Origin of the sequence: Pseudomonas sp. NPDC087615 (assembly GCF_044743445.1) — a bacterium.
Classification (GTDB): domain Bacteria; phylum Pseudomonadota; class Gammaproteobacteria; order Pseudomonadales; family Pseudomonadaceae; genus Aquipseudomonas; species Aquipseudomonas baetica_A.
In genome coordinates this window covers 1-57,281 of the sequence record NZ_JBIUWM010000021.1, presented here as the reverse complement: position 1 = coordinate 57,281, position 57,281 = coordinate 1, and the positions used below count along the sequence as shown (strand labels likewise).

The 57,281-nt window shown below is 58.6% G+C and carries 51 protein-coding genes, 1 tRNA gene and 1 pseudogene (1 of these 53 running past the window's edge); 16 read left to right on the top strand and 37 right to left on the bottom strand.

The window, feature by feature from the left end; translation table 11 throughout:
• Positions 1-489: the 3' portion of an N-acetyltransferase gene (locus ACIOU6_RS12825; protein WP_401136685.1), read on the top strand. Its footprint begins 204 nt before the window's first position; 489 of the gene's 693 nt are visible here — the last part of the coding sequence; its start codon lies beyond the left edge, outside the window; the stop codon is at positions 487-489.
• Positions 490-621: 132 nt separating this feature from the next.
• On the opposite strand, the gene ACIOU6_RS12820 is transcribed toward ACIOU6_RS12825, so the two are convergent.
• From ACIOU6_RS12820 to ACIOU6_RS12810, 3 genes and pseudogenes are all read right to left on the bottom strand, one after another.
• A complete protein-coding gene (locus ACIOU6_RS12820; protein ID WP_401136682.1) occupies positions 622-1,428 on the bottom strand; it encodes a class I SAM-dependent methyltransferase in 807 nt (268 codons plus the stop codon).
• Positions 1,429-1,620: 192 nt separating this feature from the next.
• Positions 1,621-2,000 (bottom strand): annotated as a pseudogene (locus tag ACIOU6_RS12815) (DUF6124 family protein).
• Between the two features lie 381 nt (positions 2,001-2,381).
• Positions 2,382-3,287, bottom strand: coding sequence for a LysR family transcriptional regulator (locus ACIOU6_RS12810; RefSeq protein ID WP_221729549.1), 906 nt, complete (start codon positions 3,285-3,287; stop codon positions 2,382-2,384).
• Between the two features lie 160 nt (positions 3,288-3,447).
• Between ACIOU6_RS12810 and ACIOU6_RS12805 the strand changes: the two genes are divergently transcribed.
• Positions 3,448-4,467, top strand: coding sequence for an alpha/beta hydrolase (locus tag ACIOU6_RS12805; protein WP_401136679.1), 1,020 nt, complete (start codon positions 3,448-3,450; stop codon positions 4,465-4,467).
• Between the two features lie 91 nt (positions 4,468-4,558).
• Here ACIOU6_RS12805 and ycaC read toward each other — a convergent pair whose 3' ends face one another.
• The 6 genes from ycaC to ACIOU6_RS12775 all read right to left on the bottom strand — a co-directional run bounded on the left by ycaC (position 4,559) and on the right by ACIOU6_RS12775 (position 10,368).
• Positions 4,559-5,185 (bottom strand): isochorismate family cysteine hydrolase YcaC, encoded by a 627-nt coding sequence (gene ycaC / locus ACIOU6_RS12800; protein WP_221729547.1) that lies wholly within the window; start codon positions 5,183-5,185, stop codon positions 4,559-4,561.
• A 69-nt stretch (positions 5,186-5,254) separates the two neighbouring features.
• A complete protein-coding gene (locus tag ACIOU6_RS12795) occupies positions 5,255-7,093 on the bottom strand; it encodes an amidohydrolase (protein WP_339465658.1) in 1,839 nt (612 codons plus the stop codon).
• A 30-nt stretch (positions 7,094-7,123) separates the two neighbouring features.
• Positions 7,124-7,750 (bottom strand): antibiotic biosynthesis monooxygenase, encoded by a 627-nt coding sequence (locus ACIOU6_RS12790; protein WP_221729545.1) that lies wholly within the window; start codon positions 7,748-7,750, stop codon positions 7,124-7,126.
• Positions 7,743-8,159, bottom strand: coding sequence for a DoxX family protein (locus tag ACIOU6_RS12785; protein ID WP_221729544.1), 417 nt, complete (start codon positions 8,157-8,159; stop codon positions 7,743-7,745). The genes ACIOU6_RS12790 and ACIOU6_RS12785 overlap by 8 nt, the downstream gene beginning before the upstream one ends.
• 236 nt (positions 8,160-8,395) lie before the next feature.
• Positions 8,396-9,319 (bottom strand): LysR family transcriptional regulator, encoded by a 924-nt coding sequence (locus ACIOU6_RS12780; RefSeq protein ID WP_221729543.1) that lies wholly within the window; start codon positions 9,317-9,319, stop codon positions 8,396-8,398.
• A 56-nt stretch (positions 9,320-9,375) separates the two neighbouring features.
• Positions 9,376-10,368, bottom strand: a complete 993-nt coding sequence (locus ACIOU6_RS12775; protein WP_401136673.1) for an MBL fold metallo-hydrolase — start codon at positions 10,366-10,368, stop codon at positions 9,376-9,378.
• A 249-nt stretch (positions 10,369-10,617) separates the two neighbouring features.
• Between ACIOU6_RS12775 and ACIOU6_RS12770 the strand changes: the two genes are divergently transcribed.
• Positions 10,618-11,070 carry a helix-turn-helix domain-containing protein gene (locus ACIOU6_RS12770; RefSeq protein WP_401136736.1) on the top strand — a complete coding sequence of 151 codons (453 nt, stop codon included), beginning with the start codon at positions 10,618-10,620 and terminating at the stop codon, positions 11,068-11,070.
• 7 nt (positions 11,071-11,077) lie between these two features.
• On the opposite strand, the gene ACIOU6_RS12765 is transcribed toward ACIOU6_RS12770, so the two are convergent.
• On the bottom strand, positions 11,078-11,647 hold the full coding sequence (locus ACIOU6_RS12765) for a flavodoxin family protein (RefSeq protein ID WP_221729541.1): 570 nt from the start codon (positions 11,645-11,647) through the stop codon (positions 11,078-11,080).
• Between the two features lie 357 nt (positions 11,648-12,004).
• Between ACIOU6_RS12765 and ACIOU6_RS12760 the strand changes: the two genes are divergently transcribed.
• Positions 12,005-14,812 (top strand): ATP-binding protein, encoded by a 2,808-nt coding sequence (locus ACIOU6_RS12760; protein ID WP_401136670.1) that lies wholly within the window; start codon positions 12,005-12,007, stop codon positions 14,810-14,812.
• Here ACIOU6_RS12760 and ACIOU6_RS12755 read toward each other — a convergent pair.
• Positions 14,777-16,246, bottom strand: coding sequence for an ATP-binding protein (locus ACIOU6_RS12755; RefSeq protein ID WP_401136667.1), 1,470 nt, complete (start codon positions 16,244-16,246; stop codon positions 14,777-14,779). The two genes, ACIOU6_RS12760 and ACIOU6_RS12755, sit on opposite strands and share 36 nt — an antisense overlap.
• Before the next feature lie 90 nt (positions 16,247-16,336).
• Positions 16,337-17,287, bottom strand: coding sequence for a GlxA family transcriptional regulator (locus tag ACIOU6_RS12750; RefSeq protein WP_339432534.1), 951 nt, complete (start codon positions 17,285-17,287; stop codon positions 16,337-16,339).
• Between the two features lie 219 nt (positions 17,288-17,506).
• Between ACIOU6_RS12750 and ACIOU6_RS12745 the strand changes: the two genes are divergently transcribed.
• On the top strand, positions 17,507-18,229 hold the full coding sequence (locus ACIOU6_RS12745) for a pirin family protein (RefSeq protein WP_221729537.1): 723 nt from the start codon (positions 17,507-17,509) through the stop codon (positions 18,227-18,229).
• 48 nt (positions 18,230-18,277) lie between these two features.
• On the opposite strand, the gene ACIOU6_RS12740 is transcribed toward ACIOU6_RS12745, so the two are convergent.
• The gene (locus tag ACIOU6_RS12740; RefSeq protein ID WP_401136664.1) at positions 18,278-18,754 is read right to left on the bottom strand and encodes a hypothetical protein; all 477 of its coding nucleotides are present in this window, start codon (positions 18,752-18,754) and stop codon (positions 18,278-18,280) included.
• Positions 18,755-18,936: 182 nt separating this feature from the next.
• Positions 18,937-19,812 (bottom strand): LysR family transcriptional regulator, encoded by an 876-nt coding sequence (locus tag ACIOU6_RS12735; RefSeq protein WP_401136661.1) that lies wholly within the window; start codon positions 19,810-19,812, stop codon positions 18,937-18,939.
• Between the two features lie 109 nt (positions 19,813-19,921).
• Between ACIOU6_RS12735 and ACIOU6_RS12730 the strand changes: the two genes are divergently transcribed.
• The 3 genes from ACIOU6_RS12730 to ACIOU6_RS12720 all read left to right on the top strand — a co-directional run bounded on the left by ACIOU6_RS12730 (position 19,922) and on the right by ACIOU6_RS12720 (position 23,229).
• Positions 19,922-21,112 carry a YbfB/YjiJ family MFS transporter gene (locus tag ACIOU6_RS12730; RefSeq protein ID WP_401136658.1) on the top strand — a complete coding sequence of 397 codons (1,191 nt, stop codon included), beginning with the start codon at positions 19,922-19,924 and terminating at the stop codon, positions 21,110-21,112.
• 61 nt (positions 21,113-21,173) lie between these two features.
• Positions 21,174-22,172: an NAD(P)H-quinone oxidoreductase gene (locus ACIOU6_RS12725; RefSeq protein ID WP_365069078.1), complete on the top strand. Its 999-nt coding sequence runs from the start codon at positions 21,174-21,176 to the stop codon at positions 22,170-22,172.
• A 112-nt stretch (positions 22,173-22,284) separates the two neighbouring features.
• Positions 22,285-23,229: an alpha/beta hydrolase gene (locus ACIOU6_RS12720; RefSeq protein ID WP_401136655.1), complete on the top strand. Its 945-nt coding sequence runs from the start codon at positions 22,285-22,287 to the stop codon at positions 23,227-23,229.
• On the opposite strand, the gene ACIOU6_RS12715 is transcribed toward ACIOU6_RS12720, so the two are convergent.
• Entirely contained in the window at positions 23,226-25,037 is a 1,812-nt protein-coding gene (locus ACIOU6_RS12715; protein ID WP_221729532.1) for an ABC transporter ATP-binding protein, read from the bottom strand. The two genes, ACIOU6_RS12720 and ACIOU6_RS12715, sit on opposite strands and share 4 nt — an antisense overlap.
• Positions 25,038-25,043: 6 nt before the next feature.
• Between ACIOU6_RS12715 and ACIOU6_RS12710 the strand changes: the two genes are divergently transcribed.
• Positions 25,044-25,763 carry a hypothetical protein gene (locus ACIOU6_RS12710; RefSeq protein ID WP_401136651.1) on the top strand — a complete coding sequence of 240 codons (720 nt, stop codon included), beginning with the start codon at positions 25,044-25,046 and terminating at the stop codon, positions 25,761-25,763.
• Between the two features lie 149 nt (positions 25,764-25,912).
• Positions 25,913-26,326 (top strand): VOC family protein, encoded by a 414-nt coding sequence (locus tag ACIOU6_RS12705; RefSeq protein WP_401136648.1) that lies wholly within the window; start codon positions 25,913-25,915, stop codon positions 26,324-26,326.
• A gap of 55 nt (positions 26,327-26,381) precedes the next feature.
• Here the strand turns inward: ACIOU6_RS12705 and ACIOU6_RS12700 are convergent, their stop codons facing one another.
• The 13 genes from ACIOU6_RS12700 to iolC form a co-directional block, all read right to left on the bottom strand.
• On the bottom strand, positions 26,382-26,711 hold the full coding sequence (locus tag ACIOU6_RS12700) for a hypothetical protein (RefSeq protein ID WP_221729530.1): 330 nt from the start codon (positions 26,709-26,711) through the stop codon (positions 26,382-26,384).
• A 226-nt stretch (positions 26,712-26,937) separates the two neighbouring features.
• Positions 26,938-27,960, bottom strand: a complete 1,023-nt coding sequence (locus tag ACIOU6_RS12695; RefSeq protein ID WP_221729529.1) for an ABC transporter permease — start codon at positions 27,958-27,960, stop codon at positions 26,938-26,940.
• A 56-nt stretch (positions 27,961-28,016) separates the two neighbouring features.
• Positions 28,017-29,582 (bottom strand): sugar ABC transporter ATP-binding protein, encoded by a 1,566-nt coding sequence (locus tag ACIOU6_RS12690; protein WP_401136645.1) that lies wholly within the window; start codon positions 29,580-29,582, stop codon positions 28,017-28,019.
• 70 nt (positions 29,583-29,652) lie between these two features.
• Entirely contained in the window at positions 29,653-30,579 is a 927-nt protein-coding gene (locus ACIOU6_RS12685) for a sugar ABC transporter substrate-binding protein (protein WP_221729527.1), read from the bottom strand.
• A 156-nt stretch (positions 30,580-30,735) separates the two neighbouring features.
• Positions 30,736-31,788 carry a Gfo/Idh/MocA family protein gene (locus ACIOU6_RS12680; protein WP_401136642.1) on the bottom strand — a complete coding sequence of 351 codons (1,053 nt, stop codon included), beginning with the start codon at positions 31,786-31,788 and terminating at the stop codon, positions 30,736-30,738.
• 160 nt (positions 31,789-31,948) lie between these two features.
• Positions 31,949-32,809 carry a sugar phosphate isomerase/epimerase family protein gene (locus ACIOU6_RS12675; protein ID WP_221729525.1) on the bottom strand — a complete coding sequence of 287 codons (861 nt, stop codon included), beginning with the start codon at positions 32,807-32,809 and terminating at the stop codon, positions 31,949-31,951.
• Between the two features lie 130 nt (positions 32,810-32,939).
• Positions 32,940-33,965 carry a Gfo/Idh/MocA family protein gene (locus ACIOU6_RS12670; RefSeq protein ID WP_221729524.1) on the bottom strand — a complete coding sequence of 342 codons (1,026 nt, stop codon included), beginning with the start codon at positions 33,963-33,965 and terminating at the stop codon, positions 32,940-32,942.
• Between the two features lie 42 nt (positions 33,966-34,007).
• Positions 34,008-35,939, bottom strand: a complete 1,932-nt coding sequence (iolD, locus tag ACIOU6_RS12665) for a 3D-(3,5/4)-trihydroxycyclohexane-1,2-dione acylhydrolase (decyclizing) (RefSeq protein WP_401136639.1) — start codon at positions 35,937-35,939, stop codon at positions 34,008-34,010.
• Positions 35,940-36,019: 80 nt separating this feature from the next.
• A complete protein-coding gene (locus ACIOU6_RS12660) occupies positions 36,020-36,841 on the bottom strand; it encodes a TIM barrel protein (protein ID WP_401136637.1) in 822 nt (273 codons plus the stop codon).
• Positions 36,842-36,866: 25 nt separating this feature from the next.
• Complete coding sequence (locus ACIOU6_RS12655) at positions 36,867-38,369, bottom strand: CoA-acylating methylmalonate-semialdehyde dehydrogenase (RefSeq protein ID WP_221729521.1); 1,503 nt, start codon at positions 38,367-38,369, stop codon at positions 36,867-36,869.
• Positions 38,370-38,413: 44 nt separating this feature from the next.
• Positions 38,414-39,223 (bottom strand): 5-deoxy-glucuronate isomerase, encoded by an 810-nt coding sequence (gene iolB, locus ACIOU6_RS12650; protein WP_401136634.1) that lies wholly within the window; start codon positions 39,221-39,223, stop codon positions 38,414-38,416.
• Positions 39,223-40,113 carry a myo-inosose-2 dehydratase gene (gene iolE / locus ACIOU6_RS12645; protein ID WP_221729519.1) on the bottom strand — a complete coding sequence of 297 codons (891 nt, stop codon included), beginning with the start codon at positions 40,111-40,113 and terminating at the stop codon, positions 39,223-39,225. The genes iolB and iolE overlap by 1 nt, the downstream gene beginning before the upstream one ends.
• Positions 40,114-40,279: 166 nt before the next feature.
• Positions 40,280-42,217, bottom strand: a complete 1,938-nt coding sequence (gene iolC / locus ACIOU6_RS12640) for a 5-dehydro-2-deoxygluconokinase (RefSeq protein ID WP_401136631.1) — start codon at positions 42,215-42,217, stop codon at positions 40,280-40,282.
• 309 nt (positions 42,218-42,526) lie between these two features.
• On the opposite strand from iolC, the gene ACIOU6_RS12635 reads away from it, so the two are divergent.
• From ACIOU6_RS12635 to ACIOU6_RS12620, 4 genes are all read left to right on the top strand, one after another.
• A complete protein-coding gene (locus ACIOU6_RS12635) occupies positions 42,527-43,447 on the top strand; it encodes a MurR/RpiR family transcriptional regulator (protein WP_221729517.1) in 921 nt (306 codons plus the stop codon).
• Between the two features lie 160 nt (positions 43,448-43,607).
• A complete protein-coding gene (locus tag ACIOU6_RS12630; RefSeq protein WP_401136628.1) occupies positions 43,608-44,723 on the top strand; it encodes a Gfo/Idh/MocA family protein in 1,116 nt (371 codons plus the stop codon).
• Positions 44,724-45,856: 1,133 nt separating this feature from the next.
• Positions 45,857-48,013 carry a bifunctional mannitol-1-phosphate dehydrogenase/phosphatase gene (gene mtlD, locus ACIOU6_RS12625; RefSeq protein ID WP_401136626.1) on the top strand — a complete coding sequence of 719 codons (2,157 nt, stop codon included), beginning with the start codon at positions 45,857-45,859 and terminating at the stop codon, positions 48,011-48,013.
• Between the two features lie 193 nt (positions 48,014-48,206).
• Entirely contained in the window at positions 48,207-48,509 is a 303-nt protein-coding gene (locus ACIOU6_RS12620; protein WP_221729513.1) for a hypothetical protein, read from the top strand.
• A gap of 89 nt (positions 48,510-48,598) precedes the next feature.
• Here ACIOU6_RS12620 and ACIOU6_RS12615 read toward each other — a convergent pair whose 3' ends face one another.
• Complete coding sequence (locus ACIOU6_RS12615; protein ID WP_401136740.1) at positions 48,599-48,913, bottom strand: hypothetical protein; 315 nt, start codon at positions 48,911-48,913, stop codon at positions 48,599-48,601.
• Positions 48,914-49,444: 531 nt separating this feature from the next.
• Between ACIOU6_RS12615 and ACIOU6_RS12610 the strand changes: the two genes are divergently transcribed.
• Positions 49,445-50,005: a fasciclin domain-containing protein gene (locus ACIOU6_RS12610; protein WP_221729511.1), complete on the top strand. Its 561-nt coding sequence runs from the start codon at positions 49,445-49,447 to the stop codon at positions 50,003-50,005.
• Between the two features lie 704 nt (positions 50,006-50,709).
• Entirely contained in the window at positions 50,710-51,108 is a 399-nt protein-coding gene (locus ACIOU6_RS12605) for a hypothetical protein (protein WP_401136622.1), read from the top strand.
• Positions 51,109-51,170: 62 nt separating this feature from the next.
• On the opposite strand, the gene ACIOU6_RS12600 is transcribed toward ACIOU6_RS12605, so the two are convergent.
• The 8 genes from ACIOU6_RS12600 to rpmI all read right to left on the bottom strand — a co-directional run.
• Positions 51,171-51,965, bottom strand: coding sequence for a DUF6694 family lipoprotein (locus tag ACIOU6_RS12600; RefSeq protein WP_401136620.1), 795 nt, complete (start codon positions 51,963-51,965; stop codon positions 51,171-51,173).
• A gap of 405 nt (positions 51,966-52,370) precedes the next feature.
• Positions 52,371-52,447: transfer RNA gene (locus tag ACIOU6_RS12595), tRNA-Pro, on the bottom strand.
• A gap of 89 nt (positions 52,448-52,536) precedes the next feature.
• A complete protein-coding gene (locus ACIOU6_RS12590; RefSeq protein WP_003179985.1) occupies positions 52,537-52,893 on the bottom strand; it encodes a MerR family transcriptional regulator in 357 nt (118 codons plus the stop codon).
• On the bottom strand, positions 52,874-53,176 hold the full coding sequence (ihfA, locus tag ACIOU6_RS12585; RefSeq protein WP_002553164.1) for an integration host factor subunit alpha: 303 nt from the start codon (positions 53,174-53,176) through the stop codon (positions 52,874-52,876). The genes ACIOU6_RS12590 and ihfA overlap by 20 nt, the downstream gene beginning before the upstream one ends.
• A 3-nt stretch (positions 53,177-53,179) precedes the next feature.
• Positions 53,180-55,558: a phenylalanine--tRNA ligase subunit beta gene (pheT, locus tag ACIOU6_RS12580; protein ID WP_221733337.1), complete on the bottom strand. Its 2,379-nt coding sequence runs from the start codon at positions 55,556-55,558 to the stop codon at positions 53,180-53,182.
• Positions 55,559-55,584: 26 nt separating this feature from the next.
• Positions 55,585-56,601, bottom strand: coding sequence for a phenylalanine--tRNA ligase subunit alpha (gene pheS / locus ACIOU6_RS12575; protein ID WP_401136617.1), 1,017 nt, complete (start codon positions 56,599-56,601; stop codon positions 55,585-55,587).
• 109 nt (positions 56,602-56,710) lie between these two features.
• Positions 56,711-57,067, bottom strand: a complete 357-nt coding sequence (gene rplT / locus ACIOU6_RS12570) for a 50S ribosomal protein L20 (RefSeq protein WP_401136614.1) — start codon at positions 57,065-57,067, stop codon at positions 56,711-56,713.
• A 28-nt stretch (positions 57,068-57,095) separates the two neighbouring features.
• A partial coding sequence (gene rpmI / locus ACIOU6_RS12565; protein ID WP_401136611.1) for a 50S ribosomal protein L35 occupies positions 57,096-57,281 on the bottom strand: 186 nt, incomplete at its 5' end.

The window sequence follows — 57,281 nt, the reverse complement described above, 5'->3', positions numbered from 1 at the left end:
TTTGCCAAGCATTTTGGTGACCGCGTGGCGACCATGGCCGAACTCGCCGCCGAAGGGCACACCGGGCACATGTACCTCGACGCTGACGGTCACGCGGTGGCGTTCATCTGGGGCAGCATTCGCGACTATCACGACCGCCACTATTACGGCTGCAACTTCCCGGTCAAACCCGGCGAGTTCTTCGAATTCGGCGGCGAAATGACCCGCGCCTATTTCGGCAGCAGCCTGTCGGTGGACGTGCAAGTGGCGTTGTGGGAAGCCATGGCCGCCCAAGGCTGTAACAAAGTCGTCGACGTCTGCGAAACCCGCAACATCCCGGCAATGAAACTGCACATTCGTATGGGCTATCAAGAACAGGGCCGCGTGACGCACGTCTATTGCTTGTTTGGGCGGTGGCGGTTCTTCCGTGAGACCCGCTACGAGGGCTCACGCCTGGAACTACTGCGCAAACCGGGGCGGCCGGTGGTGAGTGCGGCGGCGCAGACTTGAATCAACCTCAAGAGGTGTGGCGGCTTTGGTGCCGCCTTCGCGAGCAAGCTCGCTCCCACAGGGATCTTTGTTGGACACAGATCAAATGTGGGGGCGAGCTTGCCCGCGAAGGGGCCAGTGGCTGCGACAGCGTCAGTTCTTGCTGGCAACCAGGGTGAAACACAACGGCAACTGCGCCTCCTGATTCAGGTACCGGTCATACAGTTCTTCCCGATTCGAATGCGCATATTCCTTGAAGTGCGCGATGTTCAGCCCTGCCCCGATGGCGCCGCTGAAGATCGCGCCGAGGGTGTGCACGAACCAGTACGACTTCGCCGCCGGTTGCTCGACCTTGCCGACGTAGACGATGGGCTCTTGCTGCACAAACGGCTCGGCGCGGAAGTAGGAGCTGGCGAGGCGGAACGGGTCCTCGGCGTCGGGGTCGACCATTTCCAGAAACGGATGGGTTTCGTAGATCACCAGTTTCCCGCCCGGTTTCAGGGTCTGCGCAACGTGGCGGAAGAATTCGCCGATGTCCGGCATCCAGTTCAGTACGCCGATAGTAATCAGCGCTACGTCGAAGCGGTTTTGCAGCGAGGCCGGCAGGTGATGGATATCGCATTCAATGAATTCGGCGTTGTGCGCTGAACGGCTGTTCAGCTCGCGGGCCTGATCGAGAAACGCGCTCGACTGATCCACACCCACCACATTCCGCGCGCCGAGGGCGACCAGCGAGAGACTTTCGCGACCGTTGTTGCAGCCCAGTTGAATCACGTCTTTGCCGTCAACGCCAACCTGTTCCAGCACGCCGCGCAAGGTGTCGTCGAGGCACGAGAAACCTGCCTGTGCGACGTCAGTCAGCAGCGCCTGCCAGTCAGGGGAGTCCTGATGGTGGCGGGCGGAATCGTTCCACGCCTGACGATTGCTTTCGATAGCGTTCTTATTGTTCGGCACTTCCATGGCGTACTCCGCACGATGCTCTTGATTGAGCGGTCGGAGTCTAGATCAGCCCGGCAATTGTGGTTGTTGCGACTTTGTAAGCCGTCGCCCGCCAACGACTGTGGGATCGGCCTTGCTCGCGAAGGCGTCGGTACATTCAGCATCCTCCTTGCCGGAACCACCGCTTTCGCGAGCAAGCCCGCTCCCACAGGGTTATGCGGTGGGTTGGACGTTATCCAGCGTCTGATTGACCGCCAACTCGCTCAGCATGACGATTTGCGCGATCCCCAGCGCGGTCTTGCGGTGTGAGGTTCGAGCATCGCGGCGAAGTTGTTGAGCATCTCGGTGACCGAGCCGAGTGTTTCGCTGGCATTGGCCAGCAGCGATTCGGTGTCGTACACCGGGGTGGCGAGGTACATGGGCTCGGGGGTGCGAGTGGACGCCATGATGTGAGCGTTCGGATTGAGGTAGTGATCAAGGGCGCGGTCGGCCGCTTCGTGGATTTTTTTGCTATCGATGGATAGCGTACGGGGATGTTGGATCGGTATTTGTTTCGGGGGATTCGGCGTAGATTTTTTTTGGTGGAACTCCACTGAAAAGTTGGAGCTGTCCCATTTGGTTTCCGGACGAAGAGGTGGCAGCTGTACGCAGGTTGGAAACCCTGGCAGCGGCGACCCGGTCGACCCGAAGGTCTCCCGCGCACAGCCGCCATAACGGAGTGCACGCGTTCAAAGTGCGCACGGATACGTTATGAAAGGCGTGTACGCGCCACTAATACCCATCGGGGTTTCCAGTCCTGGTCGCTGAATTGGCAGCGACGTGCACAGGCTAGAGACGGGACGTCCGACGGACAACCTGAAAACCTTGTGGGAAGCGTCCGATTTTCAAAACCAACTTTAAACATACCGAATTGAAATACAGATCGTGATAGTGAAATACCGCTGTTTTGAGCCGCCTCGTTTCCCTCGACAGCCCTACGAGGGGTTGGTAGCCAAGTTCGGATTCAACCGCTCACGCAAAAACTCGACCAGCGCCTGCACCGGGCGCGAGGCCTGACGATGCTGCGGATACACCGCTGACAACGTCAACGGCTCGGGACGCAGGTCATCCAGTACGGGCACCAGTCGCCCGTCCTTCAGCGCCGCGCCGACAATGAACGTTGGCAGGTAAGTGATCCCCATCCCCTGCACCGCCGCGTCCCTGAGCAACTCGCCGTTGTTCACGCGCATTCGTCCGGTGACGTTGACCAACACCGGCTTGCCTTGCCCGGCATTGAAGCGCCATTGCACCGAGCGGCCGTGCCCGTAAGGCAAGCAGTCATGGCTGTGCAAGTCTTCGGGGTTGAGCGGCGTGCCACGCTCGGCGAGGTATGCGGGGCTGGCGCAGTACACCCGCTCGATGGAGGCGATGCGACGGGCGATCAGGGTCGAGTCTTCCAGCACGCCGATGCGCAGCGCCAAATCGTAACCCTCGCCCAGCAAGTCAACGGGGCGATCACTCAGATCCACTTCCACCGTCACTTCACGATAGCGCTGCAAAAACACCGGCAGCAGGCATCCAAGATGCGCCACGGCAAACGACAGCGGTGCACTGAGGCGAATCGTCCCGCGTGGCTCGGCGGTTTGTCCGGCGATGCTCTGCTCCACTTGTTCGACTTCGCCGAGCAGCCGCAGCGCCGACTCGTAATAGCTCTGGCCCAGCGGCGTGACGTCCAGGCGCCGGGTCGAGCGGTTCAACAAGCGCACGCCCAGGCGCTCTTCCAATTGCATCAACCGACGGCTGACGAACTGCTTGGACAGGCCCAATTGATCGGCCGCTGCGGTGAAGCTGCCGGAGTCCATGACCTGGCAAAAAATACGCATGTCTTCGAACGGGTTCATTGTCACTCTCTGGTGGACAGTTAAACGCTTTATAGCCGCTTTTTCGCTGTTCGGCACCCCACTAATCTGTGCTCACGGTGTTGCTGAGGCCTGAACCCCAGTGCCACAGCAGCCCGCAATCAAGGCACATACCCTAAAAACACTCAAAAGGATTTCCACCATGACCCTCGTCAAGAAAACCCTGACCGCTTCCCTCCTCGCTCTTTCCATCGGCAACGCGTTTGCCGCAGGCAGCCCCGGCGTCGAACACAACACCCAAGCCTTCCTCGAAGCCCTCGCGGCTGGCGGTGGCAAACCGCTTGAGCAACTGAGCCCGAAAGAAGCGCGTGCCGTGCTGACCGGCGCACAGGCTTCGGTGAAGGTTGATCTGTCCGGCGTGGAAGTCAGCGACAAGGCAATCAACGTCGACGGTCAGACCATCAACCTGAAAGTGGTGCGTCCGGCCAACGTCAAAGGCGAGTTGCCGGTGTTCATGTTCTTCCACGGTGGCGGCTGGGTGTTGGGTGACTTCCCGACGCACCAGCGTCTGATTCGTGACTTGGTGGTGGGCTCCGGCGCCGTCGCGGTGTACGTCGATTACACGCCGTCGCCGGAAGCGCAGTACCCGACCGCAATCAACCAGGCGTACGTCGCCACGAAATGGGTGGCTGAGCACGGCAAGGACATCGGCGTCGACGGCAAGCGTCTGGCGGTGGCCGGCAACAGCGTCGGCGGCAACATGGCGGCGGTCGTAGCGTTAATGGCCAAGGAACAGAAAACCCCGGCCCTGCGTTTCCAGTTGCTGATGTGGCCGGTGACCAACGCACAATTCGACGACGGTTCGTACCAGCAGTTTGCCGAGGGCCACTTCCTGACCAAAAACATGATGCAGTGGTTCTGGGACAACTACACCACCCACTCGGCCGAACGTGCACAGATCCACGCCTCGCCCTTGAATGCCAGCGCCGAACAACTCAAGGGTTTGCCCGCAGCATTGGTGCAGACTGCCGAATTCGACGTGTTGCGTGATGAAGGCGAAGGCTATGCGCGGCATCTGGATGCAGCGGGTGTGCCGGTGACCGCCGTGCGTTACAACGGGATGATTCATGACTTCGGGCTGCTCAACCCGCTGAGTCAGATTCCTGAGGTGAAGGCTGCAGTACGTCAGGCAGCGGCTGAACTCAAGACTCATCTGAACTAAGCCCAATCTCTCGCCACAGCGTTTGCCAACGCATTATTGCGGCGGCGACGAGACAAAAATGCCCGCAAACTTGCGGGCATTTTTCAGTTCATCACTTGGCCGTGAACTTGGTATAGCTGTTGATCAAGTTGCGGTAGTTCGGCAGGCGTTCCGAGAGCAAATGTGCCAAGCCTTCCATATCGTTGCGCCAGTCACCTTGCAACTCGCAAGCCACGGCGAACCAGTTCATCAGGTGTGCACCGGCGGCCGACATGCGTGCCCATGCCGCTTGCTGCACGGTGGTGTTGAAGGTGCCGGACGAATCGGTCACGACGAACACTTCAAAGCCTTCAGCAATCGCCGACAGGGTCGGGAATGCCACGCAAACGTCGGTCACCACGCCAGCGATGATCAGTTGCTTGCGCCCGGTGGCCTTGATCGCTTTGACGAAATCTTCGTTGTCCCACGCGTTGATCTGGCCTGGACGCTGAATGAACGGCGCGTCCGGAAACTGCTCACGCAGCTCAGGCACGATCGGGCCGTTGGGGCCGGCATCGAAACTGGTGGTGAGGATGGTCGGCAGTTTGAAGAACTTGGCGATGTCGCCCAGTGCCAGCACGTTGTTCTTGAACTCATTCGGCGAGAAATCCTGCACCAGCGAGATCAGACCGGTCTGGTGATCGACCAACAACACGACGGCATCGTCTTTGTTCAGACGCGAGTAAGGAACGTTGCTCATGTGAAACTCCTCGGTGGATGGTTGTTGCGTGAGACGCCGACCGTCGGGGTCGGCGCTTTGTTGTAAGGATCAGAACGCGAAGCAGGAACAGCCGAACGCGCCCCAGAAACCGGCGAAATCGCTGACCGGCGCATTCGACAGGCGAGCCTTTTCATGGCTGTGCGAGTGCACGGCGCACGCGCCGACGCACTGGTGTACTTGCGCCTGCAATGGCGCGTTCTGGCGCCAGTGGCCCGGGACTTTCGCCACTGGCGACCAGTCCGGCAGCACCGGCACACTGGCCGGGCCGAGGTCCTGGAAGTCGCCTGCGGCGTAAACGATCTTGCCGCCGACCACGGTCAGCACTGACTCGATCCACTTGATGGCTTCTTCTTCGACGTGGAAGAAATCCGCGCTCAGCGCCGCCAGATCCGCCAGTTGCCCGACCTTGATCTGGCCTTTCTTGCCCTGCTCGGACGAGAACCAGGCGCTGCCGTGGGTGAACAGTTCCAGCGCGGTGGTGCGCGGCAAACCTTCCTCGTACAAGGCCAGACCACCGACGGTGCGACCGCTGACCATCCAGTACAGCGACGTCCATGGGTTGTAGCTCGAAACCCGCGTCGCGTCGGTGCCCGCGCCAACCGGCACGCCTTCGGCGAGCATGCGTTTGATCGGCGGTGTGGCTTCAGCGGCCTGCTTGCCGTAGCGGTCGACGAAATACTCACCCTGGAACGCCATACGATCCTGAATCGCAATGCCGCCGCCCAGCGCTTTTACGCGTTCGATGTTCTGCGCGGTGATGGTTTCAGCGTGGTCGAAGAACCACGGCAGACCGTTGAACGGAATGTCGCGGTTGACCTTCTCGAACACGTCGAGCATGCGGCTGATCGATTCGTTGTAGGTGGCGTGCAGACGGAACGGCCAGCGCTGCTCGACCAGGTGACGCACCACCGGTTCCAGTTCCTGTTCCATGGTTTGCGGCAGGTCCGGGCGCGGTTCGAGGAAGTCTTCGAAGTCCGCCGCCGAAAACACCAGCATCTCGCCGGCGCCGTTGTGCCGCAGGAAGTCGTCGCCCTGGTGCAACTTGACACTGCCGGTCCAGTTCTGGAAATCGGTCAGCTCTTCTTTCGGCTTCTGGGTGAACAGGTTGTAGGCAATGCGCACGGTCAGTTGGTCGTCTTTGGCCAACTGCTCGATCACTTGGTAATCGTCCGGGTAGTTCTGGAAACCGCCGCCGGCATCGATCGCGCTGGTCAGGCCGAGGCGATTGAGTTCGCGCATGAACTGGCGGGTCGAGTTGACCTGATATTCCAGTGGCAGCTTCGGCCCCTTGGCCAGGGTCGAGTACAGAATCATCGCGTTGGGTTTTGCCACCAGCATGCCGGTCGGGTTGCCGTTGGCATCCCGCACGATCTCGCCACCCGGCGGGTTTGGCGTGTCGCGGGTGTAACCGGCCACACGCAACGCGGCGCGGTTGAGCAACGCGCGGTCGTACAAGTGCAGGACGAACACCGGAGTATCGGGCGCGGCCTGGTTGAGCTCTTCAAGGGTCGGCATGCGTTTTTCGGCGAACTGGAATTCGTTCCAGCCGCCGACCACGCGCACCCATTGCGGGGTCGGTGTGCGGTCGGCCTGCTCCTTGAGCATGCGCAGCGCATCGGCCAGCGATGGCACGCCCTCCCAGCGCAGTTCGAGGTTGTAGTTCAAACCACCACGGATCAGGTGCAAGTGCGAGTCATTGAGACCGGGGATAACGCAGCGCCCGTGCATGTCGACCACTTGTGTGGCCGAGCCGCGCAGGGCCATGGCTTGGGTGTCGTTACCGACGACCACGAAGCGACCGTCCTTGATTGCCACGGCGCTGGCCAGCGGTTTGGTTCGGTCTACGGTATGAAATTGGCCATTGAACAGAATCAGATCGGCGTTCATCGCAGTTCCTTCGACAAAAGTGAATGGGGTTCAGCGTGACGGGTGGTCGTCGGGGTCAATGTGTTCATGGGCCTGACTGGCTTCCAGCCACGGCGCGAACAAACGGGTCACGCGGGGCATGAACACGTACACCACTGACACAACGATGGTCAGGGTGATCAGGAACGTGGCCACCACGTAGTTGGAAAGCAGCGGATGCAGCTTGAGCAGCGGCCCCCAGATCAGCGGCACGAGCAAGGTGTGCGGCAGAATCACCAGCAATGTGATGACCGCTTGTTTCCAGCGCGGTGGCGGTGACGCGGCATCGGCCAGTGGGGAGAACCAGAACTCGTTGATTGGTGCGACTTCGGTCTGATCGCCGTCGGCCAGCATCGGTGCGGCTTCATTGATCAGGGCCTGGCGTTGCTCAGAGTCGAGCCAGCGCTGCATCGCCTCGGTCGAGCAAAAACGCAGCACGCAGGTGAACAGATCAAGCCCGCCATGCTTGCTGCGCATCACATCAACCCCTAAATGCCCTTCGCTGCGCCCCGCCACACTGACGATATTGCGCAGCCAGGCCTCATAGGGTTTTTCAAAACCGGACTTGACCCGATGCTTGACGATCAGCGTGACAATCTCATCGCCCCCGGGTGCATTCTGAAATGGGCTATCAGGCATAACGCAGCACTCCGGGCAGGCGAACATTGAGCGCCAGCCGTCCCGGCCCGGCGATAAACACGGTGGCAAACAGGATCAACAGCAACCAGCCAAACTGCCCTTCAGCCACACTCCATTGCGGATGCACGACCAACAGCGCGACTAGCAGCACAAATAGAATAGGCAAGCAGGCCAATCGCGCCAGTAACCCGGCGACGATCAGTAATGGGCAGAGGACTTCGGCGAAGATCGCCAGGACCAACGTGAGATGGGCACCGAGGTGGAACGGGTCTTCGATCAGTTGCAGTTGCGCGGTGAAGTCCAGCAGCTTGGGCAAACCGTGCACCCACAGCAGAAACAGACCGCCGCTGACCCGTAGAAACAGTAAACCGACGTCCTGCGCCCGTTCGTCGCGTTGCAAGGCATTCATGACCCGACCCTTTAAATGTCATTGACCTGAATAATGCCAATGCGCAGCGGGGAGAAATTGGATGGGTGTGCTCTCTTCTTAGATCGAGCAAAAACCAAAAGGAACGAAAGAGACCTGTCGGAGCTTGCTCGCGAAAGTGCTGTGTCATTCAACGATGACGCTGGCTGATCCGACGCTTTCGCGAGCAAGCCCGCTCCCACGGGGTTTTGTGTCATTTTCAGGAAAGGTGTGCAACGTCAGGCGGGCGGGATGTCCAGCGATGCCGACATGAACTGACTGATCCTGGATCGCAGCCAGCGCTCGGCCGGGTCGTTGTCATGCACCCCGCTCCAGGCCATCGACAGTTGCGCCGCGTCAATCGGGAACGGCGGGTCTTCAGCGCGTAACGCGCAGCCATCCACCAGCGCGCACGCGGCGTAATCGGGCACGGTGGCGATCATTTCGGTGCCGGCGAGCAACGCGCGCAAGCCACTGAATTGCGGCACGCCGAGCACCACGCGACGGCAACGGCCGAGCTTGGCCAGATCCAGGTCGATGTTGCCGCTCAAATCGCCAGAGAACGACACCATCGCATGCGGACGCTCGCAGTATTCGTCCAGCGTCATTGGCCCCGGGCGGTCGTCGCCGCGCAGAACTTTGCAAGGGATGTCGCGCAGCTTCTTGCGCTTGGCGTTGGCCGGCAGGTCGGTGGTGTAGCTGACGCCGACGGAGATTTCGCCGGAGGCCAACAACGCTGGCATCAGCAAGTAGTTGGCACGCCGTACGACCACAACGATCCCCGGCGCCTCTTGTTGGAGGTTACGCAGCAGCGGCGGAAACAGACCGAATTCGGCGTCGTCCGACAGGCCGATGCGGAACACGTCGCAACTGCTCGCCGGTTCGAACTCCTTGGCCCGGCTGACCGCACCGGAAATGACGTCCATCGCCGGTTGCAATTCCTTGAGAATGGCCAGGGCGCGGGCGGTCGGCTCCATGGCGCGACCGTTGCGCAGCAACAGCGGATCATCGAACAGATCACGCAAACGACCGAGCGCCGCGCTCACGGCGGGTTGGCCCATGAACAGTTTTTCCGCGACCCGGGTGAGGTTTTTTTCGAACATCAGGGCTTCGAAAATCACCAGCAGGTTCATGTCGACGCGACGCAGATCGTTACGGTTCATGAGCAGGTATTCCTTACTTGGAAGTCTTGTTCAGTCAGGCGCGAGTGCGACTTACTTTACTCGATCAACGGCACTTTGGCGGCGCGTTTGTAAGGGCCGTATTCAACGGGCACCCACTGAAAATGCTTGTCGATGGCGTTGATGTGACCGATACCCGGAAACGGCAGGTGCGCGGCGGCCGTCCAGGTTTTGCTGGCGGCGGCAGCGCTGAACACGGCGTTACGGCTTTTGATCGCCTGCTGAGCGTTGACATCGAAACTGATCGACACCTCGGGGTGCTCGAACTGCACGGCGAAGTTGTGCACCAGATCGCCCATGAACACGATGCTGTTTTTCTGCGAGGTGAAACGGTAAGTGGTGCTGCCTGGCGTGTGCCCGGCTTCAAGTTCGGCCTCGACCACGCCCGGTAGCGGCGACTGGCCGGGGGCGAAGGTTTTGAAACGCCCGGCAGCCACATACGGCGCCGTGGAATCCTGAGCGATTTTGAAAAATGCTTTCGCCCCGGCCGGCGCCTTCGCCAACGCTTGAGGGTCGAGCCAATAGTCGGCTTCCGCCTTGGCCGCGTAGACCGTGGCGTTGGCGAAAATCGGTTTTTGCTGGCCATTGACCAGACCGCAAACATGATCCAGATGCAGATGCGTGAGCAAAACGGTGTCGACCTGCTCCGGTTTGTAGCCAGCGGCTTGCATGTTCGCCGAGAGCTGGCCGGCGGTGGCCCCTATGCACTGCCCGGCGCCAGTGTCGATCAGGATCAACTGCTTGCCAGTGTTGACCAAAAACGCGTTGAACGCCGTTTGCACGCCCGGGGTTTCAATCGATCGGCGAGCGAGCATCGCACGGATCCGTCCCTGACTCATGCCCTGCAGGAGTTTGGGCGACAGGTCGTTGTAGCCGTCGAACAACGCGGTCACTTCATAGTCGCCCATGGCCAAACGAAAGTAGCCAGGCACCTGCGTGCCCACCTGTGGTGCTTGCGCCGCCGCGCTGCCCGCCACCAACGCGAATGCCAAACCGAACGCACCTGATGCACCGTGCAACAAACCTGTCATGTGTACCTCCCTAATTGATTCACCCTCAGCAGCCACAAACGGGCGCTTTATATCGTCGTCATCTTCGCCGATCTGCCACCCGCCGACTTGCAGCGATGTGCTGAGTTCAACGCTTCGCGGCGCAATTAACAACGTTTAACTCGTCAGCCCTGCAGCCCCGCCCAACAATGAAACCCTCAGCGAAACGTTGTTTTTTTGACCTGGGGGAAAGTGCCGAGCATGCGTTCCCCACCGACACGGACATTGGCCATGGTTCACGTACAACACTGCGTCGCCCTCGCCCCTGCCAGCGAACCTCACACACCACGCCTCGGCGGTCTCAGCCCGCAACGCGAACGGCGGGTCAAACAGTTGATTCTCGAGCGACTCGACGACAGCCTGGAAGTCACGGAACTGGCACAGGCGTGTTCGCTGTCGCGCAGTCACTTTTCCCGGGCGTTCAAGTGCAGCACCGGGCTCTCACCGCAAGAATGGATCCGCACCCAACGCATCGCCCGCGCCAAGCTTTTGATCTTGCACACCGACTTGAGCCTGACGCAAATCAGCCTGGAGTGCGGTTTCTGCGATCAGGCGCACTTCTGTCACATCTTCACCCGCAGCGAGGGGATCAATCCGTTCGCCTGGCGCTGTCGTGAGGCGCAAGACAGCAAAATCAAACGATCGCAGCCTGCGCCAGGCGCGAGTGTTTGCATCGCGTTGTAGGGGCTACTCACGCCTGCGCCATGCGCTGCGCCAGACGCGCTACCCGCTCGCCCAAGTGCGCCGCTGTGCACCGGTCTTCAGGCGGTGGCGCCTGGTCGGGCGTCTGTTCGACATTGGATTGCGACATGGCGCCAAGTGAGCTGCCGAGACGATTCAATTGCCCATCAAAGCACCCGGCCGCTGAACGCGCCGGAAGCAGGTCGAGACCGACCCAAATCATCGAATGTTGCGCGGCAAACACCGCCATTTGCAGCAGCGTATTGAGCTTGTCACCACACAGGCTGCCCGAGTTGGTGAACCCGGCGGCGATTTTGTCGCGCCACGGCTTGGCCAGATAGAACGCCGCGCTGGCCTCCATGAATTGCTTGAACCCCGCCGAAGCGCTGCCCATGTAGGTCGGCGCACCGAAGATGATCGCATCGGCGCGATGCAGCTCATCCCAATGTGCATCCACCTCCTCTACCGCAATCAACCGACAGATGCTGCCCGAATGTCGTTCGACGCCTTGCGCTACGGCTTCGGCCATGACCCGCGTGTGCCCATAGCCGCTGTGATAGACAACCACCACGTTGCTCATTGCGCCGTCCTCCGGACGTGTGCATTCCATTGCAGCCAGCAGGCCTGTGCCTGAAGCTGAACTTGCCTCACTGGATTTTTGGGGCTAGACCGGACACAGACGAGTTAATCGTTGTTAATTGTGGCGCGCCTAAAGACGCGGCTTGGAACATGGCAGTCCGTAAAAACGGGGGTTGCGCCGATTCGCGTTCATCGAGGCCGTCCGTCTGCACGTTGCACGCAGGCAAGAACCTGAGGAATATGTCCGGATACTGCGGATTAGAGGGCTTGCGTGCGCTGTTCTCTTCCTCCGCCCTGCTCGTCACAAAGGCTTCGCACAGCACGGGCAGGATCATAAAAACATTGCAGGAGTGAGCTGTTGAGTCTTTCCCCGAATCAGGCCATCGGTTTCGGCCCTTATCGGATCCATCCCGGACAACGGCTAGTGCTTGAGGGCGACCAGCCGTTGCGCCTGGGGCGACGTGCCATGGACATTCTGCTGATCCTGCTGGCGAACGCCGGCGAAGTGGTGAGCAAGCAGCAGTTGATCGCCGAGGTTTGGCCGAACAGTATTGTGGAAGACATCAACCTGCGGGTGCACATGGCGGCGCTACGCAAAGCCCTTGGCGACGGTCAGGCCGGCCAGCGCTACATCATCACGGTGGCGCAGCGCGGCTACAGCTTTGTCGCGCCGATCCTGCTGGAGTCCATCGGGCAGCGCCCGCTCGCCGATAGCGGCACCCGGCATAACCTGCCGCTGCGCCGCACGAAGATGATTGGCCGTCAGCCACTGGTCGACAGTTTGGTGGCCCAACTGCCACGTCAGCGCTGCATCACGTTGGTCGGCCCCGGCGGGATCGGCAAAACCACCGTGGCCCTGCGTGTGGCCGAACAGATGATCGGCCGCTACCCGGACGGCATCCGGCTGCTGGACCTGGCGCCAATCAACGACCCACAAATGATCTGCTCGCACCTGGCGACCTTGCTCGACCTGTCGCTGCACGATGGCGAGCCGCTTAACGGGTTGATCCACGGCTTGAGCAAACGGCAGATGTTGCTGGTGATTGACAATTGCGAACACCTGATCGATGCCGTAGCACTGCTCAGCGAGCACATTTTGCGCGGCGCGCCGCAAGTGCACATTCTGGCCACCAGCCGTGAGAGTCTGCGCGCCGAAGGCGAGTATGTGCAGCGCCTGGAATCCCTGGATTACCCGCCGCCGATTGCGGTGCTCGATCGTGCGCAAGCCTTGAGCTTTTCTGCACTGCAGCTGTTTGCCGAACGAGCCCTTGCGGCTCACGAGAGCTTCGAATTGCAGGATGCCGAGTTGCCTCATGTCATTGAAATCTGCCGACGGCTGGATGGCATCCCCCTGGCATTGGAACTGGCGGCGGCGCAGGTCAACGAACTGGGGCTGAGCGGTTTGCTGAGCCAATTGCAGGGGCGTCTGCCCGCCTCGCCAGCAGGTAATCAGAGCAGCCTGGAACGCCACCATACCCTGCGCGCGACGCTGGACTGGAGCTTCAATCTGCTCACGCCTTGCGAACAGACTTGCTTGCGACGATTGGGCGTCTTTCGTGGCGGTTTCACACTGGAGTCCGCTGCCGCCGTGATTGTCGGTCAGCACATTGAACCCGACGAGGTCTTTGGCTCCGTCACACAACTGGTCGCCAAATCTCTGCTCAACGTCGAGGTCGGTGATGAAGAAGTGTTTTACCGTTTGCTCGACACCACCCGGCGCTACGCCCTGGAAAAACTCGACCACTGCGCGGAGCTTGCCGACACCCGTAAACGCCACGCCGAACGCTGCCTGGCGCTGATGCATCAAGCGCAAAGTGATTGGGAGAGCACCTCGACCGCTTTGTGGATCGAACGCTATGCACGCGGTCTCGAAGACTTGCGTGCTGCGCTGGACTGGAGCCTGAACGGTGCCGGGCCCGATGAAGTGGGGATTTATCTGGCCGCGACCTCGGCACCGTTGTGGCAAGAGTTGTCGCTGCTCAAGGAGTACGGCGGTTACGTGCGTCAGGCGCTGGCCCTGCTCGACAAGGCCGCCGAACCTTGTCCGCGTGTGAAAATCGCTCTGAAACTGGCGCTCGGCAGTGCCTGCTACCACACCTGGGGTGGCACCCCGGAAACCATCGCAGCCTTCGTCGACGCCCGTACGCTGGCGCAAGCACACGACGATATCGCCGGGCAACTGCGGGCAGTGTCCGGACACATGGCGGTCAATCTCAGTTGCGGTCATTACCAGGCAGCGCTGGAGCAGAGCGAGCAGTTCGACCGCATTGGCCTGCATGGCGACCCGCTGCTGTCACTGAGCATGCACCGGTTGCGGGTGCTGGCCTTGCACTACGCTGGCGACCAGACGCAGGCGCGCATTCATGCCGAGCAGGTGATCGAACGTATGGCACACAGCGGCCACCTCAACCGTTTTACCCACGGTTTTGGCGTGCAATACGACCAGAGCGTCGCCTCGCTGACAGTGCTCGCCCGTGTGCTGTGGCTGCAAGGCTTCCCGGAACAAGCCTGGCGCACCGCACGGCAGGCGCTGGATATTGCCGTGCAAATCAACCACGGCACCTCGATCTGTTACACCTTGGCGCTGGCCAGTTGTTTGATTGCTCATTACAACGGTGACCGGCAAAACGCCCGTGCGCTGCTGCATCTGTTGCTCGAGCAGGCGCAGAAGCATTCGGTCATGCTGTTCTATACGTGGGCGCGGCACTACGCGCAGGTGATCGACGCGGATAGCGCCACGCCAATGCCGTTGGACAGCAGCGGTCTGGTCAGAGAAGTCATGGTGACCCTGGACAGCGGATTTGTTGATGATGCACTGCTTGAACGCGCGCAAAGCGGCGCAGCGGGTTGGAGTACAGCGGAGATTTTGCGCGCTCGCGCGGATCGGTTGTTGGCTGAAGAATCAGGGTGTTCGGGCGGCAATACCCGCCAGGCAGAAGAAGTATTGCAACAGGCACTCTCGATCGCCCAAACCCAGGGTGCCCTGGCTTGGGAACTGCGCAGCGCCACGTCGCTGGCCCAACTGTGGCAACGGCAAAACCGCTGCCGCGAAGCGCTGGATCTGCTGAACCCGATCTATCAACGCTTCACCGAAGGCTACGCCACGCCGGACTTGCGCAAGGTGCGCTCGCTACTCGACGAGTTGAGCAGTCAACTGCGAGTCTGAAGGCCAACGGCTGCGGCTTAGGCTGCGTGCATGGCGGTGTTCGAAATCACTCGACTCGCCACTGCGTTCCAGTCGTTCGCGAGCATAACGCCGGGTGGTGTTGAGCATGCGATAGCGCAGCCCACCGGTGCCCCGCACCACAACCAGCCACGATTTCTGCGCCAACCGCTCAATCATCAAGGCCAGCATCGAGGGCGGCAGTTGTGCGCAACTGATCACACTCAACGCGGCATCAAGGGCAAAAGCCGTTTGGAACACCGACAGTCGGTGCAACACCCGTTGTTCCTGCTTGCTCAGGTGCTGATAACTCCAGTCCAGCGCGGCCGTCAGGGTTTGATGACGGGGCACGGCGGTCCGCCGACCATGACTGAGCATCTGTAGACAGTTGTCGAGTTGGGCCTGCAACCCGACCATCGCCAAAGCATCGATGTGTGCCGCTGCCAGTTCAATCGCCAGCGGCAAACCATCGAGTCGCCGACAGATGTCACGCACAGCGTTGAGATCCTGTTCGCGCAGAGTAAATCCCTGCTGCCGCGCGCGGGCACGACTGACAAACAACTGCACCGCCGAATAACCCATGACTTCTGCAACACTGTTCAGTGCCGTGGATTTGGGAATGGCCAGCGGCGGCAGTTGTTGCACGGTCTCCAGGCTGGCGTGCAAGGCTTCACGACTGGTCGCAAGAATCGACAGCCTTGGCGCAGCGTCCAATAGGCGTTCAACCAACGCCTTGCAAGCGTCTAGCAGGTGCTCACAGTTATCCAGCACCAGCAAGGTGTGGCGGCGAGATAGCGTGTCGAGATCGGTTTCGAGTGTTTGCAGCAGATGATCGAACAGCAACGCGGGCTCGTCGATCACAGACAGATCCACCAGCCACACGCCTTCACGAAAATGCTCCAGCAACAACTCTGCCGCGCGCAACGCGACGGTGGTTTTGCCGACACCCGCCGGGCCGGTCACGGTCATCAGCCGGCACAGCGGCAATTGCCGCACCATGGCACCCACCAATGAATCGCGACCCGTGACCGGCGTCAGTCGCGCCGGCAAGTTGTGCAGGGGCGCTTGCAGACCTTCGAACACCACTTGCCCGGTGCTGTCACCGTGCACCGGGGCTACGAAGCGATAGCCGCATTGCGGCACATTGACGATGTAGCGGTGCCCCTTCTCACCCTCACCCAATGCTCTGCGCAGTGCCGCGATGTGAACGCGAAGGTTGATTTCCTCAACCACTGACGTCGGCCAGACCCGCGCAATCAACTCTTCCTTTCTGACCACGCGCCCCGCTCGCTCGACCAGCACCTGCAGAATGTCCAGCGCACGCCCGCCCATACGCAGTGGCCGATCCCCTTCCAGGATCAACCGTTGGCGCAAATGAAACGCGTAGGGGCCGAAATACAGCACCGACGCCGGGTTCAAATCGTGGCGGTTGTTCATACCCGCTATCTTGGCAGTCCCGGGTGACGGTACAACCACCACACAGGGCGCATCACGGACATACGAGTGCGCGTGACGGACACAATGGCTCTAGCTGAACTGTTCGCGGTACTGCACAGGCGTCAGACCGAGCTTTTCAGCGAACAACAAGCGCATGTGCCGCACGCTGCCGAAACCGCTCTTGTAGGCCACGGTCTTCAATGGCAGATCACTGGTTTCCAACAGGTTGCGCGCGCAGTCGATGCGCGCACTCTGCAGGAATTCCATGGGAGTCATATTGATGTCACGGGCGAAAATCCGCGCGAAGTGCCGCGTACTCATATTCGCCAAATGGGCCATGCGTTCGACGCTAAAGGCTTCGTCGAGGTGTTCCAGCACGTAATTCTGCACCCGCGTGATCGGGGTTTCCTGGGGCGCCACTGCTGCCATCAATGGGCTGAACTGCGCCTGCCCGCCCTGACGTTTCATCACCACCAGCAACACTTTGGCGACATCCTGAGCCAGCTTCTTGCCGTGATCCTGGGCGACTAACGCCAGCGCAAGGTCGATGCCGGCAGTGACACCCCCCGAGGAAATCAGGTTGCGATCCTCAATGAAAATCTGATCGGTCGCGACGCTCGCCTTCGGGAATGCCTTGATCAGGCGTTCGGTGTAATTCCAGTGCGTGGTGACGCGATAACCGTCGAGCAATCCGGCATGCCCAAGAATGAACGCGCCGGTGCAGATCGAGCCGTAGCGCTCGGCGCGCGGGACGGCCTCTTTTAGCCAAGCGAGCAATGCGGGAGGCTTTTCGTTGTAAGCGCCGGGACCACCGGGCACCAGCAACAAGTCATAGCGCTGCGGTGCGTCTTCGATAGAGCAGTCGGCCAGCACCTGCACACCGTTGGATGCGCGTAGAGGGCCGCGTTCAGTGCCAAGGGTGGTCAATTGATAATGCAGTTGCGGTTTCAAATACCGGTTGGCAACCGAAAACACCTCCAGCGGCCCGGCCATGTCGAGCAGAAGAAAGTCGGGGAACAACACCATTGCCACGGTTTTCATGGGGAGACTTCACTGAGAGCAAAAATGAAAGGCATGAGGCAGAGTGAGCATTATGGCCAAGTGCAACGAAGTCGTTAAAAAAGAATGCGTGAACTGAACCGCAAAACTGTCAACCTGAGAGGGACAGTATTTCAATTTTCATCTACTTATTGCATCGAAAAGTAAACAGTAACCTTCTCCTCACTCGGACGAATTCACGTCCCGCAAGGAGATTTCATCATGCTGACTCTTCGTAAAGCCTCCGATCGTGGCCTCGCTAATCATGGCTGGTTGAAGTCGTTCCACACCTTTTCTTTCGCCAGCTATCGCAACCCGCGTGAACAGGGTTTTTCCGATCTGCTGGTGATCAACGATGACCGTGTTGCCGCCGGCAAAGGCTTCGGCCAGCACCCACATCGCGACATGGAGATCTTTTCCTACGTGCTCGAAGGCGCGCTGGAACATAAAGACACCCTGGGCACAGGCTCAGTGATTCGCCCCGGCGATGTGCAGCTAATGAGCGCCGGCAGTGGCGTGGCGCACAGCGAGTTCAACCACTCGGCGACCAAGCCTGTGCACTTCCTGCAAATCTGGATCGTGCCGGACGTCGGCGGCGCCAAACCGCGCTATCAACAGGAGCATTTCAGTGCGCAGAAAAAACGCGGTCGCCTGCAACTGATCATCTCGCCGGATGGCCGTGATGGTTCGCTGACCGTGCGCCAGGATGCGCGAGTCTTCGCCGGGCTGTTCGATGGCAAAGAGAGCGCCACGCTGGAATTGCCGGCCAACCGTTACGCCTATGTGCATGTGGCGCGTGGCAGCGTTGAACTGAACGGCCAGCGGTTGCAGGAAGGTGACGGCGTGCGGGTTCGCGAGGAGCAGGTGCTGACCTTGAGCAATGGCGTGGATGCCGAAGTGCTGGTGTTTGACTTGCGCCCGCAAGAGTTGCCGCAGATGCCATAAACGAGTGTTTAACGCCCACAAAAACGGCCTTCTTTTGAAGGCCGTTTTTTAGGGTGGCGTGATCGGTAATGGCAACATCGCGGGGTTAGGTGGAGGGGTAACCTTGCCTGCTTGAACCGCCGATAGAGTCGTTTGAATCGCTACAAAGACATTGGCCTGATTGGCGTAATAAGTCGCAACGACTATGCCGACGATGCCAAGAAAATACACCGCGGTTGAAGCCCAATAATTTGCCTTGATCGTAGAGGCCTGTCGGACCGCCTCTTTTGACTCAAGAGCGATCTGCTGCACATTTGCAGCAATGGCGTTGTAGCGTTCGAGCAGAGCCTTGTCTCGCTCGGTCTGAACCTCCAGAAATCCCTCGATTTTCGCCGACACAGATTGGACCCGAGCATCCATCCTTGCCTCAATGGTCTCGATCCTGGCGTTGAATTCTTCACGGCTGATAGCGTTCATGGCTTGAGTGTCGGGACCTGTGTTCGATGTGTTGATACGTTGATAGTGCTCAAATTCCCTGGCTTTCAATCCGATCCCCTTCCTTGGGTTACCGATACCTTTCCTGGCTCATCTCTCAAAAAGCGAGTGTTGTATCACCGCGAGCTGCAACAACCATAGAGCCCCTCCCCAACGTCCACAAGCCAGCGGATTCTGCTCTGGGTGTAGGCCGTTTCGTCAGGCTACGTAGCTTCTCCAAAGCCACTCAGCGCTCACTCATTCTCCCGCGCAAACGCCTCGACAATCTGCTCGATCACGGCCCTTACCCGCGCCGTATGGCGCAAGTCTGCGTGGGTCACCAGCCACACTTCATAGGGTTGTGGGCGATTGCGCGCCGGCCAGAGGTTGACGAGGCCATCACGTTCGCCCATGTAAACAGGGATTTCTCCTACACCCAGGCTCGCCGCAATCGAGCGACGCACCAACAAGCTGGAACTCAGGCTGGCGACGATTCGCCCGCGATGCAACGGCTCGCAGACCAGTGTCATGTCCTTGTTACCCTTTAGATAGGGTTCGTAAACCACCAGGTCATGCCCCTCAAACGCCGTACCCTGCTGAGGGATGCCCTTGGCGTCGACATACGCCTGTGACGCAAACAATCCCACCGGCCAGCGGGCAATCCGCCGAGCGATCAGGTCTGGATTGTCGGGACGGGTGTTGCGCACGGCGATATCCGCCTCGCGTTTGGCCAGGCTGAGGATCTGCGTGGAAGCATCCAGTTGCACGCGCACGTCCGGGTGCAGTTCGTGCAGTCGGGCGATGGCCGGGATCAGGAAATCGATGGCCAGCGAATCGGTGGTGCTGACGCGCACGTTACCGGTCAGGCGATCGTCCAGGCCCTGAATCTGCCGCTCCAGCTCCAGCGCCGAGTGCTCCATTTTTTCGACGCTTTTAAGCGCCGCTTCGCCGACCGCTGTCAACGCGTAACCGTCGGACGTGCGCAAAAACAACGTCGCACTCAGCGACTTTTCCAACGCCGTGATCCGTCTTCCGACAGTCGCCTGATCCACGCCCAGTACCCGCGCCGCGCCGCGTAACGTCGACTCCCTGCATACCGCGAGAAATACCCGCGCATCGTCCCAATTCATCTTGCCTCCTGATGATGCAAATATGCATCAATACGATGCCAACTCGCTGCACCAGCGCAGCAACAATAGCCGATATCCTGAGCGCCATATACCTCTCAGGATCGCTCCCATGCGTACATCATCCTCAGCGTTACCGATCTTCGCCGGACTCTGCGCCAGCCTGGTCGGCATCGGCCTGGCGCGCTTCGCCTACACGCCGTTGATTCCCTCGCTGATTCAGGCGCAGTGGTTTTCTGCCAACGACGTGGTCTATCTCGGCGCGGCCAATCTGGTCGGTTACCTGATCGGCGCCCTGCTCGGCCGGCCGATAGCTAGGCAACTTGGCAATAAAAACGCCCTGCGCCTGATGATGCTGCTGGTCACCGCCGCGTTTTTTGCCTGTGCGTTTCCGTTGTCGGTGAGCTGGTTCTTTGGCTGGCGTTTGCTGTCAGGGATTACCGGTGGCGCGATCATGGTGTTGGTGGCGGCAACCGTCCTGCCCCATGTGCCGGCGTCCCGTAAAGGGCTGGCCAGCGGCGCAATCTTCCTCGGTATCGGCCTGGGGATTGCCGGTTCCGGGACAATCGTGCCGCCACTGCTGGGCCTGGGCCTGCAGGCCACCTGGTTGGGGCTGGGCGGTTTGTCGTTGTTGCTGACCGCACTGAGCTGGTTTGGCTGGCCCGCCGATTTACCGCATGCGATTGCGACTCACGAGGTTGTGCCGGTTGAGCCAACACCTCACGCCGTCTATTTGCTGTTCGGCCAATATGCGTTCATGGCCGCAGGTTTGGTGCCGGCCATGGTTTTTCTGGTGGATTACGTGGCTCGCGGGCTCGGTGCCGGGGCGCATATGGGTACACGGGTGTGGGTCATGTATGGCCTGGGCGCGATTGTCGGGCCGGTGAGTTATGGTTTTCTCGCTGATCGACTTGGCGCGCGGACAGGCATCCGGCTGGTATTGATGGTGCAGGTGATTGCGCTGGGGCTGCTGGCGTTTTCCCACACCTTCATGGCCCTGGCCGTGCTGGCGGTGATTATCGGCTCATTCCCACCCGGTATCGTGCCACTGGCCTTGGCCCGTGTGCATGAACTGGTGCCGGATCATCATCGCCAGCAAATCGCCTGGAGCCGTGCCACCGTATCGTTTGCCACGTTTCAGGCGCTGGCCGGGTTTGCCTATTCGGCGTTGTTCAATGCCACGGGGGGCCATCACGCCTGGCTGTTCATGATCGCCGCCGGCGCGATCACGGTGGCGGTTTTGTTGGAGCATGCCCTGAAATGGCTACCCTCTGCGTCTGAACCGCACGTCTGTGAAAATTGAAGGGAATCATTGCCTGCAGGCCGCGCTCCCATCTACAGACTCTCTAGCAACAGGAATCGACATGTCCTTACCCAACGAAATGACTCGAATCGAAATCACTGAACCCGGCGCCCCTGATGTTCTGCAAGCCAAACGCGTAACGTTGCCGGTCGCCGCTGAGGGTGAAGTGCTGATCCGCGTTCACGCCGCCGGCATCAACCGGCCAGACGCCTTGCAACGCGCCGGCAAATACCCGATGAAGCCCGGGATGAACCCGATCCCCGGTCTGGAAGTGGCCGGCGAAGTGGTCGCGCTCGGGGCCGGTGTCAGCCAGTTTGAGCTTGGCGACAGCGTTTGCGCACTGACCAATGGCGGCGGTTACGCCGAATATTGCGCAGTACCGGCCGGCCAGACCCTGCCAATCCCCGCCGGGATTGATTGGGTGCAGGCCGCCGCGATCCCGGAAACCTTTTTTACCGTGTGGGCTAACCTGTTCGGCCTAGGTGGTGCCAGCAGCGGGCAACGTGCGCTGATTCACGGTGGCACCAGCGGCATCGGCACCACCGCGCTGATGCTGTGTCGTGAGTTCGGCATTGAGGCATTTGCCACGGCCGGTAGCGCCGAGAAATGCTCAGTGATCCGTAGGCTGGGCGGTCAGGCAATCAACTATCGCGAAGAGAATTTCGCTGACGTCATCGCCGAGAAAACCGCTGGTCAAGGTGTGAATATCGTTCTCGACATCATGGGCGCCTCCTACCTCAACGCAAACATCAGCACCCTGGCGATGGATGGACGGGTAGTGATGCTCGGCTTCCTTGGCGGCGCCCGGGCCAATGACATTGATCTGCTGGCAATCCTCGGCAAACGCGCCGTTGTAACGGGTTCTCTGCTGCGCGCACGCACCGCTGCCGAGAAAGCCGCAATCGCCGATCAACTGCGCGAACACGTATGGCCGGTGCTGGCCGAGGGGCGCTGCCTGCCGATGATCGATAAAGTCTATTCACTGACCGAAGCGGCCAAAGCCCATGCCCACATGGAAGCCGGCGACCACATCGGCAAAATCGTGCTGCGCGTGGACTGAGCCGTCGCAGCATTTTGTAATCGTTGCACACGGGCGATGGTCGAAAATATCGTGCGCAGACCGAGACATCTGGTAAAAAGCGTTCTTTGTCTGCGCACTGGTGAACCGTTTAATGTTCCTTTCCTTCATGACGCGTCTGCGACGTCGCCGCTTGGCATTCGCCTGCATGGCCGCGTTGATTATCGGCGTGCCGGCGAGTTGTGCCGTGCTGGAACATACCGAGCGCAAACTGCTGTTTCGCATCGAACCGGGCACGGCGGGTTGGTATCACGGCTTGCCCGGCAGCGTGCAGGAACTCGATCTGCAACCCAAACGTTTCAAGGCCGGGCAAAACATTCATGCCTGGTGGTGGCCTGCAGAACGCAAGAATGCCCCGGCCATCCTCTATCTGCACGGCGTGCGCTGGAACCTCACCGGGCAGTTGTTCCGCATCGAGCAACTGCGCGCAGCGGGCTATTCGGTGCTGGCCATCGATTACCGTGGGTTTGGCAAGAGCAAGGGTGATCTGCCGTCAGAAAGCAGTGTTTATGAAGACGCGCGAGTGGCGTGGGAGCGTTTCAAGCTGTTGCAACCGGATCCGAACAAACGCCTGATCTACGGTCACTCCCTCGGCGGTGCCGTGGCAATCGATCTGGCAGCCGAACTCGGACAGGACGCCGCCCGTGATCACACGCCACTGCCCGTGCGCGGACTGGTGATCGAGTCCACGTTCACCTCACTGGCGGATGTCGCCGCGGCGGTGGCCAACACCTCGCTGCCGGTGCGCTGGCTGCTGTCGCAGAAGTTCGATTCCATCGACAAGATCGCCGAAATTCATATGCCGCTGCTGGTGGTGCATGGCTTGGCCGACGCCTTCGTCCCGCCACGTTTCAGCGAACAACTGTTCAACGCGGCGGAGCAACCCAAACGCTTGCTGTTGGTGCCTGGAGCGACGCACAACAACAGCATGGCGTTGGGCGGGCAGGATTATCGCAAGGCTATTGATGCGTTGATGCAAACCAAACACGCCCCACGTATGGCCGGCCCCACGACTGTGCGCAGCGCACGGGACACCTAACGATAACCACGCGCCTGTAAATCGAACAGTTGCGCGTAATGCCCGGCCGCGGCGATAAGCGCACCGTGGCCACCCTGTTCCAGAATCTTTCCTTGTTGCAGCACGATGATGTGATCGGCATTGCGCACGCTGGAAAAACGATGGGAAATCAGTAAGGTCATGCGCCCTTCCGTGTGCTGGCTGAAATGCTCAAACACCGCTGCTTCCGCCGCCGGGTCCAGGGCCGAGGTTGGCTCATCGAGGATCAGGATGTCGGCATCACGGCGCATATACGCCCGGGACAACGCAATCTTCTGCCATTGCCCGCCGGACAACTCCTGGCCACCGGCAAACCAGCGCCCCAACTGCGTGGCATAACCACGGTCGAGCCCTTCGATGAATGGCGCCGCCATCCCTTCGGCAGCGGCCTCCTTCCAGCGTTGTTGGTCGTTGAACGCCAGCGTATCGCCGACGCCGATGTTTTCCCCGACGCTGAACTGGTAGCGGATGTAATCCTGGAAAATCACGCCAATGCGACGGCGTAACGCGGTTTCCTGCCAATCCTGCAAATCGCTGCCATCCAGCAGAATGCGTCCTTGATCGGGACGGTAGAGGCGGGTCAATAACTTGATCAGCGTGGTCTTGCCGGAACCGTTTTCCCCCACCAACGCCATGCTGTTGCCCGGCACCAGATGCAGGTCAATGCTTTGCAGTGCCGGGCGGCTGGCACCCGGGTAACAGAAACCGACGTTTTCGAAACGCAGACCATCGCCCGGTTGCGCGCCGACGGTCAGGTGACCGGTATCGGCCAGCACCGGTTCAGCGAGGTATTCATAAAGACTCGTCAGGTACAGGCCGTCTTCGTACAGACCACTGATCGCGCTCAGGCTACTGCTCACAGCGCTCTGCCCTTGCTTGAACAGCACCAGATACATGGTCATCTGGCCCAGACTGATGTCGCCCTGCACGGCATCGATCACCACCCAGGCGTAGGCCACGTAGAACGCCGCGGTGCCAAGCAATCCAAGACCGAAACCCCAGCCATCACGACGCAACGTCAATCGCCGGTCTTCGGCATAGAGTCTGGCGAACGTGTCGCGGTAGCGTTGCAGCAACAGCGGTGCGAAGCCGAACAGTTTGACCTCTTTGATATAGGCCTCGTGGGAAAGAAGCGTCTCGATGTAACTCTGCTGTCGACTCTCCGGCGCGCGACGGGTGAACAGGCGAAACGCATCACCGGAGAAATGCGCCTCGGCGAAGAACACCGGCAGCGCCCCGACCACCAACAGCACCAGGGCCCACGGCGAAAAGTGCACCAGCAGCACGCCGAAGCTGATCAGCATGATCAGGTTCTGGATCAATCCCAGCGACTTCATGACCAACGCCAGTGGCCGCGTCGAGGCTTCGCGACGCACCCGCACCAGCTTGTCGTAGAACTCGGAGTTCTCGAACTGCACCAGAGAGAGGGTCTGCGCCTTCTCCAGAATCATCGTGTTGACCTTCTGGCCCAACTGCACCCGCAACAGCGACTGCTGCACCGACAGCGCCCGCTGTGTGCCGGACAACAACGCCAATACCCCCGCCTCCATCAGCACATATCGCAACACTGGCCACAGCGGCGCACTGCCGTGCTGCGCGTGCAGCTGCATCGCCGCGACCACGGCATCGACAATGCGCTGGCCCAACCAAGCCGCCAGTGCCGGCAGCATCCCGGCTATCAGCGTCGCCAGCACCAGCCCCAGAAACAAACCTCGCGACGTCCCCCAGACCAACCGCAACGCACGCTGCGCTTGGTCGAACAAGGAAGTGACGCGGGAAAATGAAGGCATAGGACGTTGAACTCGGCAGGTGATGACAGTGCGCCATGGTACTCCAGCGCAACGATTGAATTTCATAGTGTGCGAATTCCTCGGCATACTGGCGTGCGCCAAACACCACGAAAAGGACTCAACGTGTTATCTCGCCCCAATGCCCTATGGTTCTATTACCCTCTCTGCTGGCTCGCGGCTCTGACGCTGCTGCTGCACAGCGCTTTTTATGACTGGAATCTGATGACACCGATCGATGTCGGTGGCACCTTCATGGGCGGCATGGGCGGGCAAATGTTTGTCAGTGCCTGGGTTCTGACCACAGTGGTTTTGTTGATAAGCCTGCTAGTGCGCTTGCCTGGATCGATCCATGCCTGCATCGCCGCAGGGCTTTTGCCACTTGGCATGGGCGCCTGGTGGCTAGTCAACTATCCAGACGATGCAGAACAACGGATCTACAGCATCAGCCCCCATGAAATCGGCAGCGCAATGTTGATCGGCTTAGGCTTCATGCTGTTCGGTCTTTTTTTGCGCTCAAGACTCAAGAAAAGCCACAGCAGCGGCCAGCCGTCCCGCTTTGCAATGATCGGCAGGTCTGTGGTGGCGATTCTCATAGCCGTTGTTTTTATCGGCGCGCCGATCAAAATTGCCACGCACCTTGAGCTACCCCATTGCGCGTTCAGCAAGGAGGGTCAGCAATTGACCATATGCCTGGGTGACGACGACGAGCACGTCATCGTCGACTGAGCCGGGGCTTGCCCGGTGTCTTTTCATTTGAAAAACATCGGGAGAAACCCGCTCGATCCCGACGTCAAAACCTCTGCTATGTTTTAACCGCCCATCGTGGAACACACCGTACAACCGCCACTCGACGCCTGACTGCCGGGAGCAAAGACATGAGAATCAACCCGTACCTGATCTTCAACGGCGACTGCCGAGAAGCCTTCACTTTTTATCAGCAAGCCCTGAGCGGCGAACTGGAGGCGATGACCTCTTTTGGTGAATCCCCCGCTGCGGAGCACGTTGCAAAAGAACATCGGCACCTGATCATCCATACCTGCCTGAAAGTCGGCGATCAGATGATCATGGCTTCGGACACCACGCCCGACCGCCCGACTCAGGGCATGAGTGGCTGTTCAATTTCCCTGAACGTCTACAGCATTGCCGAAGCCGAGCGGATATTTAACGCGCTGGCCAAGGACGGTCGCGTCGACATGCCGCTGGAAGCGACCTTCTGGGCCGCACGATTTGGCATGCTGGTGGATCGCTTTGGCGTGTCGTGGATGGTCAATTGCGATAGCGACAAGTGAGCCTGCGTTTCAGCGCGCATGAAAAAAACCAACCTGTTCGGGTTGGGCTTTTGGCTTAACGCTGTGCCAGTTCATGCCGCACGCATTGTTCATAGTAGGTTTGCTTGATTGCCGCCGGTCTGAGCCGCGATGAGCTGTTGTAGGTTTGTTCGGTGATGCCCATGGCGGTCATACGCATCCATGGCTGCTGGAACTTGCGGACCTGCAAGCGCTTGCGTGCGCCGTACAGTGAGATTCCGGACAGTTTCGATTGCTGCGCACCGGCTGCGATATCGGCACCCCAGGTACAGGCAAAGCGATGGTTTTTGCTCAATGCCCTTGCCTGAACCCCCGCGGCAAAGACAGCCAGGGAAAGCGTTGCAACGGTGATGACAATCGTCCGCATGTGGCCAACCTAACCTTTTGAAAAAAAGCGAGTTTGCCGATCAAAGTGCAAGCAGGGGGCCAGCAATTTGCCGCTTTTTCCGATTTTTCTACTGTGTTGCTGGACTGATCAGCACAACGGTCGACTCACCGACAGCCCTCATGATGCGTGGCAACACCATGGCTGAAAATAATGGGGATGTGGTGAAGCGAGAGCCAGAACAGGCCCTCGCTGTTTGCCGTCAGAGTCAGCGCTTGAGTTTGCGCTTGTTGCGGTATTGGTCGATGACCACCGCGACCACGATGATCAAGCCTTTGATGATGTCCTGAATATAGGCATCGACCCCGACGAACGTGAACCCACTGGCCATCACCCCAAGAATCAATGCGCCGATGACGGTGCCGGTAATGCGCCCCACCCCGCCCGCCAGGCTGGTTCCGCCAATGACCGCTGCGGCAATGGCATCCAGCTCATAGGACATGCCCATCCCCGCCTGCCCGGTGGCGGCGCGGGCCGAAGCCACCACGCCCGCCAATCCCGCCAGCAACCCGGCGATGCTGTAGACGATAACCAGATGGCGTTTGACGTTAATACCGGACGTACGCGCCGCCTGCATGTTGCCGCCGATGGCGTAGGTGTATTTACCGTACTTGGTGTAGCGCAGCGCGATGTGGAAAATCACCGCCACCACCAGAAAAATGATCACCGGCATCGCGCCGCTACCGATGGCGGTGTAGGAATCCGACAACATGCTGACCGGCTGGCCTTCGGTGTAGAAACGCGCCAGGCCACGGGCCGAGACCATCATGCCCAAGGTGGCAATGAACGGTGGAATCCCGGTGATGGCAATGATGCTGCCGTTGATTGCTCCCGCCAACAGTCCGACGCCAAGCCCGACAATCACGGGAATCCACACCGGCAAGTCGGTCAGCGAAGGGAATACCGCCCGAGAGAAATCCGAGGTCTGCGCCAGGCTGGCCGCAATCATCGCCGATAAGGCCAGCACCGAGCCCGATGACAGGTCGATGCCGGTGGTGATAATCACCTGGGTTACGCCAATCGCCAGCAGGCCGATGATCGACACTTGCAGAATCATCAGCACCAAACGCTGGGAGTTCATCAGGAAGCTCTGGTCACGCACGATCCAGCCGAACACTTCGAATACCAGACCGATGCCAATCAGCACCAGGAAGATGCTCAGCTCGGTCGGAAAGCGCCGGCGATTCTTGGCCGGCGCCGCTGCCGGTTTGTTTTCCAGTATCGCGTTCATAACTACTCACCCTTCTATCGCGTCGACGACGCTGGCCGTGCCAGCGCCAGCATTCATTAGTGAACTGCGGACATGCCCGAGGCCAGTTGCATCACTCGCTCCTGAGTCGCTTCGCTGCGGTCGAGGGTGCCCATCAGGTCGCCCTCGTGCATGACCATCACCCGGTCGCTCATGCCGAGCACTTCCGGCAGTTCCGAAGAAATCATGATCACCGCCATGCCTTCGCTGGCGAGATAGGCGATGAGCCGGTAAATCTCAGCCTTGGCGCCGACATCGATACCGCGGGTCGGCTCGTCGAGAATCAGGATGCGCGGGTTGGTCATTAGCCACCGCGCCAACAAGGCTTTCTGCTGATTACCACCGGACAAGGTATCGATGCACTGCTCCAGTGAAGGGGTTTTCACCCGCAGTTTCTTGCACATGTCTTCGCACAGCGCCCGCAACGCTTTTTGCTGGATGAATCCGTGGCCGGCGTAATGCGGCAGCACCGCCATTTCCATGTTTTCCAGTACCGAGAGGCACGGGAACAGACCGCTGAGCTTGCGATCCTCGGTCAACAGCGCGAAGCCCTTCTCGATTGCCATGTGGGGGTCGTTGATGCGCACCACCTCGCCATCGAGACGAATCTCGCCACCGTCGCTTGGCGTAATGCCGAAAATCGCTTCGGCAACGTTGGTCCGCCCCGAGCCCATCAGCCCGGCGATGCCGAGGATCTCGCCGGCGTGCAGGTCGAAGGAAACATCCTTGAAGATGCCGTCCAGTTTAAGGTCGCGCACCGACAGCAACAGCTCGCCGATCGGCTTTTCACGCACCGGAAACAACTGGCTCAACTCGCGACCGACCATCATCGAAATCAGACTATCGCTGTCCATGCTATCGGCCCGTTGCAGGCCTATATAGGCGCCATCGCGGAACACCGCGACTTCATCGGCGATAGCGAACACTTCGTTCATTTTGTGGGTGATATAGATAATGCCTTTGCCTTGGCTTTTCAGGTCGGCAATGATCGAAAAGAGATGGGCAACTTCCTTGTCAGTGATGGCCGAGGTCGGTTCGTCCATGATCAAGATGTCGGAATCGTAGGACACCGCTTTGGCGATCTCGACCATCTGCCGTTCGGCGATGCTCAGGTTGCCGACCTGCTCTTGCGGATCGAGGTTGATCCGCAAGCGTTCGAGCAGTTTCGCCGTGCAGCGATGCATTTCCCGGTGATCGACCAAGTGCAAGCCGTTGAGCTGCTCACGGCCGATCCAGATGTTCTCGGCGATGCTCATGTGCGGCATCAGGTTGAGTTCCTGGTGGATCATCGCGATCCCGGCCTGGAGCGCGGCCAATGGCGTTTCGAAGACCACCGGTTTGCCCCTCAGGCGCAGTTCACCGGCGTCCGGCTGATAGATGCCGGCAATGATTTTCATCAGGGTGGATTTGCCAGCGCCGTTTTCACCCATCAGTGCCAACACAGAACCAGGGCGTACCCGAAGCTGCACCTCGGACAAGGCAACCACACCGGGAAACCCCTTGCTGACGTTGACGATCTCCAGCAGGTACGGCTCATCGACAGGTGTTGCAGTTGGCTGGATACCCCCCAACGGGGTGATCGAAGCAGTCGCTGAAGCGAACATGATCAGGTACTCCATCAGCAAGGTCGCGGTCGCAACCTTGCGTATTTATTGTTGTTATTGAACGGACGGGCTATTTGAACGTGTCGACGTTTTGCGGGGTGATCAAGCGGTATGGCACCCACACGGCCTGTTCAACCGGCTCGTTTTTGGCCATTTTCACGGCGGTGTCGATCGAACCGTCGGCCTGTCCCTTGGCGTCCTGGAACACCGAGACGGCCAAGGAGCCCTTCTTCACTGCGTTCAAGCCGTCCGGCGTACCGTCGACACCGGCGATCAGCACGCTACCCTTTTTGACGCCTGCCTGTTGCAGGGCCATGGCCGCGCCAATCGCCATCTCATCGTTGTTGGACACGACCGCGTCAAACTTGCGGCCCTGGGTCAGCCAGTCGTTGACCAAGGTCATGCCTTTATCCCGCGACCAGATACCTGTCTGCTCTTGCTCGATCTTGATGTTCGGGTATTTGGCCAGTACTTCTTTGACGCCCTTGGTGCGGTTAGTGGTGGAGTTGTTCGCGAGGTCGCCGAGCAGAATCACGATGTTGCCCTTGCCGCCCATTTTGTCGGCCAGGTACTGCATCTGCATTTCACCGGCCTCCAGATCGTTGGAGGCGACCGTGACGACACCTTTGGGCAGTTTCAGGTCATCGGGGCGGCGGTTGACGTAGACCAGCGGGATGCCGGCCTTGACGGCGGCTTCGGTGATTTTACGGGTGGCGGCGGTATCCACCGGATTGACCACGATGGCATCGACCTTCTGGCTGATGAAGTTTTCGACCTGACTCAATTGCTTGACCACGTCGCTGCGGGCGTCTTCGAATTGCAGTTGTACGCCATCGGGATAGGACTTGGCTTTCGTGTCCATGGATTCGCGCAGGTAGGTCAGCCAGGTGTCATCGAATTGGGACATGCTGACGCCGATCTTCATATCGGCGAGCGCCGCGCCACTGGCGAACATCAGCGACAAGGCAAGTGAGGCAAAGCGGATCTTGGTCTTCATGAAAAGTCTTTCTCCACATTCTTGTTGGTTTTATGGATGAGGCGTGACGATTTCAGTAAGCAGGCAAGCGGGAAAAGGGTTTAAACAGGTGGCGAGGCAGGTCGCTGAAAACGACTTTATTGGAAAATAATTTCCATATCAACTCATTTTAGAATTTTATTCTGATTTGATTCCATAGCTCTCGAACAGGCTCAATTCCACCACTTGATGCCGCTCGGCGCTCAGTCGCGCAGCGTCCAGCACGCGGGTGGTCGCCAGTGCATCACGGGCGTCCACAGGCAGTGGGCCACCGCTCTGCAACGCGGTTTGTAGCTGTAAATAGAACTGATTCCAGCAACCGCGCTCGGAGGGCACCCGTTCGCGCACCTCGCCCTGTTCGAACCAGCCCCAGCGGCGATGTTCTTCCACACCCCAGCGCTCACCTTCGGATTTCGGCGAGAGCCCGGCGAGTGCCGAGGCTTCTTGCCCGTCCAGACCATCGACGCTGTAACAACCGTGGGTGCCGGTCACCCGAAAGCGCGGGCCGGGGGTGTTTTGCAGGCAACTGCCGCCCAGGTGTGAGGTCACGCCACTGACATGGGTCAGGGCCATAAAGAAGCCGTTATCGAAGACCTGGCCTTTTTCCAGGTAATCCAGTTCGGCGTAGACCCGTGTCACCGGACCAAACAACAGCAACGCCTGATCAACCAGATGGCTGCCCAAGTCGCGAAGAAAACCACCACCACTGCCGTTGTCCACTGCCAGTGGTGAGTAACGTTCGATCCGCGATTGGAAACGGGTGACTTGGCCCAACGCACCGGATTCGATGAGTTTGCGCACGGTCAGGAAGTCCGAGTCCCAGCGACGGTTCTGATAGACGCTGAGCGGTACGCCTTGGCGCTCGGCCATGGTGATCAGGGTTTGCGCTTGCTGCGCATCAGCGGCAAACGGTTTGTCGCTGACCACCGCCACTCCGTGTTCGATGCCATCAAGCACCAACGCCGGACGGCCCTTGAGCGGCGTGGACACCACCAGCACATCGATCCCGGCCTCCACCAGTTGGCCGATGCTGTCGAACGCTGGCACCCCTGGGTGCTCGGCCGCCAGCAACTGTCGGCGTTCCGGTGAACGGGTGACCACACCCACGAACGTCGCCGCCGGCAAACTGCTGATCAGCGGAGCATGGAAAAACCGGCCGCCATGGCCGTAACCGACAAGTCCAATCCGCATGTGTGCATTCCTTCTTATTGTTATGTAACCGCTCACTGGACACACACCGTCCTTGTGGGAGCGGGCTTGCTCGCGAAGACGGCGGACCAGTCAAAATTGATGTTGGCTGATACATCGCTTTCGCGAGCAAGCCCGCTCCCACTGGGGGTTGTGGGGACCGTCAATGGCAGAGTTCGCTTTTGACGCGCTCGAGCATCATCCGGTTGGATTCATCCGGCCGGTCTTCCCAGGCAAATACCGAAACCGTGGCAATGCCGTCGAACTGAATCTCGCGCAAGGTGCCGAAAAACGCGTCCCAATCGACTTCACCCTGACCGATGTCCAGATGCTGGTGCACGGTGGCGACGACACCCGGCGGATTGACGATGTAGCGCAACCCGGAAGACGCCTTGTGGTTGTAAGTGTCGGCGATGATCAGGTGGCTCAACTTCGACCCGGCATACTTGAGCATCGAGGCGATATCGCCTTTGCCATCGTCATAGAAAAAGGTGTGCGGCGCCGCGTAAAGGTAGTTGATCCACTCGCGATCCAGACCGCGAATGATGTCCACCGATTCATTGTTACGCTCGCAAAAATCATAAGGATGGGCCTGGATATCAAGCTTGATACCTTCGCGTTCGAACGCTGGGATCAGCTCGTCCATGGAACGCATGAACTGGTTCTCGCAGACCAGCGGGTTGTCTGACTGGCCGGTGAACTCGGTGTTGACCAGCTCGCAGTCCATCTCCACGGCAATCTGAATCGCCCGTTTCCAGTTGCGAACGGCGGCAACACGCAGGCCTTCGTCGGCAGCAGCCCAGTGGTACATCGGTAACAAGGAAGAGAGCTTGACCCCGGTGTCGCTCAGGGCTTTGCGAAATGCCTTGATCCGCGCCTTGTCGACGCGCGGGGCTTTGTAGAACGGCAGGAAATCTTCCCGGGGCGAGAGTTCGATGTGTTCGTACCCGAGCTCGGCGACCTTATCGACCATCTTGCCCAGGGACAGGGTGCGGTACATGTAGGGGTCCAGTGCGATGCGCATGTTCTTGTTCTCCTTCATCAATACCTGAGCCGTAACACTCCCCTGTGGGGGCGAGCTGATCTGACAGTCACATAGATGTTGAATGTGCCGCCGTCATCGCGAGCAAGCTCGCTCCCACAGGCGATCATCGTTAGCCGTAGAAATGTGGGCGGTCTGGCAGACCGACTTTGACGATCGCCCCGCTGTTCTGCGCTTCGATGCACGCGTCTGCGGCGACGGCAGCGGCGAAACCATCCCACGCTGACGGGCCACCCACCTGCCCGGCCCGCACGCTATCGATGAATGCCTGCAACTCAACGTCATACGCAGCGATAAACCGATCCTTCCAGTCCATCAGAATCGCGTTGGACAACTTCGCCCCGCTGCGCAACTGCACCTGGGACGGCTCGGGCAACTTGGCGATGCCGGTCTCCCCCACCACTTCGCACTGGATGTCGTAGCCGTATTGGCAGTTGACGAACACTTCCACGTCGATGCGTGTGCCCTTGGCGGTTTCCAGCAGCACGATCTGCGGGTCTTTCAAATGCGCGAGCGCCTTGCTGCTCTTGCGCGGGAACACCACTTGCACCGACACGTAATCGTCATCGAGCAACCAGCGCAACACGTCCAGTTCATGGATCAGGGTGTCGGTGATCGCCATGTCAGTCTTGTAGTTTTCACCCACGCTCGGGTTGCGATGCGCGCAGTGCAACATCAAGGGCTCACCAATCTGACCGCTGTCGATCACGGCTTTGAGTGCCCGATAACCTTCGTCATAGGGGCGCATGAAACCGACCTGCACCAGGCGTTTACCGTGGGCCACTTCGGCCTCGACGATGTTGCGGCAACCTTCCGCGGTGACCGCCAGCGGCTTCTCGCAGAACACCGGTTTACCCGCCGCAATCGCCGCCAGCACGAACGCTTCATGGCTCGGACCCCAAGAGGTGACGAGGATTGCTTCGACCTCCGGTGCCTTGATCAACGCATGGCCGTCGGGATAGACCTCAGCGGTCAGCTTCAAGTCGGAAACGACCTTCGCGGCTTGCTGCAAGTTGATGTCGGTTACAGCAACGACCTGGCTATTGAGCAGGGTCTGGCTGCAACGACGGATATGGTCCTGGCCGATCGCCCCGGTACCGATGACGCCGATCCGCAGTGAATGAGAGAGCAATGACATGAAGATTCTCCTGTAAAAATTTGTTGTGGGTATCAGGGGCAATCAGTACTGACGGGCCTTGGCCAGTCGTTCATTCAGGGTCTTGGCCACCGCATCGGTGCGGGCGCTGGTGGAGACTTGCGCCACGCCGACCCGCCACCACGACAGGTATTTGTGAATCATGGTTTTGGGTAGAACCTTGATATCGATCAGCGTTGACACCGTCTGCAAACGCGCATCGGCCAATGCGGTTCGCAGCTCATCGACCGTGCTCACCTTGTAGGTCTTGCAACCATAAGCCGCCGCGCTCATGGCGAAATCCACCGGCACGAAACCGCCGTCGAGCTTGCCGGTTTGCGGGTTGCGGAACCGGAATTCAGTGCCGAAGCTGTCCATGCCGTGTTCCATCTGCAGGTTGTTGATGCAACCGAAGGTCATGTTGTCGAGCAACACCACGTTGATCTTGCGGCGCTCCTGGATTGAGGTCGCCAGTTCGGAATGCAGCATCATGTAAGAGCCGTCGCCAACCAGCGCGTAGACCTCGCGCTCAGGCTCGGCAAGTTTCACGCCCAGTGCGGCATTGACCTCGTAACCCATGCAGGAATAGCCGTACTCGACGTGATAAGTGTTCACGCCCTTGCTGCGCCAACTGCGCTGCAAGTCACCGGGCAGGCTGCCGGCGGCGGCGACGATCACCGCGTCATCGGCCAGGGTTTCATTGAGTACGCCAAGCACACGACTCTGGGTCAGGCAGGAACCGGTCAGCTCGATGAATTCGCGCAGCACCGCCGGGTCCATGTGGTCGTTGATTTCCGGGATAAAGTCCTGGCTCTGGTATTCGACCTGATAGATACGGTCGACTTCCTCGTCCAGTTGCACCTTGGCCTGTCGCGGTTGATCGCCCCACGCAGAACGGTAATCGCCCAAGGCTTCAGCCAAGGCTTGCAGCCCGACTTTGGCATCCGCCACCAGTTGCACGCCGTCGAGTTTCAAAGCATCGCAGGGACTGATGTTGAGGTTCAGAAATTGCACATCCGGATGCTGAAACAGGGATTTCGAGGCGGTGGTGAAATCGCTGTAGCGGGTGCCGACACCGATGATCAGGTCCGCGTCTTTGGCCAGCAAGTTCGCCGCCAGACAGCCGGTTTCACCGATCCCGCCAACGTTCAGCGGGTGGCTGGACACCACCGCACTCTTGCCGGCCTGGGTTTCGGCGAAGGGAATGTCGAAGCGCTCGGCCAACGCCTGCAAGGCGCCATTGGCACCCGAGTATTTGACCCCACCACCGCAAATGATCAGCGGCTTGCGCTTGCCTTTGAACAGTGCCAGCGCGTCACCGAGCATCGCTTCAGTCGCCGGACGACGCTCGATGCGGTGCACGCGTTTTTGCAGGAAGTAATCGGGATAGTCGTAGGCCTCGGCCTGCACGTCTTGCGGCAAGGCCAGGGTCACTGCGCCGGTTTCGGCGGGGTCGGTGAGCACACGCATGGCGTGGATCGCCGCCGTCATGAGTTGTTCGGGGCGGTTGATGCGGTCCCAGTATTTGCTCACTGCCTTGAACGCATCGTTGGTGCTGACGCTCAGGTCGTGGAACTGCTCGATCTGTTGCAGCACCGGGTCCGGCTGGCGGCAGGCGTACACGTCGCCGGGCAACAGCAGCAAGGGAATACGGTTGGCGGTCGCGGTCGCGGCGGCGGTCAGCATGTTCGCCGCACCGGGGCCTACCGAAGAGGAGCAGGCGTAGATCTTGCGCCGCAGGTGCTGCTTGGCAAAACCGATGGCGGCGTGGGCCATGCCTTGCTCATTACGCCCCTGATGGACGATCAGGTCGCCACTGTCCTGCTCAAGAGCCTGGCCCAGGCCCAGTACGTTGCCGTGGCCGAAAATGGTAAAGACTCCGGCGACGAACTTGCTTTGAACCCCATCGACCTCGATGTACTGGTTATCGAGGAATTTCACCAGGGCCTGGGCCATGGTCAGTCTTGTCGTGGTCATGCTTGCACCTTCCTTTGAAGCTAAATCCGGTTGCGATCACTGCGGGATCGCCGCACCGCCGCTCCCACAGAGGATCTTCATTAGCCTTGAGATTTTTGCAGGTGGCTCATGCTCGCGCCGATTGCCTGCTGGATATCCGCCAGACCATGGACGCTGTCGGCAAAAGGTTCGAACGACAGGTAGCCGCTGTAACCACTGCTGAGCAAGGTGTCGATTTGCGCCGCGTTGCCAAGGATGTCGCCCTCGCCCACCAGCACCCGGTGGCCGTCGCGAATGGTCGCCAACGGCGCCTCTGCATCCTCGACACCGGAGATGTGCACCAGTCCGGTCAGCTCGGGAAAGAATTCATGTTCGCCGGCCAAGTAATGGTGAAAGGTGTCGTGCACCAGACGAAACACATCCAGCCCGCCGATGGCCTTGATCGCGTCCACCGCCGTACGCTTGCGACGCAGCGAGCACTCTTCGAAACCCAGCGGTTCAATGAAACCGAGGATGCCGTGTTCGCGCAGGATCGGCGCCAGTTCAGTCAACGCCGTGCGCAAACCTGAAGCACGTGCAGCCTCATTGCGCGGGTCAGCACGGTCGTTGAGCGGACACATGACCAACCCTTGAGCGCCGCAATCACGGGCATAAGCAGCCAGCTTCAAGGCCTGTGCACGGCGCTCGTCATTCCACACATCAAACGGATACAGCGCGTTGATCGACAGCACGGTAATGCCTTTGGCGGTGCATAACTCACGGACGCGCTCGGGGGCGGTGCCGTCTTCGATCTCGACGCCTTTAAGGTCGTTGCGAAGTTCGATGGCGTCGGCCTTGAGGGCCACCGCCAAGTCGATGAACGCCGGCAGGGACAAGCGTGGGGCGACCATACGGTTCAGGGCGAAACGCAGGGGTTTGCTCATTATTGTTGTTCTCCGCACAGGTGAATTAATTGGCCGTTGGCATGCTGAATTCCGGGCCCTTGGCGATACTGTCGGGCCAGCGCTGCATCACGCTTTTGTAGCGACTGTAGAAGCGAATGCCTTCTTCGCCGTAAGCATGGTGATCGCCGAACAGCGAGCGTTTCCAGCCGCCGAAAGAATGCCAGGCCATTGGCACTGGAATCGGCACATTGATGCCGACCATGCCGACCTTGATGGTGCGGGCGAAGGCTCGGGCAATGCCACCGTCGCGGGTGAAACAGGACACGCCGTTGCCGAATTCGTGGGCGTTGATCAACGCGACGGCGCTGGCGAAATCCGGCACCCGCACGATGCCCAGCACCGGGCCGAAAATTTCCTGTTGGTAGATGCTCATTTCCGTCGTGACGTTGTCGAACAGCGTCGCGCCGACGAAGAAACCGTTCTCGGCGCCCGGTACCTTGAAGTTTCGGCCGTCGACGATCAGTCGTGCGCCCTGAGTTACGCCTTCGTCGATAAAACCTTCGACTTTGGCCTTGTGCTCGGCGGTGACCAACGGTCCCATGTCGCTGTCGCCCTTCAGGCCGTTGCCGACTTTCAACTGATCGATACGCGGCAGCAGTTTGGCAATCAGTGGGTCGCCGACATCGCCCACCGCCACGGCAATCGAAATCGCCATGCAGCGCTCGCCGGCCGAGCCGTACGCCGCGCCGATCAGGGCATCTGCCGCTTGATCCAAGTCTGCGTCGGGCATGACGATCATGTGATTTTTCGCCCCGCCCAGTGCCTGCACACGCTTGCCCCGGGCGGTGGCTTGCTGGTGGATGTACTCGGCAATCGGCGTCGAGCCGACAAAGGAAATCGCCTCGATGTCCGGGTGTTGCAGCAACGCGTCCACCGCCGTCTTGTCGCCTTGGACCACGTTGAACACGCCGTCCGGCAAACCGGCTTCGCTCAACAGTCGGGCCATCAGCACGCTGGCGGACGGATCACGCTCGGACGGTTTGAGGATGAAGCAGTTACCGGTGATCAGCGCCAGCGGGATCATCCACAGCGGCACCATCACCGGGAAGTTGAATGGCGTGACGCCGGCACACACGCCCAGCGGCTGACGCAGGTTCCAGTTATCGATGCCGCCGCCGATGTTGTCGCTGAAATCTGTTTTCAGCAGGGTCGGCGCTCCACAGGCGTACTCGACGATCTCAATACCCCGGGTGACTTCGCCTTTGGCGTCCGAAAACACTTTGCCGTGTTCGCGGCTGATGATTTCTGCCAGTTCATCGTGATGCTGGTCGAGCAGCTCCTTGAACTTGAACATCACCCGCGAACGGCGCAGGGACGATTGTTCGGACCAGGCCGGGAAGGCTTTCAGGGCCGAGGCAACGGCTTCGTCTATGGTTTTCTGGCTGGCCAGCCCGACGCGCGCCTGGACGCTGCCGGTGGCCGGGTTGAAAACGTTGCTGAAGCGCTCACTGTTGCTGTCTTGCACTTGACCGTGGATGTAATGGCCGATGACCGGGGCGTCGCTCATTGATCGTGTTCTCCATGCAGAAGTTGGAATTCGGGCTTTTCAGTTCACAGATCAAGCAGCCAACGGTGCTGCGGATCGTTATGGAACTGCCAGACGCGTTTCGGGCCGGCCATCACATTCAGGTAATACGACTCGTAGCCGTACGGCACACTCACCGGGTGATAACCCTTGGGCACGACAACAAGGTCGCTGTTTTCCACGGCCATGGCCTGATCGATGCTGCGATCGTCGGTGTAGACCCGCTGGAACACGAAGCCCTGGGGCGGGTTGATCTGGTGGTAATAGGTTTCTTCAAGAAAACTCTGGTGCGGCAAATCGTCGGTGTCGTGCTTGTGCGGCGGGTAGCTGGACGAGTGACCCGACGGCGTACGCACTTCCACCACCAGCAGCGAATGGGCCGGTTCGGTGTCCGGCAGAATGTCGCAGACATAACGGGTATTGGCGCCTTTACCGCGCACGCTGCGCTTCATGGTGTCGGGTTTGATCAGCCGTGGGCCGAGGCCGCTGCTCGCGGAACCGGGGGCGGCGCATACCGCGATTTGTGCTTCGCTGAGCGCGACCACTTGCGCCTGACTGCCGGGTGGCAAATACGCGGCGAACGGGGATTTGTCTTCGAACACCGACTGACGATCGCCGAGGTTGTCCCAGTCGAACGCGCCCTGCCCCGGCGCTTCGCCCTTGATGCTGACCCGGCCGCTGAGCAGCACCAGGCACAGTTCTTTATCACCGGCAGACACTGGCAGGGTCTCGCCCAGACTCAAGCGGTACGCGGCGAAACCGACATACTCCAACTCATCTTTACCCAGCTCGACCATGGTCCGGCCACGGGCATTGCTTTTGACCAGCAGGCTCATCATGCAGTCCTCTCGTCGAGCAGCGTGCGCAGGGTGTCGTAGCCTTTTTTGGCGTAGACATAACTCGGCGCCACCGCAGGGTCCTGTTCGGCTTCGACCACCAGCCAGCCGTGGTAATCGGCGGCCAGCAGTACGTCGAGCAAGGCGCCGAAGTTGATATCGCCATCACCGGGCACCGTGAACGTGCCGTTGATGATGCAGTCCGGGAAACTCCACAGGTTGTTGCGCGCCAGTTGCACCACCGGTTTGCGCACGTCCTTGAAATGCACATGGCAGATGCGTTCGATGTGTTTGCCCAGCACCTTCAGGGGTTCGCCGCCCCCCATGTAGCAATGGCCCGAATCGAACAGCAAACCGACTTCACTGCCGGTCAGCGCCATCAACTTGTCGATGTCGGCCGGGGATTCAACGTAAGCGCCCATGTGATGGTGATAGGCCAGGCGAACGCCTTGGGACAGGGTGAAACGTGCCAGTTCCGTGAGCTTGTCGGCGTATTCCTGCCAGGCGTGTTCGGTGTGAAAACGCGGGCGTTCAACCAGCGGGATGCGTTGGCCTTGAATGGAGTCGGCGACTTCACCGTACACCAGCACCTTGGCGCCGTTTTTCGCCAACAGTTCGACATGGCTGCCGATGGCGTCGATTTCTTCGGCCACCGAACGGCGGGCCAGACGACTGGAATACCAGCCGGACACCAACGCCAGGTCGTAGGGACGCAGTACATCGCCGACACCCTTGGCGTCTTTGGGAAACTTGCCGTTGAGTTCGAAACCTTCGTAGCCAATTTCCTTGCCTTCGCTCAATGCGGTGCTCAGCGGCGTCTCGCCACCGAGGGACGGCAAGTCGTCGTTGCTCCAGGAGATCGGGTTGATGCCAATTCGAATAGCGGGCATGGCTGCACCTTTTATTGTTTTACCTAACCAGTAAGAGCGACACAAAACCCTGTGGGAGCGAGCTTGCTCGCGATGAGGGCAGCACATTCAACATAGATGTAACTGTCAGACCGCTATCGCGAGCAAGCTCGCTCCCACAGGTTCAGTGTTCACACATTGAAAATGATCAGCTTCGGGCCGTGCGCCAGGCATCGATCAGTTCGACAAACGTGTCCTGCACCTGGCGGATCAGCGCTTCATCGTCGATTTCACCCGCCATCCACGCGCGGCTCGGCTCTTGGAAAATCGTCCGGCCCACGGCGAAACCACGGCAAGTCTGGCTCTGGCTGGCCTGTTGAAACCCTTTGGCCAGGGCTGCTGTCGGCGCATTCAGCCCCAGCAACACCACGCCTCGGCAATACGGATCACGCGCCTGAATCAGTTCGTCGAGTTGCTTCCACTCCTCGGCGCTCTGCGCTTCGATTTTCCACCAGGCCGGATAAATACCCAGGTTGTAGAGCCGTTTGAGGGCGCGATACAACACGTCTGGATGGGGCGAGGGATGATCAGTGGGTGGGATGATTTCCAGCAGCAGTTCATGACCGCTGACCTGGGATGCCTGATACAAACCCTTGATCTGCGCTTCCTGTTCCAGTCGCAGCAACGGCTCGTCGTCGGGGTGGAATTGCACCAGGCACTTGATGATTTGCTCCTGCGGCCAGGCGATCAGGTTGCTGCCAATGGAGCGACCATGCTCGAAAGCCAATGGACGCGAACCTTGCACTTCCACCGGTCGCGCTACCCACCAGCCACGGCCAGTGGCAGCGTTCAGCGAGTCCTGGCCAAAGCGTTGATCGGCCAGCAACCCGACATCGGCCTCGATACCTTGCTTGTGCAAATCAGCTTCGACCCGCTCCACGGCTTTGATAAAGAGTTGCTTGAGTTCGCCAATCGCGCTCAGGTCGCGACCGCCCTTGTGCGCCAGTTCCACCAATTGCCCGCGATGGTCGAAAGCAAAAATGAACAGTTGCTTCCATTGTTTGCGCGGCACGCTGACCTGATGCAGGCGTTGCAACACCCCATCCTGATCCGGCCGGGTAATCGGCACCGGGCTGTTAAACAGATATTCGAGTTCGGCGCGGGTCGGCATGGCCGGGGCGCAAGCGTGGCGTGAAACCACGAGACCACCACAGGCATTGGCCAACTGACAGCAGCGCTCGTCGCTCGCATCCTCCAGCCAACCACTGAGCAAGCCCGACATAAAGGCGTCGCCGGCACCCAACACATTGAGCACCTCCACTCGCACGCCTGGATAAATGGCGCCGTCTTCGAGACGAACCGGGATCACGCCATGAATCACCGTGCAACCTTGCGGGCCGAGTTTGACCACCAACGTTGCAGCGCTCAGCCGGCGGACATTGCGTAACGCCGTGAGCAAATCCTCGGAGCCGCCAGCCATCAGAAACTCCTCTTCAGTGCCGACGATCAGGTCAAAACGCGGGAGGATTTTTTGCACGTGCTGACTGACGCTCTGATCGGCGACGAAGCGTGTTTCCCCGTCAGCCTTGCCGGCCAGCCCCCAGAGCACTGGGCGATAGTCGATGTCCAGCACCCGTTTGACGTTGTGTTTCTCGGCATGATCCAGCGCCTGGATGCTCGCCTTGTAGACGCCATCGGTGGAGAAGTGGGTGCCGGTAATCAGCAAGGCTTTGCTGGAAGCGATGAAGGCTTCGCTGATGTCTTCAGCCCGCAACGCCATGTCGGCGCAGTTTTCGCGGTAGAAGACCAATGGAAAGGTTTCGCGATCCTTGAGGCCCAGCAGGACCATGGCGGTCAGGCGCTCCGGATCGACTTTGATGCCACTGACGTCACAACCTTCGCGGGCCAGGGATTCCACCAGGAAGCGGCCCATATGGTCGTCTCCTACCCGGCTCAGCATCGCCGACTTGAGGCCCAATCGAGCCGTACCGAAAGCGATGTTGGCGGACGATCCGCCGAGGTATTTGGCGAAACTTGAAACATCTTCCAACCGCGCGCCGACTTGCTGCGCATAGAGGTCGACGCCAAGGCGCCCCAGGCAAATCAGATCCAACTGACGTCCACTGGCAAAACGAGTCTGGCCCATGCTGGCTCCTGTTATTTTTATCAGCCTGTGCTCAGGACGATGACCGCGCCGAACACTCTTGGTGGATGCAGACTAAAACGACCGGGACCGAACAATCAATAATTATTCCAAATAATTTTTACGTGGAATATTTTTTCTAACAGGCTCCGGTACAAGCGTTCCAGAGACCGTGCATCGTTTCAGCACGCTTCGCACGACTGCAAGCTCAAGATTTTGTTCTTGCCTACCCTGTAGACTGCGCACTGCAAACCTATTGCCAGGGGACGAAGTGAAAAATCGTCCCTATAAGAACAGCCTGAAGGATTCCCTATGTCCCGCACCGATCAGCCGGCTACGACCGAGAGCACGCCCGAGAGCGATCTCACCAGCCCCCCGATCAATGCCGAGCGTCTGCTGCAGCTGATCACCAATGAATACGACAGCCTTCCGCGCCAGCTCAAACGCATCGCCAGTTACATGAGCCAGCAAAGCGACCGGATCATGGTCGACCGCATCAGCGACATTGCCCGCGAGTGCGAAGTGCACCCGTCGGCCATCGTGCGGTTTTCCCAGCGTTTCGGCTTCAGCGGCTTCAGCGAAATGCAGGCGTTGTTCCGCGAGGCGTATACCCACAAAACCACGCCGGTGCAGAACTACCAGCAGCGTATTCGCAGCATGATCGCCAACAAATCGCAGAAAGCCAGCGGCGGCGACCTGGCGCGCGAGTGCATCAACGCAACCCTGTCGGGCATCGAACGACTGGGACTGGAGCTCGATGACCAGGCCTTCGACAAGGCCGTGGACATGGTGGTGAATGCGGACAACATCTACGTGGTCGGCGTGCGCCGTTCGTTCGCGGTAGCCGATTACCTGGTCTACAACCTGCAACACACCAACAAACGAATCCACCTGGTCTCGGGGCTCGGCGGCAGCTACCGCGAGCAAATGCGCAGCGTGCGCGCCAATGACCTGGTGATCGCTATCAGCTTCACGCCATACGGCAAGGAAACTCAGCATTGCCTGCGTATCGCCCAGCATCAACAGGCGAAAACCCTGATCATCACCGACAGCAATCTCTCGCCCTTGGCCAAGCGCGCCAACACCCTGCTGCTGGTCAACGAAGGCAGTTCATTTGCGTTCCGCTCATTGAGTGCGACCCTGTGCCTGTGCCAGGCGCTGTTTATCGCCGTGGCGTATCGACTGGAGTTGAAGGTCGATGATATTCACGAGCAGGTCGGGTTCGAAGACTGATCGAGACGTGGCGTTACGGCTGCGCACGTAACGCCCTCCCTACCCCATCGCTGGCAGCGCCTGCGCACTCACCTGTAAATATTTATTCCATTAATTGCCAATAAAGAATAATTATTCTATAAGCTGATTCTCTGAAAACAAGAATTTAGAGGATCCTGCCATGCGCGAACTCGGAATCGGACTGATCGGCACAGGTTTCATGGGCCGCGCCCATGCCTTGGCCTTTCGCAACGTCAGTGCGGCCTTCGAACTGCCCTTCACACTTCGCCTGGCCGCCCTGGCGGACGCCGATCACGTTCGTGCGCAAGCATGCGCCACTGCCTGGGGCTTTGAGCAGGCCTATGGCGATTGGCAGCCATTAATCGACGATCCCAAAGTAAACCTGATCGCCATCACCACGCCCAACCACCTGCACTACCCGATGGCCATGTCCGCTATTGCCGCTGGCAAGGCTGTGTACTGCGAAAAACCGCTGGCGGTTAACCTTGAACAAGCCAATGCCATGCACCTGGCGGCCAAGGATGCCGGCGTCGTCACCCGTGTCGGCTACAACTACCAGCACAACCCGATCATCGGGCTGGCCCGGGAGTTGATTCAGAGCGGCAAACTGGGCGAGATCATCAGTTTTCAAGGCGAATTCAGCGAAGACTTCATGGCCGATCCCGCGTCCCCCTGGTCATGGCGCTGTGAAGCCGAACATGCCGGTGGCGCATTAGCGGATCTGGGTAGCCACTTGCTGGGCATGGCGCGCTACCTGATGGGCAATGTCGAAGCGGTCTGCGCCGACTCCCAGACCGTGCACCGCCAGCGCCCCACCACCGCCGGTAGTCAGCAACAACGCACAATTGCCGTCGACGATCAGACGCATGCATTGCTGCGCTTCGTCAGCGGCGCGCGTGGAACCTTTAGCAGCAGTTGGCTCAAGCATGGCTACAAGAATCATCTGAGCTTCGAGATCAGTGGCACACACGGGACCCTGACGTTCGACCAGGAGCGCTTGAATGAATTACGCCTGTGCCGTGCAGGCCAGGACGGTTTCCAGCGTTTACTGGCCGGGCCGAACCTGCCCGGTTACGCAGCGTTCAGTCCGGCGCCGGGGCATCAGTTGGGTTACAACGAGTTGAAGACGCTGGAGGTTCATGAGCTGATCATGGCCCTGGCCGGCCAAGGACAAGCCGGCACTGATTTCGAACAAGCCCTGGAAGTCGAGCGACTGGCGACAGCCATTCGAATGGCGGCGCGGGAACAGCGCTGGGTCAATGTCGGCGAGGTCTGATGCGGACAAAGGTGGAAGCAGGACGCATGCCGGGCGCTGGATCGTGCAGAGATTTTGTCATCAGCGCCCTCAGCGCATACAGGCCGGTTTGCAGCGCAGAGATCACGTCAGTCAGGCCGACGAAGCTCCCGGGGTAAGGGATACTGGTTTTCTCGGCGAGTTGAGCGTTCGCAGTGGATGGATTTCTCATGGGTCCGGTCCTTTGTTACAGCACGACGTTGGCGATACCGAATGAAATGGCCTCTATGAGGTTGAACGGCAAGAATTTCCGCTGAGGGGAGCGGATTTTGAAGAGTGAATACGCGTTCGAAAATCATCTTTTTTACAATTCTCGTGTCGTTTCCCTTTTTTTTATCGCACTCGAAACGTTTCAGCGCAACCGCTTGAGCTGCAACGGGATGCGCCAACCTGTCCAAGGGGCATGGCGCCAGGCCTTGTGGTCTGGGGGTTTATACGTTTCAAAAAAAATAAAACTTATCGTTAAAACATCATGAAACCTCACTGCAAGCCGAGCGAAAGCGCGTGATCTCCCAGTTCCATCGACAAACGCAAGCAGTCTGAATAGATGGCCAAACCGTTCACTGCAAACTCAATTGATGTTCCGACTGCACGGCCAGCGTCCTTGATTTAGGCGTCTCCTACATGCTATTGCTAAAAAACGACTAGCCAATTCGTAGGAAGTTATCAAGCCGTATGCATGGAGTCACACACATCAATCGCCAGTCCGGCCCACCGTATGCATCCCTGATTGCGCACTGTGGGCCTTACGTCAAACACTACTTGAATGTAGCCACAGGGTCCGTTATTCAGCGCTCCACACACTCCGCTTCACACTGCATGCCAACTCGATTGTCTGGCAGCTACGCCTATCGGCGCCATCGTTACGTCCCTCCGCCTGCCCTTCTGATCGATAGTCACTGAACCGGCGCCACCACGTTGTGGTTCGTCACGGTGAGTTCTGCTCGCCTGGCTTTTTCTATCTGAATTCATCACTCACTTGAGTGAAACACAGACCGGTCGGCATCCAGCCTCAAACGGCGTCAACTTCGGGTCACGACAGAATGCTGCCGCACCGCCTCCTACACGAGGTTGACCGGTTGTGAGCGTTCCCACGTTACAAGGAGCATCAGCCAATGATTTTTTTCCAGGGGAAGAGAATACTCAGCGCCATCTTCGATATGGATGGCACCATGTTTGACACTGAGCGCCTGCGCTTCAGAACCCTCAAACAAGCGTCCAAAGAAATTTTCGGCAAGCCGCTCAGCGAGGAAACCTTGATCGGCTCACTGGGCCTGAGCGCGAAGAAGGCCGAAGCGCTCGCGAAGGCGCACAACGGTGAAGATTTCCCCTACGCGCAGATCCGCCAGCGGGCCGATGAGCTGGAACTGGAGTACGTGCGTGATCACGGCGTCCCCATCAAAGCGGGCTTGCTGGAGGTGCTGGAGCGGTTGCGCAAATGCGGCTTGACCATGGCAGTCGCCACCTCAAGCCGCCGAGCCATCGCCGAGGAATACCTGATCAATGCGAACGTGCTCAAGTACTTCGACATTACCGTGTGTGGCGATGAAGTCAGCCAAGGCAAGCCCCATCCCGAGATTTTCTTGCGCGCAGCCAGTGCCCTCAATTGCGCGCCTGGCAGTTGTTTCATGGTCGAAGACTCTGAAAACGGCCTGCTGTCGGCGATCCGTGCCGAAGGGCAACCGATCCTGATCGAAGACATCAAACCACCTGCCACTGAGGTCAAAGCCGGCGCGCTCAAGGCTTATGGCAGCATGCACGAGTTTCTCGCAGACATCAGCGAGTGCATTCCCCACTTGGGCACACCTGAACTGAGCGAGCCTTTCCCCCAGGCGCTGAACCAGTTCCGCGTGGGTATTCATGGTTTCGGTGCGATCGGTGGTGGCTACTTGACGCAAGTGTTCTCCCACTGGGACGGCTACACCCGGCCCTGTGAAATCATTGCCGCGACCCGCTCGCGGATGCTGCGCGAGACGGTCGACGCCTTCGGTCGGTTCAGCGTGCGTTACGGTGCCACGTCCTTCGACCAGACCATCGAAAACCTCAGAATGATCGATATGGACGACGCCGAAGCGGTGATCGACATGTATGACGTCGCTGAAATCGTTGGTCTCAGCCTGCCTGAGCAAGCCATCCGCAAACAAGCTGGGGTGATCGCCAAGGGACTGCTGCGACGCTTTGAACGCCGCGGCCGCGAACTAACCATTTTGATCGTGTTGAACAAAGTGGGTGGCGCCGCCTTCGTTCGCCGACACGTCGAAGCGGAATTGGCGCTGCTGTGCTCTGTGGAAATCTGCCAGCAGATCCTGAACAAGACCCACTTTGCCGAAACCGTTGTCAGCCGAATCGTCTCCAAGATCAGCAAAGATGCCCTGCTGCGACAACTGCGAATCAAGTCGCAAATGTTCCAGAACAGCATGGACGAGGAACCGAGCATGGTACCCAAGCTTGCCACTCCGGTACCTGAATACGAACGGCTGATTGGTCGCTTTCGCCCGTTCGCCCAGTCCAGCAGCGCACTTAACCAGATGCATTTGATCCTGTTCAATAGCGAGCCGGATATGCCTCTGTATGTGGAACGCGGCAGCGATCTGCTGGAGCGACTGCGCCAAGTGAAAACCGTAGATGACATTGCCCAGATCCAGGTCATCAAGAATCGTCTTTGGAACGGTCCTCACGCGATTATTGCCTGGTATGCCAGCCTGCTGGGATATTCGTGGGTGGGCCAAGGCATGGGGGACTCGCGTGTAAGCGCTTTGGCCGAGCGGCTGATCCGCCAGGAGGTTGCTCCCGCCTTGTTGGCAGACAATGCGCAGATGAACGAGGCGGTCGCCGCGTTTGCTCAGACCTTTTTGGAGCGCTGCAAGACTTCCTTCAAGGACCCTTGCGCACGCGTAGGCCGCGATCCCCTGCGCAAATTGCAACGCAACGAGCGCATTCTGAGCAGCATCGATCTAGCCAGAAAACACGGAATCGAAACGCCCGCCCTGGAGTTCGGTGCCGCATTGGCCATTCATTACGCCCTGCGCTCGACCGACAGTAAGGAACAGGAGTGCCTTGGGATAAGGAAGCTTTACGAGGAAAGTGGCAGTGTCGAGAAAGTGCTGACACATACCGGGGACTACAACGGCAGGCCCTATCCAGGGCTGGACCTGCTTAGTGATGCCGGGTTGGTAGAGTCGATTTCGGAACATTTTCATCAGCTTGTGGAACCCGACTCGGCTCACTGGGGATGGCCGTTTGAGGCTGGATCGCAGCCGCACATGTCGTAACTTCGCAGGAGAGGCCTGTGCGTTTTAACCCTGTCTCTGAGAGCTGCTATAGCTTTTCGGCCTTTGCAACATAGCCATCTGGCCATCGTTGATGCGTGCAGTTCTCGGGGATGGACAAATGGCGCTTGCAAGGCTGTCGCCGGCGCCTCGTCTTCCCTTTGTTCGGTGTGCTCTTGGTAAAGGTAAAACCACCATGAAATGGACCGCCCCCCGCAAGATCCTATCGGCCCCGGTGGCTATCAGACTTGATGAGGATACTTTGTCGGTCCTGGAGGATTACCGTATTGCCAAAAAGGCTTGGCTGGATGCATCAGACGACGCGCCGGATATGAAAGAGCTAGAGCGCGCGTTTCATTACGCAGCGGCCGAGTTCGCAAGTTGGGTTGACGCCGAGATTGATTTTCAACTGGAACTCGCCGGGCGAACGTTACCAGTACCCAGCGATTCGCCAGGCCCGGGATGCATTCATTGCATGGAGCATGAGCAGGATGTGTGAAAACCGAATCCTACTGCCTCAGCATTTCACAGGACGGTGCCACGTCAGCCTGACGAAAACCGCCCGAGCCTCTCTGCGAGCGCGCGCTATTACCGCTGGGTCACTTCTCGGTAATAGCTATCACATAACACTTCCAACAAGTCTTGGTCGGCCTCTGTCTTTATTTTCATGACCGCCGTCTCTACTTCACTTTTGTACTTCAGTTCTGTAGCGACTTCGGGGACATGATTCGCCAGCTTTTCAGGCATATGCGTATGTAACGATATGAATTGGTCCAGCGAGAGAACCCTATCGGGGTGTTTCTTTCCACACTCCTGATGGAAAGCGACGGACACAACGGCAACCAATGGAGCAATGAGTGCGGCCAGAGGAAAACCTTCGCCCCGCTCACCCTGGGTATGCATCCATAAGGATTCGTGACCTAAAGCACACGTTTGGTCGACGACTGCGCACAGCACTGCCGTAGCACAGCTCGAGCGTCTGAGGATGAATATACGTTCATCGAAAACAGGGTTCTATGCGTCTAGTCTGCGGGTTCCGACATAGTGACTACAGGAGTAAACCACCATGTTCTCGCATGAAAGCGTCCCGCTGATCATCATCTTCATCATCATGCTGCTTAGCGTGCTTACCGCCATCCTCCATCCGGTACATGCGCTCATTACCAGAGTTCGGAGGCGCAGAGACAGATCATCCACCGAGATCATAAAAGAGGTGGATACGCGCTGAACTGTATTTAAACAAGCCCGGCGAAGGGCCGGGCCCTCACGTCACTTATAGAAGATCGTCCAGCGTACTGCGGCAATAATCAGAAAGCTGAGCAAGCAAGCACAGCACTCAGAAAATTATTTTATGAACCGGTGCATCCACTTTGATCGTTGGCTCGTAGATTCAATACCCTCACTCGGAGGGCATAAGAGCCAAGGAGATACATCATGCATGCCTTTTACAAAAAAATTGCTGCGGCAGCCTGCTTCGCTATCCTCTGCGTAACTGCAACGCTCAGCTTTGCCGCCGACTCTGTGATGGTCGGAGGCGCAGCGATGTACCCAAACAAAACCATCGTAGAAAATGCGGTCAACTCGAAGGACCACACGACTCTCGTAGCAGCAGTCAAGGCTGCAGGGCTGGTTGATACGCTCAACAGCAAAGGCCCCTTCACCGTATTCGCTCCGACAAACGAAGCCTTTGCCAAGCTGCCAGCAGGCACCGTCGATACTCTGGTCAAGCCTGAACACAAAGCCGACCTGACTAAAATCCTGACCTACCACGTTGTGCCCGGCACTCACACATCTGCACAACTGATGGCCGACGCCAAAAAGAACGGCGGCGACGTTGTGTTGAAAACAGTTCAAGGTGAATCGCTGAACCTCAAGCTTCACGACGGTAAGCTTTGGGTGGCAGATGCCAAAGGCGGTAAAGCAAGTATCAGCATCGCGGACGTGATGCAGTCAAACGGCGTGATCCACGTTGTCGACTCTGTCTTGATGCCTTAAACGCTTTTCACTCCCGGCAGACGCACAGTTTGCCGGGTGTTAATACCTGAGCCGTGTAGAAGATATTTCCTTGCGGTCCAGAACACCGGAGGAGTCCTGCATTCAATGGCCCAGCATTAGGTGGTGGCGCAGAACCAAACGATGATTTTCTCGGAAAGGCTTTAAAAGCGGCGATATAAATCGTATCCAGCAGCGGGCCAATACATCGCTGGCGCAACAACCCCAGTCTAACGCCAGTGGCGGGACCGCAGATTTCACCGATTGGCCTTGGCGACAGGGCAGGACGGGAAATCATCGACGCAAATATCGAGAAGATGTTCAACGATCTGAAGTCAAAGAGCGCAAAAAGGCAGCGAGACCGTGCCAGCTACGAAGGTAAATGGTAAGCAGCAAAGGCGCGCAGGGAAAGCAGACCAACCCGGTAGGCTCGTTCGATCGTCTCCCAGTCGGGTTGCTTGTTTACCCCAAGCTCGAACACCCCGACTTTAATAGCTAACTCGACCAGAACGGCCAGGCCATCGATGGATTTTCGAAAGTCTAAGGGCTTGGGTAGAGGTATACCTTTTCGACTTTGGCGTCGGGTCGCACCATGAGGGGCTGGCTCCTGAAAAACCTCGGGGGCAAAGCATCAGCGATCAAGTCCGGGCGGTGAACTTTCCCTGACCTTTAAATTGACCATCCGCATCAGATAGTGGCGCTGAGCTATGAATGATAAAGTTCATGCTCAAAATCAGGGATGGCGCGTCATGATCAAACGAGTTTTTATAGCAGCAACGGTAATGTTCACCAGCCTTGCGGTTAATAGCGCCAATTTGCCAAATGAGCTTTTGGAAGAGTGCCAACGCGTAGAAAACTCGGCCAGAGCAATCATGAAGGCCAGACAAGAAGGCGTGCCCCTCACAACCGTGTTAGAGATGGCCGACACTGCGGGAAAAGAAAGCGAATATGTGGGCAATTTGTACAAGGGATTGATCGGAAAAGCCTACGACTTTCCGCGGCAGCCGAACGTTAAGATGCAACAGGACTTGATCGCTGAATTTCAGAAAACTTATTACTCGCTTTGCATCGATAACGCGCAAAAGACCTCAGGTAAGAGAACCTGAAGCGTTATGCGGATCAATAGACAGAAAAAACCCGCCGCAGCGGGTTTATGCAAGTCAGGCTATCAAGCGGGACCATACTGATTTTGCAGGGCGTCCAGTCGCGCCTGTTCACTCTCACTCAGACCACCAGCATCAAAAAGCGCCTTGCCATCCGGGCCATCAAGCCGGTAGACCTCAACGGTGAAAATGGCTCCTGCCGGCGCTTCAATCTTGCCCCACTTGCCGAACTTGTTGGGCAAGAGTTGCCAGGTCGCGCCTTCACCAGACTCCAAGCCACCGCTGATTTCATAATTGAACGCGTCGACAAACCATGGAACGGCTCGTTCAGGACTGGCAATGGAGCCCTTGAAGTACGCCCGTGAGATTGGATGCGAAGTGCCGTTCTGCACCGTCAACTCGATAACCGGCTGAGCAATCTTCGAGTACTTGTCAGCCTGCTGCTCCAGAAGTCTGGATCTCGATACGGCGAACTTCGCCAGCTCGCTTTTTGCAATCTCGGCAGAAGCAGCCTTGGACTTCAGCTCCTTGATTTCCAACAACGCCTGCTCTTTTTTCTTCTGCTCGGTCGCTGCGCGAATAGTCGTCGCCATCGCATTCACGTCAGCAGCCGTCTTTCCGTCGAGACTTAAACTATTGTTCTGCTGTACCCCGACCAGCGATGTATTTCCGAGACTCAAATTGCTCAAGGCAATCAGCACCAGGTCTGCCGCAAACTGTTTCTTCTCGTCAGGGGACAGATTTTCAGCAACTTTTTTAGACGACTCCTGCAAGGATCCTTCGGTGGTTGCGTCCAGTTTTGGATCACCACAACCGGCAAGTAATGCCGCGAACAGCCCGATCAAAAAAATCCGTTTCATCTTTTTTTCTCCTTCTGATAACAAAGCGAATCCGGGTAAAGAGCGAGGTGGTAGGAACCGTCGCTTCTTTAGATGCGGTACTCATATTGCTGAATAAGGTGATGATACCGCTTATACATAGATAGAGCAGATATTGCCCGGGATACACCACCGCGCCTACAGCGCTGCTCGTTGCTGAACGCGCGCCTGCAGTTGCCGCCATGCCCCTATTAGAAGCTGCATGCTTACACCTCTTGAACAGTCATGCTGAAGCTAAAGACGTAGAACGAGATTTTTCTTCCTCAACATCCCGCTGCTCGAGTCTGATTCTGTCGAGACCATCGTCGAAAATGGAGATGCCACGCAAATATCACACGCATGAAAAAGGCCAATGCTGTGAACATTGGCCTAAGTCATTGAAAAATATGGTCGGGACGGAGTGATTCGAACACTCGACCCCTAGCACCCCATGCTAGTGCGCTACCGGACTGCGCTACGCCCCGACTGGTTTTGTAACTCGCTCTTCGCCTCGAAGAGCGATCAAGAATATATCGCAAGCGTTTGAAAACTGGAAGTATTCAAACGCTGCTTTTTATTTCTTGAGTACAACTAACACATCTTCGAGCTCCGCAATCATCTGCCGGATCATCTGTTTGTATTGGGTGGTGTCATCTTTGGCTTCATCGCCGGACAGCCGCAAGCGTGCGCCGCCGATGGTGAAACCCTGATCGTAAAGGAGCGCACGAATCTGCCGGATCATCAGCACATCCTGGCGCTGATAATACCGGCGATTTCCGCGGCGTTTGACAGGGTTGAGTTGAGGAAACTCCTGCTCCCAGTAACGCAGCACGTGTGGCTTTACAGCACACAGCTCGCTGACTTCACCTATGGTGAAGTAACGTTTGCCCGGGATAACGGGAAGTTCGTCGTTATGACTTGGTTCCAGCATAAGCCTCAACTCGGGCCTTCAACTTCTGCCCTGGACGAAAGGTGACCACACGGCGAGCCGTGATCGGGATTTCTTCCCCCGTTTTCGGGTTGCGGCCAGGCCGCTGGCGCTTGTCCCGAAGGTCAAAGTTGCCGAAACCGGACAACTTGACCTGCTCGTTGTCTTCAAGAGCGTGCCTGATTTCCTCGAAAAACAGTTCTACCAATTCCTTGGCTTCCCGCTTGTTCAGGCCCAACTCTTCATACAGACGTTCCGCCATCTCAGCTTTCGTCAAAGCCCCCATACGTCACTTCCTTAACGTGGCGTTCAACCTTTGTTCGAGCGAGGTGAGGATATTTTGCGTCGTCGAATTCACCTCATCGTCATTAAGAGTGCGCGATGGATGCTGCCAGGTCAAGCCAACTGCAAGGCTTTTTCTATCAGGATCAATACCTTTACCCTGATACACGTCAAACAGCCTGAGATCTGTGAGCCATTCGCCTGCATTTTCACGTATTACGTCCAATACGGCCGAGGCCGCGACGTCTTTGTGCGCAATCAGTGCAAGGTCACGACGCACCTCAGGAAAGCGCGACAACTCGTGGAATTTCGGCATTTTACCGAGCGCCACTTCAGCCAGAACCAGTTCGAAAACGAAGACTGGCCGGTCGAGACCGAGGGCTTTCGACAATTCGGGGTGGATTGCGCCGATGAAGCCGACTTCACGCCCTTCCCGCTCGATGCGCGCGGTCTGACCCGGGTGCAGCGCCGGATGTTTACCCGGAGCGAAAGTGAACGAATCCAGAGCACCGGCGAAGCCCAGCACTGCTTCAACATCAGCCTTGACGTCGAAGAAGTCGACAGTATCGCGACCTTGCGCCCAGCCTTCCGGCAGACGGCTGCCGCAGACAACACCGGACAGCATCGGCTCTTGCTTCAGGCCTTCAAGTTGGCCGACAAAGCGCAGGCCACTTTCGAACAGGCGCACGCGGTCTTGCTGACGGTTCAGGTTGTGCTGCAACGCCTTGACCAGACCGGGCCACAACGACGAACGCATGGCGGCCATATCGTTGGAGATCGGATTGGCCAGCAACAGCGGCTCGACGCCCGGATTAAACAGTTCGAACTGCTTCGGATCGATGAAACTGTAGGTGATCGCTTCCTGATAACCACGAGCCACCAGCAGACGGCGCAATTCAGGCAGATCGCTCCGCGCTTCGGCCTTGGCTTGGGGCGCCAGACGCGCTTGCGGGTAACGAACCGGCAGACGGTTGTATCCATACAAACGAGCCAGCTCTTCGATCAGGTCGACCTCCAGGCTGATATCGAAGCGATGGCTTGGCACTTCAACGCGCCACTGCCCTGCTCCGTCGGCGGAAATACTCAGGCCCAGGCCGCTGAGCAGACGCTCGACCTGTGCCGAATCCATTTCCATGCCCAGCATTTGGGTGATGCGCTGCGCACGCAGAGTGATCGGGGCGATCGACGGCAAGTGCTGCTCGCTCACGGTCTCGATGATCGGGCCGGCTTCGCCACCAGTGATTTCCAGCAGCAGGCCAGTGGCGCGCTCCATGGCTTCACGGGCCAGTTGCCAGTCAACACCGCGCTCGTAGCGGTGCGAAGCATCGGTGTGCAGACCGTACGAGCGGGCCTTGCCCGCGACAGCGATCTGGTCAAAGAACGCACTCTCAAGGAACACATCTCGAGTGGTCGCGGATACACCGCTGTGCTCGCCACCCATCACACCGGCAATCGCCAGGGCACGGGTATGGTCGGCAATCACCAGCGTATCGCTGCGCAGGCTGACTTCCTGACCGTCCAGCAAAACCAGCTTCTCGCCTTCTTCAGCCATGCGCACGCGGATGCCGCCATTGATTTCGGCGAGATCGAAGGCGTGCAGCGGCTGGCCCAGTTCGAGCATCACGTAGTTGGTGATGTCGACGGCAGCATCAATGCTACGCACATCAGCGCGACGCAGACGCTCAACCATCCACAGCGGGGTTGGCTTGGACAGGTCAACGTTGCGGATGACACGACCCAAGTAACGCGGGCACGCGGCTGGTGCCAGCACTTCTACCGAACGCACTTCGTCGTGCACGGCAGGAATGGCCATGACCACCGGACGGGTGACCGGAGCCGCATACAGCGCGCCGACTTCACGGGCCAGACCGGCCAGCGACAGGCAGTCACCGCGGTTGGGGGTCAGGTCGACCTCGATGCTGGCGTCTTCCAGGTCCAGATACACGCGGAAGTCTTCGCCCACCGGCGCATCGGCCGGCAACTCCATCAGACCATCGTTGCCTTCACCGATTTGCAATTCGGCTTGCGAACACAGCATGCCGTTGGACTCAACGCCGCGCAGCTTGGCCTTCTTGATTTTGAAATCGCCCGGCAGTTCTGCACCGATCATCGCGAACGGAATCTTCAAGCCCGGGCGCACATTTGGCGCTCCGCACACGACCTGGAAGGTTTCCGCGCCATTGCTGACCTGGCACACACGCAGTTTGTCGGCATCAGGGTGCTGCTCGGTACTCAGCACCTCGCCCACTACCACGCCACTGAATACACCGGCGGCCGGGGTCACGCTATCGACCTCAAGACCGGCCATCGATAGACGAGCAACCAACTCGTCGCGATTTACCTGCGGGCTAACCCAGCCACGCAGCCATTGTTCACTGAATTTCATCCTGCTCTCCTAAGAATTCGTTACGACTAGCGAAATTGCGCGAGGAACCGCAAGTCGTTGTCGAAGAACAGACGCAAGTCGTTCACGCCGTAACGGAGCATGGCCAGACGCTCCACGCCCATGCCGAAGGCAAAGCCGGAGAACTCCTCTGGATCAATACCGGACATGCGCAGCACGTTCGGGTGAACCATGCCGCAGCCCATCACTTCCAGCCAGCCCGTCTGCTTGCAGACACGGCAACCTTTACCGCTGCACATCACACATTCCATGTCGACTTCAGCGGACGGCTCGGTGAACGGGAAATAGGAAGGACGGAAACGTACGGCCAGTTCCTTCTCGAAGAAGACCCGCAGGAACTCTTCGATCGTGCCTTTGAGATCGGCAAAATTGATATCGCGATCAACCAGCAGGCCTTCGACCTGGTGGAACATCGGCGAGTGGGTGATATCGGAGTCGCTACGGTACACACGGCCTGGGCAGACGATGCGGATCGGAGGCTGCTTCGATTCCATGGTGCGGACCTGTACCGGCGAGGTATGGGTGCGCAACAACATGTTGGCGTTGAAATAGAAAGTGTCGTGCATCGACCGGGCCGGGTGATGGCCTGGGATGTTGAGCGCTTCAAAGTTGTGATAGTCGTCTTCGACTTCAGGGCCTTCGGCGATACCGTAGCCGATACGCGTGAAGAACTGTTCGACACGCTCCAGAGTCCGAGTAACCGGATGCAGACCACCAGAGGTCTGACCGCGACCCGGCAACGTCACGTCAATGGATTCGGCAGACAGTTTGGCAGCCAGTTCAGCTTCTTCAAACAGAGCCATGCGCGCATTGAGAACGCCTGTGACACGTTCCTTGGCAACGTTGATCAGGGCGCCGACTTGCGGACGCTCTTCTGCCTGCATATTCCCCAGTGTCTTCATCACATGAGTCATCTCGCCCTTTTTGACAAGGTATTGAACCCGGATTTGCTCCAGGGCATTGATATCTTCAGCGCTTTGCACAGCCTCTAGTGCTTGAGAGACCAGCGCATCCAGGTTTTCCATGTACAGACTCCAGATACAAAATAGGGGAAGAGCTTGAAGGCTCTTCCCCTATTTAAGACGTTTACCACCTGGCCCCACGAAAGTGAGGCAGGGTGATTGTCGGGGGTACTTAAGCCAAGGTGGCTTTAGCTTTCTCGACAATCGCAGCAAACACCGCTTTTTCGTTCACTGCCAGATCAGCCAGAACCTTACGGTCGATCTCGATGGACGCTTTTTTCAGGCCAGCGTTGAGACGGCTGTAGGACAGACCGTTAACACGAGCACCAGCATTGATACGAGCGATCCACAGAGCGCGGAACTGACGTTTTTTCTGACGACGGTCACGGTAGGCGTATTGGCCAGCCTTGATAACCGCTTGCTTGGCAACACGGAATACGCGCGAACGTGCACCGTAGTAGCCTTTAGCAAGTTTCAGAATCTTCTTGTGGCGCTTACGCGCCATGACGCCACGCTTTACACGAGCCATGAGTTACTTCCTCTATTCTTGACTAAAATTAACGAAGGCGCAGCATGCGCTCGACTTTTGCGACGTCCGACGGATGCAGCAAGCTGCTACCGCGCAGTTGACGCTTACGCTTGGTCGACATTTTAGTCAGGATGTGGCTCTTGAAAGCGTGCTTGTGCTTGATACCGTGAGCAGTTTTCAGAAACCGATTAGCAGCACCACTTTTAGTTTTCAT

What these genes read in the sequence shown, in the direction of transcription:
- pheS (WP_401136617.1), bottom strand. Translation starts at nt 56,601, where the DNA reads ATGGAAAACCTGGATGCGCTGGTCTCTCAAGCACTAGAGGCTGTGCAA.
- ycaC (WP_221729547.1), bottom strand. Translation starts at nt 5,185, where the DNA reads ATGAGCAACGTTCCTTACTCGCGTCTGAACAAAGACGATGCCGTCGTG.
- mtlD (WP_401136626.1), top strand. Translation starts at nt 45,857, where the DNA reads ATGATTTTTTTCCAGGGGAAGAGAATACTCAGCGCCATCTTCGATATG.
- ACIOU6_RS12730 (WP_401136658.1), top strand. Translation starts at nt 19,922, where the DNA reads ATGCGTACATCATCCTCAGCGTTACCGATCTTCGCCGGACTCTGCGCC.
- rplT (WP_401136614.1), bottom strand. Translation starts at nt 57,067, where the DNA reads ATGGCTCGTGTAAAGCGTGGCGTCATGGCGCGTAAGCGCCACAAGAAG.
- ACIOU6_RS12795 (WP_339465658.1), bottom strand. Translation starts at nt 7,093, where the DNA reads ATGAACGCCGATCTGATTCTGTTCAATGGCCAATTTCATACCGTAGAC.
- ACIOU6_RS12735 (WP_401136661.1), bottom strand. Translation starts at nt 19,812, where the DNA reads ATGAATTGGGACGATGCGCGGGTATTTCTCGCGGTATGCAGGGAGTCG.
- ACIOU6_RS12695 (WP_221729529.1), bottom strand. Translation starts at nt 27,960, where the DNA reads ATGAACGCGATACTGGAAAACAAACCGGCAGCGGCGCCGGCCAAGAAT.
- iolB (WP_401136634.1), bottom strand. Translation starts at nt 39,223, where the DNA reads ATGAGCCTGCTGGTCAAAAGCAATGCCCGTGGCCGGACCATGGTCGAG.
- ACIOU6_RS12745 (WP_221729537.1), top strand. Translation starts at nt 17,507, where the DNA reads ATGCTGACTCTTCGTAAAGCCTCCGATCGTGGCCTCGCTAATCATGGC.
- ACIOU6_RS12690 (WP_401136645.1), bottom strand. Translation starts at nt 29,582, where the DNA reads ATGTTCGCTTCAGCGACTGCTTCGATCACCCCGTTGGGGGGTATCCAG.
- ACIOU6_RS12820 (WP_401136682.1), bottom strand. Translation starts at nt 1,428, where the DNA reads ATGGAAGTGCCGAACAATAAGAACGCTATCGAAAGCAATCGTCAGGCG.
- ACIOU6_RS12670 (WP_221729524.1), bottom strand. Translation starts at nt 33,965, where the DNA reads ATGTCATTGCTCTCTCATTCACTGCGGATCGGCGTCATCGGTACCGGG.
- ACIOU6_RS12755 (WP_401136667.1), bottom strand. Translation starts at nt 16,246, where the DNA reads ATGAACAACCGCCACGATTTGAACCCGGCGTCGGTGCTGTATTTCGGC.
- ACIOU6_RS12680 (WP_401136642.1), bottom strand. Translation starts at nt 31,788, where the DNA reads ATGCGGATTGGACTTGTCGGTTACGGCCATGGCGGCCGGTTTTTCCAT.
- ACIOU6_RS12700 (WP_221729530.1), bottom strand. Translation starts at nt 26,711, where the DNA reads ATGCGGACGATTGTCATCACCGTTGCAACGCTTTCCCTGGCTGTCTTT.
- ACIOU6_RS12805 (WP_401136679.1), top strand. Translation starts at nt 3,448, where the DNA reads ATGACCCTCGTCAAGAAAACCCTGACCGCTTCCCTCCTCGCTCTTTCC.
- iolC (WP_401136631.1), bottom strand. Translation starts at nt 42,217, where the DNA reads ATGGGCCAGACTCGTTTTGCCAGTGGACGTCAGTTGGATCTGATTTGC.
- ACIOU6_RS12765 (WP_221729541.1), bottom strand. Translation starts at nt 11,647, where the DNA reads ATGAGCAACGTGGTGGTTGTCTATCACAGCGGCTATGGGCACACGCGG.
- iolE (WP_221729519.1), bottom strand. Translation starts at nt 40,113, where the DNA reads ATGCCCGCTATTCGAATTGGCATCAACCCGATCTCCTGGAGCAACGAC.
- ACIOU6_RS12705 (WP_401136648.1), top strand. Translation starts at nt 25,913, where the DNA reads ATGAGAATCAACCCGTACCTGATCTTCAACGGCGACTGCCGAGAAGCC.
- ACIOU6_RS12615 (WP_401136740.1), bottom strand. Translation starts at nt 48,913, where the DNA reads ATGCATACCCAGGGTGAGCGGGGCGAAGGTTTTCCTCTGGCCGCACTC.
- ihfA (WP_002553164.1), bottom strand. Translation starts at nt 53,176, where the DNA reads ATGGGGGCTTTGACGAAAGCTGAGATGGCGGAACGTCTGTATGAAGAG.
- ACIOU6_RS12780 (WP_221729543.1), bottom strand. Translation starts at nt 9,319, where the DNA reads ATGAACCGTAACGATCTGCGTCGCGTCGACATGAACCTGCTGGTGATT.
- ACIOU6_RS12810 (WP_221729549.1), bottom strand. Translation starts at nt 3,287, where the DNA reads ATGAACCCGTTCGAAGACATGCGTATTTTTTGCCAGGTCATGGACTCC.
- ACIOU6_RS12620 (WP_221729513.1), top strand. Translation starts at nt 48,207, where the DNA reads ATGAAATGGACCGCCCCCCGCAAGATCCTATCGGCCCCGGTGGCTATC.
- ACIOU6_RS12750 (WP_339432534.1), bottom strand. Translation starts at nt 17,287, where the DNA reads ATGAAAACCGTGGCAATGGTGTTGTTCCCCGACTTTCTTCTGCTCGAC.
- ACIOU6_RS12600 (WP_401136620.1), bottom strand. Translation starts at nt 51,965, where the DNA reads ATGAAACGGATTTTTTTGATCGGGCTGTTCGCGGCATTACTTGCCGGT.
- ACIOU6_RS12770 (WP_401136736.1), top strand. Translation starts at nt 10,618, where the DNA reads ATGGTTCACGTACAACACTGCGTCGCCCTCGCCCCTGCCAGCGAACCT.
- ACIOU6_RS12775 (WP_401136673.1), bottom strand. Translation starts at nt 10,368, where the DNA reads ATGACAGGTTTGTTGCACGGTGCATCAGGTGCGTTCGGTTTGGCATTC.
- ACIOU6_RS12725 (WP_365069078.1), top strand. Translation starts at nt 21,174, where the DNA reads ATGTCCTTACCCAACGAAATGACTCGAATCGAAATCACTGAACCCGGC.
- ACIOU6_RS12605 (WP_401136622.1), top strand. Translation starts at nt 50,710, where the DNA reads ATGAATGATAAAGTTCATGCTCAAAATCAGGGATGGCGCGTCATGATC.
- ACIOU6_RS12610 (WP_221729511.1), top strand. Translation starts at nt 49,445, where the DNA reads ATGCATGCCTTTTACAAAAAAATTGCTGCGGCAGCCTGCTTCGCTATC.
- ACIOU6_RS12630 (WP_401136628.1), top strand. Translation starts at nt 43,608, where the DNA reads ATGCGCGAACTCGGAATCGGACTGATCGGCACAGGTTTCATGGGCCGC.
- ACIOU6_RS12785 (WP_221729544.1), bottom strand. Translation starts at nt 8,159, where the DNA reads ATGAATGCCTTGCAACGCGACGAACGGGCGCAGGACGTCGGTTTACTG.
- ACIOU6_RS12715 (WP_221729532.1), bottom strand. Translation starts at nt 25,037, where the DNA reads ATGCCTTCATTTTCCCGCGTCACTTCCTTGTTCGACCAAGCGCAGCGT.
- ACIOU6_RS12635 (WP_221729517.1), top strand. Translation starts at nt 42,527, where the DNA reads ATGTCCCGCACCGATCAGCCGGCTACGACCGAGAGCACGCCCGAGAGC.
- ACIOU6_RS12685 (WP_221729527.1), bottom strand. Translation starts at nt 30,579, where the DNA reads ATGAAGACCAAGATCCGCTTTGCCTCACTTGCCTTGTCGCTGATGTTC.
- ACIOU6_RS12790 (WP_221729545.1), bottom strand. Translation starts at nt 7,750, where the DNA reads ATGCCTGATAGCCCATTTCAGAATGCACCCGGGGGCGATGAGATTGTC.
- pheT (WP_221733337.1), bottom strand. Translation starts at nt 55,558, where the DNA reads ATGAAATTCAGTGAACAATGGCTGCGTGGCTGGGTTAGCCCGCAGGTA.
- ACIOU6_RS12655 (WP_221729521.1), bottom strand. Translation starts at nt 38,369, where the DNA reads ATGAGCGACGCCCCGGTCATCGGCCATTACATCCACGGTCAAGTGCAA.
- ACIOU6_RS12660 (WP_401136637.1), bottom strand. Translation starts at nt 36,841, where the DNA reads ATGAGCAAACCCCTGCGTTTCGCCCTGAACCGTATGGTCGCCCCACGC.
- ACIOU6_RS12720 (WP_401136655.1), top strand. Translation starts at nt 22,285, where the DNA reads ATGTTCCTTTCCTTCATGACGCGTCTGCGACGTCGCCGCTTGGCATTC.
- ACIOU6_RS12590 (WP_003179985.1), bottom strand. Translation starts at nt 52,893, where the DNA reads ATGCTGGAACCAAGTCATAACGACGAACTTCCCGTTATCCCGGGCAAA.
- ACIOU6_RS12675 (WP_221729525.1), bottom strand. Translation starts at nt 32,809, where the DNA reads ATGCGCATCGCACTGGACCCCTACATGTACCGCACCCTGTCCCTGGGC.
- iolD (WP_401136639.1), bottom strand. Translation starts at nt 35,939, where the DNA reads ATGACCACGACAAGACTGACCATGGCCCAGGCCCTGGTGAAATTCCTC.